Annotated in this window: 54 protein-coding genes, 4 tRNA genes and 3 pseudogenes (1 of these 61 only partly in view); 33 read left to right on the top strand and 28 right to left on the bottom strand. The window is 62.3% G+C overall.

What is annotated here, in order from left to right:
- Window positions 1-105: 105 nt before the first annotated feature.
- Window positions 106-190 (bottom strand) — tRNA-Ser (locus tag A4G99_RS20645).
- 102 nt (window positions 191-292) lie between these two features.
- On the opposite strand from A4G99_RS20645, the gene A4G99_RS20650 reads away from it, so the two are divergent.
- Window positions 293-1,243: a MoxR family ATPase gene (locus tag A4G99_RS20650; protein ID WP_066147803.1), complete on the top strand. Its 951-nt coding sequence runs from the start codon at window positions 293-295 to the stop codon at window positions 1,241-1,243.
- A gap of 20 nt (window positions 1,244-1,263) precedes the next feature.
- Here A4G99_RS20650 and A4G99_RS27835 read toward each other — a convergent pair whose 3' ends face one another.
- The 5 genes from A4G99_RS27835 to A4G99_RS20670 all read right to left on the bottom strand — a co-directional run bounded on the left by A4G99_RS27835 (window position 1,264) and on the right by A4G99_RS20670 (window position 4,552).
- A complete protein-coding gene (locus tag A4G99_RS27835; RefSeq protein ID WP_223302080.1) occupies window positions 1,264-1,413 on the bottom strand; it encodes a hypothetical protein in 150 nt (49 codons plus the stop codon).
- 104 nt (window positions 1,414-1,517) lie between these two features.
- Window positions 1,518-1,775: a hypothetical protein gene (locus A4G99_RS27840; RefSeq protein WP_223302081.1), complete on the bottom strand. Its 258-nt coding sequence runs from the start codon at window positions 1,773-1,775 to the stop codon at window positions 1,518-1,520.
- A 16-nt stretch (window positions 1,776-1,791) separates the two neighbouring features.
- Window positions 1,792-3,045 carry a DUF58 domain-containing protein gene (locus A4G99_RS20660; RefSeq protein ID WP_223302082.1) on the bottom strand — a complete coding sequence of 418 codons (1,254 nt, stop codon included), beginning with the start codon at window positions 3,043-3,045 and terminating at the stop codon, window positions 1,792-1,794.
- Entirely contained in the window at window positions 3,042-3,611 is a 570-nt protein-coding gene (locus tag A4G99_RS20665) for a hypothetical protein (RefSeq protein WP_066147806.1), read from the bottom strand. The genes A4G99_RS20660 and A4G99_RS20665 overlap by 4 nt, the downstream gene beginning before the upstream one ends.
- Window positions 3,608-4,552, bottom strand: a complete 945-nt coding sequence (locus tag A4G99_RS20670) for a DUF4129 domain-containing protein (RefSeq protein WP_066147808.1) — start codon at window positions 4,550-4,552, stop codon at window positions 3,608-3,610. The genes A4G99_RS20665 and A4G99_RS20670 overlap by 4 nt, the downstream gene beginning before the upstream one ends.
- A 354-nt stretch (window positions 4,553-4,906) precedes the next feature.
- On the opposite strand from A4G99_RS20670, the gene A4G99_RS20675 reads away from it, so the two are divergent.
- Window positions 4,907-6,379: an Hvo_1808 family surface protein gene (locus A4G99_RS20675; RefSeq protein ID WP_066147813.1), complete on the top strand. Its 1,473-nt coding sequence runs from the start codon at window positions 4,907-4,909 to the stop codon at window positions 6,377-6,379.
- Window positions 6,380-6,491: 112 nt separating this feature from the next.
- Here the strand turns inward: A4G99_RS20675 and A4G99_RS20680 are convergent, their stop codons facing one another.
- Complete coding sequence (locus A4G99_RS20680) at window positions 6,492-7,544, bottom strand: transcription initiation factor IIB family protein (protein WP_066147815.1); 1,053 nt, start codon at window positions 7,542-7,544, stop codon at window positions 6,492-6,494.
- Between the two features lie 221 nt (window positions 7,545-7,765).
- On the opposite strand from A4G99_RS20680, the gene A4G99_RS20685 reads away from it, so the two are divergent.
- Window positions 7,766-8,998: a polysaccharide deacetylase family protein gene (locus A4G99_RS20685; RefSeq protein WP_066147818.1), complete on the top strand. Its 1,233-nt coding sequence runs from the start codon at window positions 7,766-7,768 to the stop codon at window positions 8,996-8,998.
- A gap of 136 nt (window positions 8,999-9,134) precedes the next feature.
- Window positions 9,135-9,668: a peptide-methionine (S)-S-oxide reductase MsrA gene (msrA, locus tag A4G99_RS20690; protein ID WP_066147821.1), complete on the top strand. Its 534-nt coding sequence runs from the start codon at window positions 9,135-9,137 to the stop codon at window positions 9,666-9,668.
- A 211-nt stretch (window positions 9,669-9,879) separates the two neighbouring features.
- Here msrA and A4G99_RS20695 read toward each other — a convergent pair whose 3' ends face one another.
- From A4G99_RS20695 to A4G99_RS20725, 7 genes are all read right to left on the bottom strand, one after another.
- Window positions 9,880-10,197: a hypothetical protein gene (locus A4G99_RS20695; protein WP_066147825.1), complete on the bottom strand. Its 318-nt coding sequence runs from the start codon at window positions 10,195-10,197 to the stop codon at window positions 9,880-9,882.
- Window positions 10,198-10,272: 75 nt separating this feature from the next.
- Window positions 10,273-10,878: a hypothetical protein gene (locus A4G99_RS20700; protein WP_066147827.1), complete on the bottom strand. Its 606-nt coding sequence runs from the start codon at window positions 10,876-10,878 to the stop codon at window positions 10,273-10,275.
- Window positions 10,875-11,531 (bottom strand): phosphate starvation-inducible protein PhoH, encoded by a 657-nt coding sequence (locus A4G99_RS20705; protein ID WP_066147830.1) that lies wholly within the window; start codon window positions 11,529-11,531, stop codon window positions 10,875-10,877. The genes A4G99_RS20700 and A4G99_RS20705 overlap by 4 nt, the downstream gene beginning before the upstream one ends.
- On the bottom strand, window positions 11,528-13,123 hold the full coding sequence (locus tag A4G99_RS27845) for an ABC transporter ATP-binding protein (protein WP_066148290.1): 1,596 nt from the start codon (window positions 13,121-13,123) through the stop codon (window positions 11,528-11,530). Before A4G99_RS27845 ends, A4G99_RS20705 begins: the two co-directional genes overlap by 4 nt.
- On the bottom strand, window positions 13,120-14,082 hold the full coding sequence (locus tag A4G99_RS27850; protein WP_066147833.1) for an ABC transporter permease: 963 nt from the start codon (window positions 14,080-14,082) through the stop codon (window positions 13,120-13,122). Before A4G99_RS27850 ends, A4G99_RS27845 begins: the two co-directional genes overlap by 4 nt.
- A 1-nt stretch (window position 14,083) precedes the next feature.
- Window positions 14,084-15,079 (bottom strand): ABC transporter permease, encoded by a 996-nt coding sequence (locus A4G99_RS20720; protein WP_066147835.1) that lies wholly within the window; start codon window positions 15,077-15,079, stop codon window positions 14,084-14,086.
- Between the two features lie 4 nt (window positions 15,080-15,083).
- Complete coding sequence (locus A4G99_RS20725) at window positions 15,084-16,733, bottom strand: ABC transporter substrate-binding protein (RefSeq protein WP_066147837.1); 1,650 nt, start codon at window positions 16,731-16,733, stop codon at window positions 15,084-15,086.
- Window positions 16,734-17,116: 383 nt separating this feature from the next.
- Between A4G99_RS20725 and A4G99_RS20730 the strand changes: the two genes are divergently transcribed.
- Complete coding sequence (locus tag A4G99_RS20730) at window positions 17,117-18,463, top strand: ribonuclease J (protein WP_066147839.1); 1,347 nt, start codon at window positions 17,117-17,119, stop codon at window positions 18,461-18,463.
- Between the two features lies 1 nt (window position 18,464).
- Window positions 18,465-19,520: a geranylfarnesyl diphosphate synthase gene (gene idsA3, locus A4G99_RS20735; protein WP_066147842.1), complete on the top strand. Its 1,056-nt coding sequence runs from the start codon at window positions 18,465-18,467 to the stop codon at window positions 19,518-19,520.
- A 123-nt stretch (window positions 19,521-19,643) separates the two neighbouring features.
- Here the strand turns inward: idsA3 and A4G99_RS25425 are convergent, their stop codons facing one another.
- The gene (locus A4G99_RS25425; protein ID WP_150123196.1) at window positions 19,644-19,979 is read right to left on the bottom strand and encodes a hypothetical protein; all 336 of its coding nucleotides are present in this window, start codon (window positions 19,977-19,979) and stop codon (window positions 19,644-19,646) included.
- A 486-nt stretch (window positions 19,980-20,465) separates the two neighbouring features.
- Between A4G99_RS25425 and A4G99_RS20745 the strand changes: the two genes are divergently transcribed.
- Entirely contained in the window at window positions 20,466-22,232 is a 1,767-nt protein-coding gene (locus A4G99_RS20745; RefSeq protein WP_066147846.1) for a glutamate--tRNA ligase, read from the top strand.
- A gap of 78 nt (window positions 22,233-22,310) precedes the next feature.
- Here A4G99_RS20745 and A4G99_RS20750 read toward each other — a convergent pair whose 3' ends face one another.
- Together A4G99_RS20750 and A4G99_RS26210 are read right to left on the bottom strand one after the other, a co-directional pair.
- A complete protein-coding gene (locus A4G99_RS20750) occupies window positions 22,311-22,712 on the bottom strand; it encodes a hypothetical protein (RefSeq protein WP_066147848.1) in 402 nt (133 codons plus the stop codon).
- Between the two features lie 261 nt (window positions 22,713-22,973).
- Complete coding sequence (locus tag A4G99_RS26210) at window positions 22,974-23,129, bottom strand: hypothetical protein (protein WP_190303838.1); 156 nt, start codon at window positions 23,127-23,129, stop codon at window positions 22,974-22,976.
- A gap of 128 nt (window positions 23,130-23,257) precedes the next feature.
- On the opposite strand from A4G99_RS26210, the gene A4G99_RS20755 reads away from it, so the two are divergent.
- From A4G99_RS20755 to A4G99_RS20760, 3 genes are read left to right on the top strand one after another with little or no spacing between them, the layout of a single operon-like run.
- The gene (locus tag A4G99_RS20755) at window positions 23,258-23,542 is read left to right on the top strand and encodes a HalOD1 output domain-containing protein (protein WP_066147850.1); all 285 of its coding nucleotides are present in this window, start codon (window positions 23,258-23,260) and stop codon (window positions 23,540-23,542) included.
- Between the two features lie 31 nt (window positions 23,543-23,573).
- Entirely contained in the window at window positions 23,574-23,777 is a 204-nt protein-coding gene (locus A4G99_RS27855) for a hypothetical protein (protein ID WP_223302083.1), read from the top strand.
- Entirely contained in the window at window positions 23,774-24,250 is a 477-nt protein-coding gene (locus A4G99_RS20760) for a helix-turn-helix domain-containing protein (RefSeq protein WP_223302084.1), read from the top strand. Before A4G99_RS27855 ends, A4G99_RS20760 begins: the two co-directional genes overlap by 4 nt.
- Here A4G99_RS20760 and tmcA read toward each other — a convergent pair.
- Together tmcA and A4G99_RS20770 are read right to left on the bottom strand one after the other, a co-directional pair.
- On the bottom strand, window positions 24,247-26,496 hold the full coding sequence (gene tmcA, locus A4G99_RS20765; protein ID WP_066147852.1) for a tRNA(Met) cytidine acetyltransferase TmcA: 2,250 nt from the start codon (window positions 26,494-26,496) through the stop codon (window positions 24,247-24,249). The genes A4G99_RS20760 and tmcA overlap by 4 nt on opposite strands.
- Window positions 26,497-26,692: 196 nt before the next feature.
- On the bottom strand, window positions 26,693-27,544 hold the full coding sequence (locus A4G99_RS20770) for a heme-copper oxidase subunit III (protein ID WP_066147856.1): 852 nt from the start codon (window positions 27,542-27,544) through the stop codon (window positions 26,693-26,695).
- A gap of 143 nt (window positions 27,545-27,687) precedes the next feature.
- Here A4G99_RS20770 and A4G99_RS20775 point away from each other — a divergent pair, with 143 nt between their 5' ends.
- The 5 genes and pseudogenes from A4G99_RS20775 to ndk all read left to right on the top strand — a co-directional run bounded on the left by A4G99_RS20775 (window position 27,688) and on the right by ndk (window position 29,666).
- The gene (locus A4G99_RS20775; protein WP_066147860.1) at window positions 27,688-28,233 is read left to right on the top strand and encodes a GNAT family N-acetyltransferase; all 546 of its coding nucleotides are present in this window, start codon (window positions 27,688-27,690) and stop codon (window positions 28,231-28,233) included.
- A 186-nt stretch (window positions 28,234-28,419) separates the two neighbouring features.
- A complete protein-coding gene (rpl7ae, locus tag A4G99_RS20780; protein ID WP_066147863.1) occupies window positions 28,420-28,782 on the top strand; it encodes a 50S ribosomal protein L7Ae in 363 nt (120 codons plus the stop codon).
- Between the two features lie 11 nt (window positions 28,783-28,793).
- Window positions 28,794-29,020, top strand: a pseudogene (locus A4G99_RS24730) (30S ribosomal protein S28e).
- The gene (locus A4G99_RS20785) at window positions 29,020-29,211 is read left to right on the top strand and encodes a 50S ribosomal protein L24e (RefSeq protein WP_066147867.1); all 192 of its coding nucleotides are present in this window, start codon (window positions 29,020-29,022) and stop codon (window positions 29,209-29,211) included. The pseudogene A4G99_RS24730 and the gene A4G99_RS20785 overlap by 1 nt, the downstream one beginning before the upstream one ends.
- Window positions 29,208-29,666 carry a nucleoside-diphosphate kinase gene (ndk, locus tag A4G99_RS20790; protein ID WP_066147870.1) on the top strand — a complete coding sequence of 153 codons (459 nt, stop codon included), beginning with the start codon at window positions 29,208-29,210 and terminating at the stop codon, window positions 29,664-29,666. The genes A4G99_RS20785 and ndk overlap by 4 nt, the downstream gene beginning before the upstream one ends.
- Window positions 29,667-29,739: 73 nt before the next feature.
- Here the strand turns inward: ndk and A4G99_RS20795 are convergent, their stop codons facing one another.
- A complete protein-coding gene (locus A4G99_RS20795; protein ID WP_223302085.1) occupies window positions 29,740-30,441 on the bottom strand; it encodes a ZIP family metal transporter in 702 nt (233 codons plus the stop codon).
- A 105-nt stretch (window positions 30,442-30,546) separates the two neighbouring features.
- Between A4G99_RS20795 and A4G99_RS26215 the strand changes: the two genes are divergently transcribed.
- The 5 genes and pseudogenes from A4G99_RS26215 (at window position 30,547) to A4G99_RS20815 (ending at window position 35,295) form a co-directional block, all read left to right on the top strand.
- Complete coding sequence (locus A4G99_RS26215; RefSeq protein ID WP_190303839.1) at window positions 30,547-30,684, top strand: hypothetical protein; 138 nt, start codon at window positions 30,547-30,549, stop codon at window positions 30,682-30,684.
- A gap of 83 nt (window positions 30,685-30,767) precedes the next feature.
- A complete protein-coding gene (locus A4G99_RS20800; protein ID WP_066147872.1) occupies window positions 30,768-32,171 on the top strand; it encodes a selenium-binding protein SBP56-related protein in 1,404 nt (467 codons plus the stop codon).
- Window positions 32,168-32,494, top strand: coding sequence for a 2Fe-2S iron-sulfur cluster-binding protein (locus A4G99_RS20805; RefSeq protein ID WP_066147874.1), 327 nt, complete (start codon window positions 32,168-32,170; stop codon window positions 32,492-32,494). The genes A4G99_RS20800 and A4G99_RS20805 overlap by 4 nt, the downstream gene beginning before the upstream one ends.
- Window positions 32,495-32,589: 95 nt before the next feature.
- Window positions 32,590-34,969, top strand: a pseudogene (locus tag A4G99_RS30020) (penicillin acylase family protein).
- A complete protein-coding gene (locus A4G99_RS20815) occupies window positions 34,966-35,295 on the top strand; it encodes a hypothetical protein (protein WP_066147875.1) in 330 nt (109 codons plus the stop codon). Before A4G99_RS30020 ends, A4G99_RS20815 begins: the two are co-directional and overlap by 4 nt.
- Before the next feature lie 17 nt (window positions 35,296-35,312).
- Here A4G99_RS20815 and A4G99_RS20820 read toward each other — a convergent pair whose 3' ends face one another.
- Window positions 35,313-35,711 carry a class I SAM-dependent methyltransferase gene (locus A4G99_RS20820; protein ID WP_255359157.1) on the bottom strand — a complete coding sequence of 133 codons (399 nt, stop codon included), beginning with the start codon at window positions 35,709-35,711 and terminating at the stop codon, window positions 35,313-35,315.
- Between the two features lie 8 nt (window positions 35,712-35,719).
- On the opposite strand from A4G99_RS20820, the gene A4G99_RS27860 reads away from it, so the two are divergent.
- Complete coding sequence (locus tag A4G99_RS27860; RefSeq protein WP_223302120.1) at window positions 35,720-35,887, top strand: hypothetical protein; 168 nt, start codon at window positions 35,720-35,722, stop codon at window positions 35,885-35,887.
- A gap of 66 nt (window positions 35,888-35,953) precedes the next feature.
- Here the strand turns inward: A4G99_RS27860 and A4G99_RS20825 are convergent, their stop codons facing one another.
- From A4G99_RS20825 to A4G99_RS20845, 5 genes are all read right to left on the bottom strand, one after another.
- On the bottom strand, window positions 35,954-36,175 hold the full coding sequence (locus A4G99_RS20825) for a hypothetical protein (protein WP_066147877.1): 222 nt from the start codon (window positions 36,173-36,175) through the stop codon (window positions 35,954-35,956).
- A 66-nt stretch (window positions 36,176-36,241) separates the two neighbouring features.
- A tRNA-Gly gene (locus A4G99_RS20830) sits at window positions 36,242-36,312 on the bottom strand.
- 177 nt (window positions 36,313-36,489) lie between these two features.
- Complete coding sequence (locus tag A4G99_RS20835; protein WP_066147879.1) at window positions 36,490-37,131, bottom strand: class I SAM-dependent methyltransferase; 642 nt, start codon at window positions 37,129-37,131, stop codon at window positions 36,490-36,492.
- Window positions 37,132-37,162: 31 nt separating this feature from the next.
- Complete coding sequence (locus A4G99_RS20840) at window positions 37,163-39,262, bottom strand: type II secretion system F family protein (protein WP_066147883.1); 2,100 nt, start codon at window positions 39,260-39,262, stop codon at window positions 37,163-37,165.
- A complete protein-coding gene (locus A4G99_RS20845; RefSeq protein ID WP_066147886.1) occupies window positions 39,262-40,896 on the bottom strand; it encodes a type II/IV secretion system ATPase subunit in 1,635 nt (544 codons plus the stop codon). The genes A4G99_RS20840 and A4G99_RS20845 overlap by 1 nt, the downstream gene beginning before the upstream one ends.
- 241 nt (window positions 40,897-41,137) lie before the next feature.
- Here A4G99_RS20845 and A4G99_RS20850 point away from each other — a divergent pair, with 241 nt between their 5' ends.
- The gene (locus A4G99_RS20850) at window positions 41,138-41,611 is read left to right on the top strand and encodes a DUF5793 family protein (protein ID WP_066147888.1); all 474 of its coding nucleotides are present in this window, start codon (window positions 41,138-41,140) and stop codon (window positions 41,609-41,611) included.
- A 19-nt stretch (window positions 41,612-41,630) separates the two neighbouring features.
- Here A4G99_RS20850 and A4G99_RS29000 read toward each other — a convergent pair whose 3' ends face one another.
- Window positions 41,631-41,762, bottom strand: a complete 132-nt coding sequence (locus tag A4G99_RS29000; RefSeq protein ID WP_255359158.1) for a hypothetical protein — start codon at window positions 41,760-41,762, stop codon at window positions 41,631-41,633.
- 82 nt (window positions 41,763-41,844) lie between these two features.
- Between A4G99_RS29000 and A4G99_RS20855 the strand changes: the two genes are divergently transcribed.
- The 7 genes from A4G99_RS20855 (at window position 41,845) to A4G99_RS20885 (ending at window position 50,042) form a co-directional block, all read left to right on the top strand.
- The gene (locus A4G99_RS20855; protein WP_066147891.1) at window positions 41,845-43,206 is read left to right on the top strand and encodes a phosphomannomutase; all 1,362 of its coding nucleotides are present in this window, start codon (window positions 41,845-41,847) and stop codon (window positions 43,204-43,206) included.
- 87 nt (window positions 43,207-43,293) lie between these two features.
- Window positions 43,294-44,469, top strand: coding sequence for a BMP family protein (locus A4G99_RS20860; RefSeq protein ID WP_223302087.1), 1,176 nt, complete (start codon window positions 43,294-43,296; stop codon window positions 44,467-44,469).
- A gap of 48 nt (window positions 44,470-44,517) precedes the next feature.
- Entirely contained in the window at window positions 44,518-46,065 is a 1,548-nt protein-coding gene (locus A4G99_RS20865) for an ABC transporter ATP-binding protein (RefSeq protein WP_066147894.1), read from the top strand.
- Complete coding sequence (locus A4G99_RS20870) at window positions 46,062-47,360, top strand: ABC transporter permease (protein WP_223302088.1); 1,299 nt, start codon at window positions 46,062-46,064, stop codon at window positions 47,358-47,360. Before A4G99_RS20865 ends, A4G99_RS20870 begins: the two co-directional genes overlap by 4 nt.
- Before the next feature lie 5 nt (window positions 47,361-47,365).
- Entirely contained in the window at window positions 47,366-48,418 is a 1,053-nt protein-coding gene (locus A4G99_RS20875; RefSeq protein WP_066148296.1) for an ABC transporter permease, read from the top strand.
- A gap of 359 nt (window positions 48,419-48,777) precedes the next feature.
- On the top strand, window positions 48,778-49,164 hold the full coding sequence (gene cdd / locus A4G99_RS20880; RefSeq protein WP_066147897.1) for a cytidine deaminase: 387 nt from the start codon (window positions 48,778-48,780) through the stop codon (window positions 49,162-49,164).
- Between the two features lie 59 nt (window positions 49,165-49,223).
- Window positions 49,224-50,042, top strand: a complete 819-nt coding sequence (locus A4G99_RS20885; RefSeq protein WP_066147900.1) for a nucleoside phosphorylase — start codon at window positions 49,224-49,226, stop codon at window positions 50,040-50,042.
- Here A4G99_RS20885 and A4G99_RS20890 read toward each other — a convergent pair.
- Window positions 50,039-52,338: pseudogene (locus tag A4G99_RS20890) on the bottom strand (DUF2298 domain-containing protein). The gene A4G99_RS20885 and the pseudogene A4G99_RS20890 sit on opposite strands and share 4 nt — an antisense overlap.
- Before the next feature lie 137 nt (window positions 52,339-52,475).
- Between A4G99_RS20890 and A4G99_RS20895 the strand changes: the two are divergent.
- The 4 genes from A4G99_RS20895 to A4G99_RS20915 all read left to right on the top strand — a co-directional run.
- Window positions 52,476-52,550: transfer RNA gene (locus A4G99_RS20895), tRNA-Met, on the top strand.
- 206 nt (window positions 52,551-52,756) lie between these two features.
- Window positions 52,757-52,831, top strand: a tRNA-Met gene (locus tag A4G99_RS20900).
- A gap of 233 nt (window positions 52,832-53,064) precedes the next feature.
- A complete protein-coding gene (locus A4G99_RS20905; RefSeq protein WP_066147903.1) occupies window positions 53,065-53,748 on the top strand; it encodes a type 1 glutamine amidotransferase domain-containing protein in 684 nt (227 codons plus the stop codon).
- Window positions 53,749-54,208: 460 nt separating this feature from the next.
- A protein-coding gene (locus tag A4G99_RS20915; protein ID WP_150123197.1) for an ABC transporter substrate-binding protein crosses the window boundary here: on the top strand, window positions 54,209-56,010 show its 5' portion. The gene runs 253 nt beyond the window's last position; only the first 1,802 of its 2,055 coding nucleotides appear in the window; its start codon is at window positions 54,209-54,211; its stop codon lies beyond the right edge, outside the window.

The raw sequence follows: 56,010 nt of genomic DNA on the forward strand, positions 1-56,010 counted from the left end.
TCCGCGGGCCGTGTCTTGCTTGCTCAAATTCCCTCCTGCGTTCTCCCACTCGTACTGCGGCGAGCACACGCTACGCGGTGCTCGCCGGGTAGCTCGTGAGAGAAACGCCGAGAGGGAGATTTGAACTCCCGTGTCCGTGAGGACAGCAGATTTCGAATCTGCCGCCTTGGCCGGGCTAGGCTATCTCGGCTCACTTTCCAGTACTGCGTTTTGCACTTTATGGGTTTCGATTTAGGTCACGGGAACCTATCGGACCACCACATTAAAATCGATGGCCGTTGCGTGATATTTCATGGACGTTACAGACGCGAATACCAAGGCAGAATCCGTCCTCGATGCGATCGGAACTGCCGTCATCGCCGACCGCGAATTCCTCGAAACTGTCCTCCTCGGTGTCATGGCAGGAGGCCACGTCCTCCTCGAAGACGTGCCCGGAACCGGAAAGACGCTCACCGCGCGGAGCTTCGCCTCCGCGCTGGGCCTCTCCTTCAGTCGCGTGCAGTTCACCCCCGACCTGCTCCCGGCCGACGTGACGGGAACGCACGTGTTCAACGAACAGGACCGCCAGTTCGAGTTCAACGAGGGGCCGATCTTCGCCAACGTCGTCCTCGCCGACGAGATCAACCGCGCGCCGCCGAAGACGCAGTCCGCACTCCTCGAAGCGATGGAGGAGGGACAGGTCACCGTGGACGGCGACACCCGCGAACTCCCGAAGCCGTTCTTCGTCATCGCCACGCAGAACCCCGTCGAACAGGAGGGGACCTTCCCGCTCCCCGAAGCGCAGGTGGACCGCTTCGCCGTCAAAACCAGCCTCGGCTACCCCGAACTCGACGGCGAGATCGAACTCCTCCGCCGCCGTGCGGGCCGCGACAGCCAGAGTCCGACGATGGAGAGCGTCCTCGACAACGAACTCGTCACCGCCCTCCAGTCCGTCCCCGAAACGGTACGCGTCGAGGAGGACCTGCTCGAATACATGGCCGCCATCGCCCGCGAGACGCGGGAGGACCGCCGCGTCGAGGTCGGCGTCTCCCCCCGCGGGACCCAGCGCCTCTTCGAAGCGACCCGCGCCCGCGCCGCGATGAAGGGCCGCGACTTCGTCACCCCCGACGACGTCAAACGCGTCGCCTATCCCCTCCTCTCCCACCGCGTCGTCCTGACCCCGGACGCGAAGGTGAACAACGTTCGAAAGGACGAAATCATCGAATCCGTGCTGGACAGCGTTCCCGTGCCGACGGTCGAATAGGAAAATCGATCTTTTCTTTCTCACGCCCGCAGCGCCGACGTGAGCGCCAACGTCGCGATCAGCAGGAACACCAGCGCTGTCACGGGTTTACCGCCGCCACCGACCAGATACACGCCGTAGCCGAGCGCACCGGCGGCGACGCCGACGATGGTGCTCGATGCGGCGTGCATGATTTCGAGCGTCCGCGTGTCCGCCTCGCGGCCCAGTTGCTCGCCGACGTTGATGGCCTGTTCGCCGAAATCCCACGCGAGGACCGTCGCTATCGCGCCGGGAATCAGGAGTTCCGGCGTGCCGCGACGAGGCTCCCGGCCAGAATTCCGGCGAGGAGGACGAACCCGCCGGTCGTGACGAGGCGGCGCGACCCGCGGACGACGCCGATGGCCACGAACAGCAGGCCGAACAAGCCGAAGAGCGCGCCGATGCCGCCGAAGAGCGCACCCGCCCCGAGCGCGACGGACGCGGCGATGACCGAAAGCAGTTGACTCACCCGCGCCGGGGAGCGGTCGATGGGTTCCGAAGCGGTCCCGCTCATCGTGCCCACCGCCTGTTCATCTTCGCCAGCGTAACGCCAAGCAACTCGTCCGTGTCCCAGTCCACGGCCCGGATGCGCTGGCGCGGATCGATTGGAGCCGTTGTCTTCGTTCCACCTGTGCGAGCCGTTCCCCGACCGACACGTCCGTCGTCGGGTCCGGGCTGACGACGGTGACGGCGTGGCCGATAGCGTCGAGCCGCCGTGCGATTTTCGGCGCGAAGTCGTCACAGAGCGGGGAGAAGAACACCACCTGTGCGTCGCTCGGCAGTCGTCGCCGAAGCCAGCGCAGCGACATCGTCGAGTAAAACGTCTCGTCCGACGGCGTCCGAGCGAACGCGCTGGCGTGCGAGAGCAGTTCCCGCGCTTCGACGCGGTGGGTTTCACCCGTTGCGGGGGCAAGCCACGCGTCTTCCGGGCCGAGCGCGGCGATTCCGACCCTGTCGCCGTTGTCGAGGAGCGCGCTGAACGCGTCGCCAGCGGCACGAATCGAGTGTTCGACCGCGCCGGGGTCCTCGTCGTCGCTCGTCAGGTACGCCTGTTTTCGCACGTCCACGAGCAGGACGACGGTCGCCGTCCGCTCCTCGCGGAACTCGACGGTCGTCAGTTCCCCCGTGCGGGCCTTTCGTTTCCAATCGATGCGCGAGAGCGGGTCGCCGGGGCGGTACTCGCGCGTGGCGAAGAATTCGATGCCCGTCCCGCCTTCACGGGTCGTCACCCGACCGACGTGACGAATCGTCTGTTCGCGGAGCGGTACGTCCTCGGCCGTCGATTCGAGTTGTGACGTACACGAAATCGTCGTCTCGTCTTCGAGTTCGAACTCCTGTTCGAGCGCACCGCTGAAGTCCCGAGCGAGGGCCTGTGCAGGGGCGAAGACGTGGTCGCCTCGAACCGCCTCGACGGTGTAGGTGAACACCGCGCGCTTGCCGGGGCGAAGCGCGGTTCCGATCCTGGGCGACCCGGCCGTCACGCGAAGTCCGTCCGGAACGCCGTCGACGACCCGGAGGTCCGGTGCGGTCCTGTCGCCGACGTTCTCCACGGTCACTTCGACTTCGGTTTCGTCGCCCGGCGCGGGTGTCGGATTGCGGACGACCCGGCTCAGTTCGAACGCCGTCGATGGCGGCGTGGCGGTCCGGGCGTACGCCGTGAACGCGACGCCGACGACGCCGACGAGGAGTGTGACCGGGCTCTCGGTAAATATCCCGACTCCGGCGGCGAGCAACACCATTGCGCTGACGCCGTGCCAGCGGTTGGTCTCACGGAGGACGTTCATTGGCTTTCCTCCACGTAGCGGGCGACGGCATCTGCCGTCTTCCTCGCGCGGTGTTGAAACGTGGTCTCGCCGCCGAGCGACCGACGCAGCCACTCACGCCACGAGCGGCGGGGAGCGGACGGTCCGCCGAGGAACGCGGCGGCTTCCGGGTCGTCCGTCCACCGTCCCGTCTCGATTTGGGTCCGCGCCTCGTCGGCCGAACAACCGTCCCGCCTGATGATCGCTGCGACGAGCGAACGTTCGAGGCGTTGCCGGAGTTCCTTTCGCGACCGGATGAGACGTTTTCTGTGGCCGGAGTGAACGATTCGGAGCAGTTCGTCGAACTCCTGACCGGGCGTCGGCAACGTCACGTTCGTCTCCGGGTCGCCCGTGTCCGCGCCCTCCACGTCGGTTCCTCTCCGCTGTTGGATCACGCGAAGTCCTTGGACGAACGCCAGCACTCCGACGACCTTCACGAACACCTCCTGAAGGGGGAACATCGTCGCCAACCCGGGCGCGACGGCAACCGCGAGCCCCCAGCCGACGGCGAGGAGACCGACGACGGTGACGACCGTTCTGCGTTTCATTCGTCACCCTCCTCGTCGTCCGCGTACGCTCGCTCGATACGACGGAGCGCGTCTATTGCCCGCCGTTCGTGGTCCCCGCTGGCGTCGTACCCTCCGTATCGAACCTCCTCGAAGACGCCCGTCAGTTCGTTCACGTCCTCGGGGTCCATCCCCGCGTCCACCGCGGCCGACGCGAACTCGCCCGGCGTGCTGGAGTGTGGCGACGGCACGTTCAGATACTCGGTCATCTCGCGCCACGCCCGATACACTTCGTTCTCGACGCCCGATTCCGACTCAATCCGGTCGGCGGCCTCACCGGCCGCCCGACCCACCGCAGCGATGTCGGGTTGGTTCTCCTCCACGTTTCCGGCGTCCGGCCCCGTTTCCTCGTTCCCGCTCGAACTCCGAACGAGGAGGACGACGGCTCCGAGGAGCGCGACGCCGAGGACGACGAACATGATGAGGGACGGCGTCGCCATGCCGTTCGCACCGTTGCCGAGTCCGCCGGTGCCGCCCTTGGGGAGCGACATGTCGCTCGTGTTTACCCCCCCGCCGAGAATCCCGCCACCGCCGTCGGGCGGGACACACGCCGTCAACAACGCGTGGATGAACAAGAAGGGAACGCCGACCGGTCCGACGATTGCGATCACGCCGAGACCGCCAGCCTTTCGGTAGGCGAGCGCCGCGAGTAGCAGGAACGCGACGATCATGGCGAGGATGGCCGCGGTCGAATCGAGGACGGGATAGCACGGGAGCTTGATCGGTGTTCCCATCTTCCCGCCGCCGTTCGACATCGGCGGACTCGATCCATTCGTTTGACTGCTTCCGATGCCACCGGGGCCACCGCCGAGACCGGTTCCGGACCCGTCCTCCACGGCGGAGTTCAGGGTTGCGGCGGCGAACGCGATGGCGAGAATACAGAGGAGGGCGATGACGACGACGCGGGCGGTATCTCGTTCCACGGTACCAAGTAGCTGTATTGATAACTTAGGTTTTCTGTCTTCTCACGGGGAAATAGCGTTCGTGGAAGAAGACAAAAAATAGGACTACCGATCCGCTCGGGTGCGCTTGAGACTTCCTCTACGGCGCGAACGTGGCGACGACATCGTCCCGTTCCTCCGGGGGTGCCGTAACGAAGCGGGGGCACCGAGACGAAGAATTGATCGAGTGGTCACACGAACGCGCCGGGCGAGTTCGCGTCGGTCGCCAGCAGTTCGAATAACCTTAATCGTTCACGGCGACGCGGACAAAATCGACGGGAGACGGACTCACACACAACGGCCAACCGTTATGCCGCCCCCGCTCGTGTCATCGGTATGCGATTTGTGGGGGTGGTCGTCGTCGTTCTGCTCGTCTGTATCGCGCCGGTGAGTGGCGTGCTGGCTGGCGGAGGTAGCGGAAGCGGTGGGGGTGGACACGCGAAACGGGCCGACAACCACCCGCTGGACCCGAGTTCCGACGTTATCGGCTGGGAACACGGCTACTGGTACAACGAGAGCATCGACGTGAACCAGCGGGACGGGTTGTCGAAGGCCGAAAAGAAGCGGTACGTCGCGCGGTCGATGGCCCGCGTCGAGCACATCCGAAAGCAGGAGTTCACCCATCCGGTGACGGTCGAGGCGTTGTCCCGGAAGGAGTATCGAGCGCTCGTCCGGCAGCAGGCGGCGAACAGCAACACGCCGTCGGAGCGTGCGTGGGAGAACCAGATCTGGGAGGGCTTGTTCGTCACGGGTGAGCAGGCCGACGCCGCTCGTCAGCAGACCACGCTCCTGCAGGACCGGGTCGCCGGGTTTTACCTCCCGGGAAAGAACCGCGTCTACGTCATCTCGAACGGGAAGGGGAGAATCGACAACGCGACGCTGGTCCACGAACTCACGCACGCGATGCAGGACCAGCACGGGAGTCTGTCGTCCCCGCAACTCCAATCGAACTCGATGGACGAGCGACGCGGACACGACGGCCTGACGGAAGGCGAAGCGACCTACGTCGAAAAGCGCTACGCGAACCGCTGTGGGAAGTCGTGGCAGTGCGTCGGAAAGGTACACATCGCGCGAAAGCGGACGCCGTACAGCGGCGGTAAACTCCCACCGTACAACCTCGCCATGCAGGTCGCGCTCATCCAACCCTACTCGGACGGTCCGGCGTACGTCGCGTCGAAGTTCGATTCGGGCGGTTGGTCGGCGGTGAACGAGCAGTATCGAAATCCGCCGAACTCGTCGAAGGCGGTCATCCATCCGGGAAAACGAACCGGATCACCGCCCCCGCTTCACCTCGGTGAACAGGCGCGAAACGGGTGGAAGTTGTACGGCAAACACGGTACGAACGGCTCACAGACGGTCGGCGAAGCGGGCATCTACACCATGTTCTGGTATCAGGGTCGCGCCGACGGCAATCCGATCATTCACTGGCAGCGGTTCCAGAACGCGGATCACGGGGAGTACGACCTGTTCGATTACTCCAGTCCCCCCTCGGACGGGTGGGCGAACGACCGACTCTGGCCGTACCACAAGGGGAAACAGCGCGGGTACGTCTGGCGGACGAAGTGGGAAACCGAGCGCGACGCCACCCAGTTCGTGCGGGCGTACCGCGAGTTGCTCCGCGGGAAAAACGCGAGACGTGTCGGCCCGAGCACGTGGCGAATTCCGAAGGGACCGTTCGCCGACGCCTTCCGAATCGACCGGCACGGACGAACCGTGACGATAGTCAACGCCCCGACGGTCGGCGCGCTGTCGGACGTTCGGCCGGGTTCGAAAGCAAAACGGAAAATGCAGTTCTCACGGGTTCGTTGACGAGTTGTTCGGAGATGGACGAGAGGGAAACGTCTCCGGTTCTGTCACTGGTTCGCCGTGTGCTACAGAGAGATGTCTCTCACGGTCGTCGTTCGCCGAATGAAAAATACGATTACGCGGCCGCCTCGTCGGTGGAGACGCTCGTTGGGAGCGCGTCCGTCTCGTCGGCCACGGTCAACAGGTCGTGGTAGCGGTTGCGAATCGTGACGGTGCTCACGTCCGACACTTCACTGACCGCGTCCTGCGTGAGATTTTCGCCTTCGAGGAGCGCGGCAGCGTACAGCGCGGCGGCCGCGAGGCCGACGGGCGATTTGCCGCTCGTCGCACCCGTCTCTTTCGCCGTCTTGAGCAGGTCGTGGGCGCGGCGCTTCGTCGCGGGCGTGAGGTCGAACTCGCTTTCGAACCGCGAGAGGTACTGCTCGGGGTCTGCGGGTTGGACGCCGAGGTTGAGTTCACGAACGATGTAGCGATAGGTGCGCTTGAACTCCATGCCGTCGATTCGACTGACGGTGGTCATTTCGTCCATCGTCCGCGGGATGCCGCTCTGGCGGGCCGCCGCGTACAGCGACGCGGTCGCGACGCCTTCGATGGAGCGTCCCGGGAGGAGGTCCTCGTTCAGCGCGCGGCGGTAGATGACGCTGGCCATCTCGCGGACGTTGTCCGGAAGGCCGAGCGCGCTCGCCATCCGGTCGATTTCGCCGAGCGCCTGCTTGAGGTTGCGTTCCTTGCTGTCGCGGGTGCGGAAGCGCTCGTCCCACGTTCGAAGGCGTTGCATCTTCTCGCGCTGGCGCGGACTCAGTGACCGTCCGTGGGCGTCCTTGTTCTGCCACCCGATGTTGCTCGACAGTCCCTTGTCGTGCATCATCTTCGTCGTCGGCATCCCGACGCGGGACTTCGAATCGCGTTCGCTCGCGTCGAAGGCCCGCCACTCGGGACCGCGGTCGATACCGTCGGTCTGGACGACGAGGCCGCACTCGCTACAGACGGTCTCGGCGTGCTCCGAGTCGGCGACGAGGTTGCCGCCACATTCGGGGCACACCTCCGGCTCTCGCGTCTGCTCGTCCGTCCGCTGTTCCTCTCGTTCGGGCCTATGTTTCCCCGTCCGCTTTCGTTCGATGTTCGCTGCGGGCTGCTGGTCGTTCCGATTGATTTTCGTACTCGTCATGGTGGAAGGAAATGGAACCGATCCTCGGAATAAATCGCTGGCGAGGAGGGCTCGCTAACCCAACGTAAGCGCCGAAAGTATATAAAGGTATTGCTTGACAGAGCAAGCCTTCGGACACAACTGTAAACTAGTGTACTAAAATCAGTTTTCTCTGGTAACAATTGAGAGCCAGATTAAATTGATCATAAGAATATGTACCGCCCGTTTTCGGGGAGATAGAGATGACGCGACAGACGCGACGGACGTTCTTGGCTACCGCCGGTGCCATCGGTCTTGCTGGCTGTTCTTCTATCGTGGATAAATCACCGCTCCCGATGAACGGGACCGGCCGGAATTCACGACGGAAAAAGACTACTGGACCGCCGGTTCCGGCCGCGAGCGACTTCGAGGACCTGAGCGGATGGCAGGCGGTTTCCGGGCAGGGAACGCTGTCGAAATCGACCGACGACCCGTACCGTGGGTCCCAATGTGCCCACGTGGTCGGAAGCGACGCCACGAAGGCGGGCTGTATTTCTCGAACGCTGTCGGGGACCGACCTCCGCGGGACGAATTTCTCGATGGCTGTCAAGATCGAAAACTACGACTTCGCCAAGATTCTCATCGAACTGGTCGCCCCCGACGGCGACAACGCCGTCCAACTCAAGCGGACGCTGGTCGGCCCGAGCGACCGCTGGGTGCGCGTCAACTTCGGCGTCACCGGTGTGGCGGGGACCCCGGACCTCTCGTCCGTATCCGAACTCCGAATCATCGGACGGCCGGTCGATACCAACGCCCGAGACCCCATCGAACTGTTCGTGGACGACCTTCGAACGGCCTCACGACCCGACAAGGGGGCGGTGATGTTCACGTTCGACGACAGCCACGCGACCCACTATCGAGCGTTCGAAATCCTGCAGAAGTACGACTTCGCCGGGGTAGAGGCCGTCATCCCCGAAAGCATCGGCCACGACGGCCGACTGACGACGGATCAACTGTCCGAGATGGCGGACGGCGGATGGGACATGGCCGCCCACCCGGACGTGCAGGCTCACTCCTTCCCCGAATACTCGCCGGACGATCAGGCGGCGTTGCTGAAGCGCACGCAGGAGTACCTCCAATCCCACGGGTTCGACGACGGCGCGCGCCATTTGCTCGTCCCGAAGAACGAGGTCGGTCCGGACACGTTCGACCTCGCGCGAAAATACTACGACTCCATCTACAGTTTCGGCGGCAGTCCGAACGCCATGCCGTTTGAGAACCGGGACGCCATCGTCTCGCGGGTCGACGGCAAGGACCTCGACGTGACGAAGCGGTACGTGGATTACGCCGCCGAGTACGGCCAACTCATCGTCCCGCTGTTCCACGCCATCGGCGACGGCGGCGAAATCAGCGAGTCTGACCTCGAATCGCTGGCACGGTACGTTCGAAAAAAGGACGTGGACGTCATCACCGCCTCCGACCTGCTCGACGGATAATCGTGGCGAATCGTTCGTTCATTTCGTTCAAATCGCAGCGCGCGAGTCGTTTTTTTCCCCGCCGGTACGAACTCGGTCTCCCCGAAAGGCTGACCGCCACCGCAGACTCTTAACGCCTCGCGCACCAATTGGGGGTATGACCGAGAAAGCGACACTCGCGGGCGGTTGTTTCTGGTGTCTCGAAGCGGCCTACAAGGAACTCGACGGCGTGCAGTCGGTCACGTCGGGCTACGCCGGCGGACACGTCGAGAACCCGACCTACGAAGCCGTCTGCTCCGGCGACACCGGCCACGCCGAGGTCGTCCAACTGGAATACGACCCCGACGTGGTCGGCTACGACGAACTCCTGCAGGTGTTCTTCACCATCCACGACCCCACAACGCTCAACCGACAGGGTCCGGACGTGGGGAGCCAGTATCGCTCCGCGATCTACTACCACGACGACGAGCAGAAGGACGTCGCCGAGGCGTACGTCGACGGACTCGAATCCGAGGGCGCGTTCGACGACCCCATCGTCACCGAAGTCGAACCCCTCGACGCGTTCTACGAGGCGGACGGCTACCATCAGGACTACTACGAGAACAACCCCGACGACGCCTACTGCACGATGAACGCCCAACCCAAGATTCGCAAGGTTCGGGAGAAGTTCGCCGAGAAGGCGAAACAGTAAGGTCCGCGTCAGAAGTTCGCCGAGAATCCGTTCTTCGAGGAACGCGGTCTTCGCTACCGACCGCGAAACCCCTTCGATACCGACTTCACGTTCGTCGTTCGCTACGAACGGACGTGTTGATTTTGCCGCCATCGTCCCACCGAGAGAACCTCCCGAGAGGACCTTCCGAAAGTCCCCGCCCGTTGTCTCGAAGTACGGCGCGTGACGGTCGTCATCCCAGGAACAACCGGAGCGCGAAGGCGACGGCGAACAACGCACCGACCGCGAGTCCGCCACCGGCGACCCGCATCGATATCTTCTCGAACTTGTGCAACACTCCCGTGACGAGAACGATGGCGACGCCCACCTCGCCGATAGCGAACGTAACCCATCCCGGGGCCGTCCCTCGCGTCGGTTCGAGCGGCGACGTCGGCGTCGAACCGTGTCCGGCGTGGGCCGCGACGGTCCCGCCGAGAACGGCGAGGACGAGGACGCTCATCGTCCCGATGGTGACGAACGATACGAATCCGCCGGTGTATCTCGAATTCATGACTGTGTAGCGACCGCGAGTTTTTCGCCGCGACTCGGGGACCGTGCGCTTCGAAACGGTCGTCCCGACGTTTCGCTACAGGAATTCATCGTGAAGCCACGGGAGGAATCCCGAAAGGAAGCGATCCGTCGCGGGCATGAAGTACGACCCGAAGTGGTACGTCGGGTCGAGCGTGGTGACGATGGTCCGACCCGGCCACGTCCCGTCGTCGATGTAGAGGACCGCGCCGCCGGTGTCGTCCGTTATCAACACGTCCGCCCCGTCCGGCGCGTCGAACGACCCGTGGAAGTGCCACGTGCAGTCCCCGGGAGGGACCGCCTCGAAGAACGGGTGGTCCGTCCGCGGAAATCGTAGTCCGCTGTCGCCGTCCGGGTCGAGCCACCACCAGAAGTTCGTCGGACGGAACGTCCACTCGACTTCCGGGAGCCACGGGTCGGGTTGCTGTCCGAACGTGATGACGTCGCCGCCCCCTTCGAGGAACGCGCGGAGTTGATTCCCGTGTTCGTTCCGCCGACCGATGTGTAACCGCGAGGGGACGAGCAGGCCGTCGAACGGATCGAGTTCCGTCGCCGCCAGATCGGGCAGGTAGATCACCTCGTCGAAGAACCGGGCGTATTCGGATTCGTACAACGTCCGGTGCTGGGGTGCCGACCCGCCGTACAGCGCGGCGAGTTTCGTCATCGGCGTCCCTCCGTGAGCGACCCCGAGCGTTCGGTCGCTTCGACCGTCGACGTCGCACGCATCCACTCGACCAACTGCGTCGGAACCCGTGCGGCGGTCGTGGACCGCCGCCCGAACGAGATGAGGTCGTTTCCGCTGTGGGCGAAAACCGTCCCGCCCGTGCTCCCCTCGTCGACGTACACGATGGGTTCGCCGCCCGGCAGTCGGAGAATCGTCGTGGCGTGCTCCGGCGGCGGATTGTACCCTCGCGCGAAGAATCCGGCGACGCCGCGCTGGTGGGTCAAATCCGCCATCGAAACGCCGTCGAAGACCGGATGGTCGGTCTCCTCGACGACCGTGTAATCGCCGTGCGATTCGATCTCCTTGGGTTCGAAGCAACCAGCGCCGGGGAGCCACGGACGGGAGAGGTGGCCGCTGAACGCGACGACGCCGCCCGCGTCCAGCAGTTCGCGTATCCGGTCGCGGTGTCGATGGAGGTATTCCTGGTCGGCCTGACTCGAAACGACGAGTCCGGCGATGCTGGAGAGGTCGATTCGGGTGAGGTCGTACGTGTCGATTCGTTCGAGGTTTTCCCGGACGAACGGCGTTTCCACGAATCGTCGGGTGAACGCGTCGTCGGGGTCGAGGTATCCGATGGTCTGTGTTTGAGTCATGGTTCGTCGAGTGTGGTCGCCTGCCGTCGGTTCGCCGTTTCGTCCCCCGAAAGCTCGATGGCCGCTTCGACGAGCGTCCGGGTTCCCTCGTGTCTCGGATCCCTGAGGATGGAATCGGGCGATGCTTCCTCCACGATGCGTCCGCCGTGGAGCACGGCGATTCGGTCGGCGAACGAACTCACCTGTGCGACGTTGTGCGTGATGTGGAGCAGGGTGATTTCGCGGTCGGCGACCGAATCGTACAGGAGCGTCAGGAGGTCGGACTGAAGTGGCGCGTCGAGCATCGACGTCGGTTCGTCCGCGACGAGCACGGACGGTTCGAGCACGAGCGCACGGGCGAGCGCCACGCGCTGTCGTTCCCCGCCGGACAGTTGGGACGGATACCGCGCGGCGTACTCGTCGGCGGGGGTGAGTCCGACGTCTTCGAGGGCGTTTCTAACCCGCGATGGTCGCTCCCCTTCGTCCACGTGCTCGTGGATGTCGAGCGGTTCGCGGACGATATCCGCGACCGTCCTGTTCGGCGGAATCGACTCGTACGGGTCCTGAAACAGGTAGTGGACCTCGCGGCCGAGTCGTCGTCGGTCGCGTGCCCGCTCGTCGCGGACGGTTTCGCCGTCGATTCGAACGCTCCCCTCGTCCGGCGTGGCGAGTCCGATGGTCATCCGACCGAGCGTGCTCTTACCGACGCCGCTCTCGCCGATGAGGGCGACCGATTCGCCGCGGCCGACGGACAATTGGACGCCCGAGAGCACTTCCGCATCCCCGAACCGCTTGTACACGTCGTCGTACACGAGATAGCCGTCCCCGTCGCTCGCGTCCGATGCGCCGTCTTCGACGGAGGTCTCCGCACTCGCTATCGAAATTCGCGGACAGGCGTCGAACAACTCCCCCGTGTACGGATGCTTCGGCGACGATTGGAGACGGGTCGTTTCGTCGGTTTCGACGAACTCCCCGTCGCGCATGACGGCCAGTCGGTCCGCGACGTGGCTCACCGCGGACAGGTCGTGGGAGACCATGAGGAGGGAGAAACCGCGTTCCGTCCGCAACTCGTCCAACAGTTCCAGAATGGTCAACTTCGTCACCACGTCCAATCCGGTGGTCGCCTCGTCCACGACGAGGACCGACGGGTCGTTCACAAGCGCCGTCGCGATGACGCCGCGCTGGCGCATGCCGCCGCTGAGTTCGTGCGGATAGCGACCGTAGCTCTCCGAATCCAGCCCGACGGTTTCGAGCGCCTCGTGTGCCATCGCCATCGCCTCGTCACGGTCGCAATCGCGGTGGGTCAGAATCGCTTCCACGACCTGTTCGTCGAGCGCTATCCGGGGATCGAGCGCGTTCATCGCCTCCTGCGGGACGAACGCGATCTCGTCGCCGCGAACGTCGGAGAGATCGACGCCGCCCGCCGAATCGGTGTGTAGCGTGATCGTTCCCGACGTGACGCGACCCGGCGGGCGGAGCAATCCCAGCAAGGAAAGCGCGAGGCTGCTCTTTCCGCTCCCGGACTCGCCGACGATGGCGACCGTCTCGTTCCGACGGAGCGTGAGATTGACGCCGTCCACGGCGGTCACGCCGGTACCGTACGTCACGGTCACGTCGGAGACGTCGAGGGTTGGCTCACCCGGGCGGTCGGATTCGGACGGAACGAGTTCGACGTCAGTGTTGTTCCCGCCGGTGACGACGTTCGTCCGGCCGTCCCCCGTGCGGCGTTCGGCCCCGAGCGCGAGGAAGGTGAACGACAGCACGCTGGACGTGATGGCGAGACCCGGCGGGAGTACCCACCACGTCCACGCGTCGGTGAGAAACGCGCTCCGCTTCTGTGCGAAGAACAGTATCGTTCCCCAACTCGGCGCGGTCGGGTCGCCCAATCCGAGGAAGCTGAGCGCCGCTTCGAGGAGTATCGCCGCGCGACCGCCTTGGCGAACTGGGCGATGGCGATGGGCAACACCGCCGGAACCACGTACTCGCGCGCGACGTGATAGAACGACGCGCCCATCGAACGCGACGCTTTCACGTACTCTCGCTGGCGAACCGAACTCACCTGCGAGCGCAACTCGCGGGCCGGACGGGCCCACATGACGAGCGTGATGACCCCGATGGTCGTCCACAAACTCGGTCCGAGAATCGCCGCGGAGACGATGACCAACGGTAGGAACGGGAGCGTCAGTACGACGTCGACGAACCGCATGAGGACCGTCTCCACGAGTCCGCCGACCACTCCGGCCGTGACCCCGACGATCAGTCCGGCGAGGATAGCGAGCGAACCGGCCAACAGCCCCACCAACAGCGAGACGCGCGCGCCGACGAGCAACAGCGAGAGCAGGTCGTGACCCACGTCGTCGGTACCGAGCAGGTGTACGCCGCCGGGCGATTGAAGCGGTTGGCCGACCCTCGCGTCGACGCCGTACGGTGCGAGTACGGGGGCCAACAGCGCGAGGAGGCCGAAGAGGACCACGCCCGCGCCGCCGACGAGGATGAACCACTCGCGGCGTCCGGTTTCCCCGTCCGTGAACGACACTCGCCGCCGAAGCGATTCGATACGGTCGACGTTCATGCTACGCGTCCCCCGCGTTCGATTCGCCCACCCGCGGATCGACGAGCGGGTACGTCAGATCGGCGAGGAGGTTGGCCGCGATAACGGTCACCGTCAGGACGAGGAACGCCCCCTGCAACAGTTGGTAATCGCGTGCGATGGCGGCGTCGTATATCAGGGAGCCGAGTCCGGGATACGAGAACACCGTCTCCACGACCACCGAACCGCCGACGATGGTGCCGAGCTGGAGCGTGAACCGCGTGTAAATCGGGAGAAACGAGTTCGGAAGCGCGTGACGGAACAGTACCTCCCGATCCGAGAGCCCTTTCGCCCGCGAGAACAACAGGAAGTCCTCGCCCAGCGTCGTGAGCACCGATCCCCGAGCGATGAGATACATCCCGCCGATCCGCGCGAGCAGGAGCGTAACGAGCGGGAGCGTCAGGTGCGTCGCGAAGTCGAACAGGGTGGGCAAGAGCCCGTCGGGCGATCCGATCGACGAGATGCCGTAGGACGGGAACCACCCGAGCCACGACACGAACACCGAGATGAGCAACATTCCGACCCAGAACGCGGGCGTCGACTCGGCGGTGACGAGCACCGTCATGAGTCCGGCGTCCGTCCGTTCGCCCTCGCGCCACGCGCTCCACGCGCCGAACAGCGTGCCGAGCAGCGTCGAAAACACGAGCGCCGTTCCGACGAGGAGCAACGTCCACGGGAGGCGTTCGAGCAGCACGTCCGTGACCGGTCGGCTGTACATGAGCGACGTTCCGAGCTTCCCCTGTGGAATGCCGAGCAGATAATCGAGATACTGCTGGGGGATCGGCTTGTTCAGTCCGTAGGTCGCGAGGAGCTGGTGGCGCTCCGCGACGGTCATCGACTGGACTTCCTGGCCGACGAGATACCGTAGCGGGTTGCCGGGGGCCACGTACGGGAGCGCGAAGTTGATGGTGATCGCGGCCAGGAACGTCACGCCGTACTCGACTAGCTTGCTCCCGACTGCGCGAATTCGCGTTGACATGGGTTCAGTCGAAGGATTTGGTCACGGTCGTTCCACGAACGTCCTTCGGAAGCAACGACCACTTGTGGTGAATCCCGTAACCCGGCGATTCGGCCCACGCGTCGTACTTCTTCGGCCGGTATGCGAATCGAGGCTCGGGATACCAGAGCGGAATCGAAGTCGGTTGCTCGTTGAACAGATGCTGCATCTCGAACAGGACGTTCTTCCGCGCCTCGATCGTCGCCGTCGCCTTCCACTTCTCGAAGAGGTCGTCCCACGCCGGATAGGAGATGCCCTTCTTCCAGAGATAGCCCGATCGATGGGACATCACGAACTGGTCGGGGTCGGCCACCCCATGTGGGGTAATGCTGCTGATGTACATGTCGAAGTCGCGGGAGGAGAACAGGTCGCCGATGCTGCCGGGGTCGAGCGTCTTCGCCTTCGTTTCCAATCCGACGGCGGTGAGGTCCTCCGCGACCAGTTCCGCGGCGCGGATGTACGATGGCTCGTTCGACGGTACCTTCAGCGTGAACGAGAGCTTTTCGCCGTTCGATGACTCCCTGATGCCGTCGCCGTCGCTGTCCTCGAATCCCAACTCGTCGAGCGTCGTCCGAGCCTCGTCCGGGTCGTAGGGTTGTTCGATGTCCGACGCGGTCCACGGCGATTTCGGGTGCGGATATCCCTTCGTCCCCGCGATTCCCTGCCCGAGCATGACGACGTCGAGGATGGATTTCTTGTCGATGGAGCGGGAAACCGCGTGTCGGAAGTCGTGCGTGTCGAACGGCGATCGCTCGTAGTTGATCCGGATTTCGACCAACGTCAACGACGTGGCGTGGACGACGTCGAGGTCCTCGTTCGACTCGAACTGTGAGGTCGTCGACGGGGGAACTGCGACGCTCGTCGTGTCTATCTCGCCGCTCTTCAGCGCCGTGAACATGGTCGAGTGGTCCGTGACGATCGGAATGACGATTTCGTCGACCGACGGCGTCCCCACGAAGTAGTCCTCGTTACGACGGAGTCGAAGGCGCTCGCCCGCCTCGTAATCGACGAGTTCGTACGGGCCGGTTCCGACCGGTAACTCGCCGTACTTGTACGGGTCGTCGATGTCCTTCCAGACGTGCTTCGGGATGATCGGCAAGTCTGCGAACGTGATTGCCGCGAGCGTCGGCGTGGGGTACGCGCCCTCGAAGCGAACCGTTTGGTCGTCCACGGCCTCGATGGTTTTGATGTGCGGTGCCTGACTGACGTGGTGGGTGTACCTGTTCGCGGGACCGTCCCGGTAGTATCGGTACGTGAAGACGACGTCGTCCGCGGTGAACGGTTCGCCGTCGTGCCACTTCGCGTCCGAGCGGACCGTCGCCGTCCACGTCGTCTCGTCGATCTGATTCGTCTCGGTCGCCAGTCCCGGTTCCTTCTGATCCACGTACGGGGAGGGGAAGAGTAGCCGGTCGTACACCAGGTCCTTCATCCAGTCGAATTTGCTGCTGCTGCTGGCGTAGATGTTCAACGGCGAGCCGGGGTCCGAATCGGTGCCGATACGTAACGCGTCACCCTCCGAGTCCGATCCCGTTATCGTATCGAGCTTGCCCGAACACCCCGCGAGGAAGGCGCTCGCGGTAACTGCTCCCGCACCGGTCTTGAGTAATTCCCGTCTCGACGTTCGTTGCTGAACCATATATTTTTAGGCCGACCTAAACCATTTAGCATTTCCGGTTTTTAGGTGAGCCTAAAACTAGATTGTTGTCAGGTAGAAACTCGAACACAGCGGGGAGATTCTAGCTAGAATATATTTCGTGTAATGAGAACAGTTTTGAAACCAACTGTCGCTCCCTCGAAACTTTCCCCGCGAGAGACACAATCCCGGCAGTTTTTATTACCCCGGGACGTAGGTGGGAGCAGACTGGGCAACTCGCGGGTGTGCGGCATCCCGCCGCGCGCGAGTGCCAGACCGACGTGCTGTAAGACGCCGGGGTCTGACGCTCGCGGCCCCGCGAGGATTTCAGTGAGCAACGCAACCGTCACGCCGTGTGACGTTTCAATGCTTGAGGAAAGCAAACTATGGAAATCGAAATTGCAACAATTGGCGGCTACGAAGAAGTCGGACGGCAGATGACTGCCGTCCGCGCGGGCGACGATGTCGTCATCTTCGACATGGGTCTGAACCTGTCGAAGGTGCTGCTTCACGATAACGTCGAAACAGAGAAACTCCACAGCCTCGACCTCATCGACATGGGCGCGATCCCGGACGACCGCGTCATGTCCGACTTGGAAGGCGACGTGAAAGCCATCGTTCCGACACACGGTCACTTGGACCACATCGGCGCGATCAGCAAACTGGCGCACCGATACAACGCGCCCATCGTCGCCTCCCCGTTCACCATCGAACTGGTGAAACAGCAGATCCAGGGCGAGGAGAAGTTCGGGGTCGAAAACGACCTCATGAAGATGAGCGCGGGCGAGACGATGCAGTTGAGCGACGAGGTCGAACTCGAATTCGTCAACGTCACTCACTCCATCATCGACGCGATCAATCCCGTGGTTCACACCCCGGAGGGTGCCATCGTGTACGGTCTCGACAAGCGCATGGACCACACGCCGGTTATCGGCGACCCCATCGACATGAAGCGCTTCCGCGAGATCGGCCGCGAAGGGCCGGGCGTCCTCGCGTACATCGAGGACTGTACGAACGCGGGACGCAAGGGTCGAACCCCGAGCGAATCCGTCGCTCGCCGACACCTCAAAGACGTCCTGTACAGCATCGAGGACTACGACGGCGGTATCGTGGCGACGACGTTCTCCAGCCACATCGCCCGCGTGACCAGCCTCGTCGAGTTCGCACAGGACATCGGTCGGACGCCGGTCCTGCTCGGCCGCTCGATGGAGAAGTATTCGGGCACCGCGGAACGCCTGAACTTCGTCGACTTCCCCGAGGAAGTCGGCATGTTCGGCCACCGGAAATCCGTGGACCGGACGTTCAAACGCATCATGAAGGAGGGCAAGGAGAACTACCTCCCAATCGTGACCGGCCACCAGGGCGAGCCACGCGCGATGTTGACCCGCATGGGTCGCGGCGAGACGCCGTATCAGCTGGAATCCGGTGACAAGGTCGTCTTCTCGGCCCGCGTCATTCCGGAGCCAACCAACGAAGGCCAGCGCTACCAGTCCGAGCGTCTGTTGAAGATGCAGGGCGCACGCATCTACGACGACGTGCACGTTTCCGGCCACCTTCGAGAGGAAGGGCACTACCAGATGCTCGACGCACTGCAACCGCAACACGTCATCCCGGCTCACCAGGACATGAAAGGCTTCGCGCCGTACGTGGACCTCTGTGAGTCACAAGGCTACCGTCTCGGTCGTGACCTTCACGTAACACGGAACGGTAACCTCATTCAGCTGGTGGAGTGAAATGACAGACGCGAGTACGGAATCACGCGAAGAACTCGTCACCGAGACGGTGGGGCAGCGCCGCGAACTCGTCAACGCCGCGATCGAGGAGGAGCTTCCGATAGTCGAACCGGAGCGCCTCTACGAGGCGTCCCGGTACCTGCTCGACGCGGGCGGGAAACGTCTCCGACCGACGGTCCTCCTGCTCGTCGCGGACGCGCTGGCGGACGTCGAACCCATGTCGGAAGCCTATCGAAAGTTCCCGGCACTCGACGGCGGCGAGGTGGACGTGATGGCCGCGGCGGTAAGCATCGAGGTCATCCAATCGTTCACGCTCATCCACGACGATATCATGGACGACGACGACCTTCGTCGCGGCGTGCCGTCGGTTCACCGCGCGTACGACACCGAGACCGCGATTCTGGCCGGTGACACGCTTTACTCGAAGGCGTTCGAAATCATGCTGGAGACGGGAGCCTCACCGGACCGCTGTGTCACCGCACTCGACGTACTCGCGTCCACCTGCACGAAGATCTGTGAAGGGCAGGCGCTCGACGTGTCCTTCGAGGAACGGCCGGACGTCCTTCCGGACGAGTATCTCGAAATGATCGAGAACAAGACGGCCGTCCTCTACGGGGCGGCGGCGAAAGTTCCCGCCGTGCTTCTCGGTGCGGACGAGGAAACCACCGAAGCGTTGTACCAGTACGGTATCGACGTCGGACGGGCGTTCCAGATTCAGGACGACGTCCTCGACCTGACCGTCCCGAGCGAGAAACTCGGCAAGCAACGGGGAAGCGACCTCGTCGAGAACAAACAGACCATCATCACGCTCCACGCCCGCAATCAGGGCGTGGACGTGGATTCGTTGGTCGAAACCGAGACGGTCGGCGACGTGACGGAAGCCGAAATCGACGCCGCCGTCGAGCGACTCGAAGCCGCCGGAAGCATCGACTACGCCACGGAAAAGGCACAGGAACTCGTCCAACGCGGCAAGGACCACCTGGGCGTGCTCCCGGACAACGAATCGCGCTTCCTGCTCGAACAGATCGCCGACTACCTCATCGAACGCGGCTACTGAGGTTTGGAAGCAACCTTCCCATTTTTTCAGTCCCCATCGACACAGCCAAGGCCGAGAACTACTCGTTCAGACCGCAAAAAAGAGCCGTGAATTCGAGTGTTGGTGGGTGCCTAGCAGCGTCTCTTACGAATCGACGTTTACATCACCGCCAGCGTTTGCGTTCGTGTTGTCCTGGTCGATACCGTTGTCCGAGACGGTGTCGTCGCCGGGACCGTTCCCGTTGCCTGCGATGATGACGTGGCTGTCAGAGACTGTGTTGCTGTCGTCCCCGTCAGTTATCTTCTGGCTGTTGTCGGTCGTTTTCTTCGTCACCTGATTTCCGCAATGCGGATTTTTGTGCTTCGTGTGCTTATTGCATCCTGGAAACTTGCTGGTCGCTGCGGCGGAACCGACTCCAAGACTAGCGACCATCGTGGCGACAACAGCAAGCGTCAACAGCGTCTGTAGTGTCCGTTTCATGTTTTCTCCACGAGCGGCGTCCGACCGCTCGTAAACTCGCTGCGGCCGGTTTGTATTTCAAACCATCCGACCGTTGACCCGGTTTAGGTCGCCTGCGTTCCGATCCATTCCACACTACTGCCCTCAGGTTTGTAAACAATCTATGACGCGAAAAATGAGACCCGACCGCTCTGTTCCGATTTTACGCCGAACGGAACCGAACGGCATTCATCGAGATTGTGCGTAGTAGCGAGATACAAACACGCAAGAAATACTAGCTGTTCGCGCGGATTTTTGAACGTTTGGAAGGATATCCGCCATTATCCATAGAATCTAGAATTTCTAACTAGTTTTCAAAGTCATTAATCCGAAATACCGTTTTTCAAACTCAGGGTTCATGTTATGTCCGATTCGGTAGGCTACTATCCATCGAACGCCTGCCTCGAAGGCATCCATCACTGTGCCGAAAAGCGAGGTTTTTCACCCTGACCCTCAAATCGTCGGATAATGGACGACGAGTTACGGACGAAGATCGAGACGGAGGCGGAGAAGCACGCGCTGTTCAACGCGCTGAAACACGACAGCGACGCTGACGTCGGAGCTATCATGGGGTCGCTGATGGGGGAGAATCCCGACTTCCGCGAGCACGGGAGCGAAGTGCCGGGCATCGCCGGAAAGGTCGTCGCACAGGTGAACCAACTGGACGGCGACGAGCGCCGCGACCGACTGGAAGAACTGGACGCCGAACTCGTCGAGGAACTGGACGCCGAGGACGAGGAGGACGACCAGGTGCTCCCCGACCTGCCGAACGCGGAGGAGTACGATGAGATTCGGATGCGCTGTGCGCCGAACCCCAACGGCCCGTGGCACATCGGCCACGGACGGATGCCCGCCGTCATCGGGACGTACAAGGACCTCTACGACGGCGAGATGTTGGTGCGCTTCGACGACACCGACCCGGAAACGAAGCGCCCGGACATGTCGGCCTACGACGCAATTCTTTCGGACATCGACTACCTCGGCTTCGAACCGGACGAGGTCATCAAAGCCAGCGACCGCCTCGAAACCTACTACGACCACGCCCGCGACCTCATCGAGAAGGGCGGCGCGTACACCTGCTCCTGTTCCGGCGAGGAGTTCTCGAACCTGAAGAACGACGCGAAGGCGTGCCCGCACCGCGACAAGGACATCGAGACGACGATGGCAGAATTCGAGGACATGATCGCGGGCGAGTATTCGTCCGGCGAGATGGTGCTCCGCGTGAAGACGGACATCGAGCACAAGAACCCCGCCCTGCGCGACTGGGTGGCGTTCCGCATCATCGATACGCCGCACCCTCGCCCCGAGGCCGCCGACTACCGCTGCTGGCCCATGCTCGACTTCCAGTCCGGCGTCGACGATCATCTGACGGGCATGACCCACATCATCCGCGGCATCGACCTGCAGGATTCGGCGAAACGCCAGCAGTTCGTCTACGACTACTTCGACTGGGAGTACCCCGAAACCATCCACTGGGGCCACGTGCAGGTGGACGAGTACGACGTGAAGATGTCCACCTCGACCATCAAGGAACTCATCGAGAAGGGCGAACTCGACGGCTGGGACGACCCGCGCGCCCCGACCCTCCAAAGCGTCCGTCGCCGCGGCATCCGTGGCGAGGCCATCCGCGAGGCGATGGTCGGACTCGGCACGTCCACGAGCAACGTCGATTTGGCGATGAGCACCATCTACGCCAACAACCGCGAGTTGGTGGACGACGGCGCGCCGCGTTTCTTCTTCGTCCGCGACAGCGTCGAATATCCGCTCATCGGCGACTACCCCGAAGCGGCGGAACCGGCGGTTCACCCCGACCACGAGGACAGGGGCACGCGTCACATCCCGGCGGGCGAGGCCGTTCTCATCGAGGCCGACGACATCCCCGACCACGGCGAGCGCGTCTGGTTGAAGGGATTAGGTTGTTTCCAGCACACCCGCGACGCGCTCCAGTACACGGGCGACGACATCAGCGCCGTCCGCGACGAGGGCGTGGACGTGATCCACTGGGTCCCTGCCGAGGCGAACGTCCCGGTCCGCATGCGGACCATGGACGGGGACGTGGAAGGCGTCGCGGAACCCGATTTCGCCGAAACCGACGTGGACGACATCGTCCAGTTCGAGCGCGTCGGGTTCGTGCGAGTGGACAGCGTGGCGCGAAGCGCCACGGAAAGTCGAGCGGCAGAGCCGCGAGACAGTGAGGACGACGACGAGACGGTGACCTACTTCGCGCACGAGTAACTCGGGAATCGTTCGTACGTCTACCCGTCGCAACTGACGAACACTCCGGAAAAAGCGACCGAACGGCCGCGTGGGATCTTATTGGACGTGTCGTTCGGACTCGGCGGCGATCCCTTCGAGCACGCCGCTGATGGCCTCCGCCACTTCGTTGAACCGATCCATCGTTACCGAATCCGTCGTCACGTAGGCACCGTGGGTACCGGCGATGACGCGAACGAGATAGCCGTTTTCGAACGCACGCATCGTGTATCGGTACTCACCCAACTCGGACCATTCGTACGTCCGTTGGGAGCTAAACCCGCCTCGTTCGTTCTCGACGAACGAGAGGGGGTCGGTCCCGCGTTCGAGGTCGTCCCGTAGGTACACGTGTTCGTATTCGTTCGGTGAAAAGTACGTCACACTCCGGAGTCCGTCACCGATGGCCGTCCGACAGACGCGGAGCAGCTGTTCCGTTTCGTCGTCCGTGAGTGGGTTTGACATACCGGCTTTCGATTGTGGTATGTTATCAATTTTGTTGCCACCTATAGATACGCTAACCATGCGACAAGACCCCCTGGAACAGTCCCCTTCAGCTACACTCGTGATATGAGATAGGAATGGCATTCCCGGAGAAAGGGGAAGCCGATATCTCCCGAAGAGGGACGTTACTGTTTCGCTGGTACGTATTCGTCCAGTCGGTGTGGTCGGTACCGGTTGCGTACTTCGGAATGGGTACCGGTGATGAGGAGACGAGCTCGCGTCTCACTCCCAATCCACGTCCGCAAGTGGTTCCGCGACGACACCGTCCTGCTGTGCCAGCACCCTCGCGTGACTCGTACAGACGAGTCGGTTGTCGGCCCACGGGATGTGGAGTCGGACCGCCGCTTCGTTTTCACAGCCGTTTTCGGCGCAGTTCATCGGGGGAATACAACGGAGCGGAATCACATGGGTGTACTGATGGAACCGTGGACGAGGCGGCGGGACTGATATAAATGGGTTTCAAGAATAACCCCGCGTTTCAGGGACGCTGCGAAACTCCATTCCCTATGGATGCTGCTGAGTTGGAGGAAGGTGCCGATTTCGTGTACGAAATCGACGCCGGTGAAACCGTCACGGAGGGGGTAGTCACTGCCGTCGCGGCGACGACGAACACCGAGATGCATCGTCTGCCGCCGCTGTACGAGACGGTGAACGCGGACGCGCTCAACGAGTTGTTCGCGGACAGCCATCGGGGGAAGATGCGAATTACGAGGCGAGTTACGTTTACTTATCATGGGTGTGAAGTGGTCGTGCTGAGTAACGGTCGCATCATCATCGAGGCGGACGTTTGATGCCGGAATGCGCTACGGGGACTGGAACAAAATGAGCGTCATTGCAGAATTCACGATTCCTACCGAGGAGTTCGCACTCTCGCAGGCTTTCGCTGCGATCCCGAACATGGCCGTCGAAATCGAACGGATGGTCGCACACCCCGCGAGTCGCTTCCTCCCTTATCTCTGGGTGTGCGGGGGGACGACGACCACGGTGGAGCGGGAGCTCCGTGACCATCGACGACGGTCTCGGTGACGAAGCTCACCGAAATCCCCTACGGGTCACTCTTTCGTATCGAGTGGTCGGACGAGACGCGGGAAACGGTCGAGGACGTCCTGGAGAGCGACCCCGTCATCCTCACCGGCACCGCCGCAAAACAAGGGTGGGATTTCCAGATGCGGTTCGAACACCGCGACCACATCTCGAAACTCCAGTCGGACTTGAGCCATCACGACGTCACCGTCGAGTTGAAGCGGTTACACACGCCGGAGACGCCGACGGTCGATGGTCAGTTCCTCCTCACGTCGAAACAGCGGACAGCGCTGAACTCCGCGCTCGATTCGGGTTACTTCGAGGTACCACGAGAAACGAACCTGAGCGAGTTGGCCGAGGAACTGGACATCAGCCAACAGGCCCTGTCGAAACGGCTCCGACGCGCTCACCGGACCGTGAGCCGCCACATCCTCACGACGGGACCGAACGAAATCGCAGACGACCGGCTCGATTAATCCAAATATCGCGCCTTCTCCGCCAGTGCGGCCTCGTTTCCGTAGGTATCGACCAACGGTTGGAACGCCGCACCCAGCGCCCGCATCGTTTCGCCGGGGGAGTGAAAGCCGAGTTCGTCCGCAACGGCGGACCAGCGATGGGCTTGGAGAACCTTCCGAACTAGTAGCCGCTCCTGACGCGGCGAAAGCAGGTCCGGGGCCGCCGGGTCGGCGAGCTGTTTCACGACCAGTTTCCGGAACGGGGCGGGGCCGTGGTCGAACTGTCCCGGGCCGTAGGCGCTCGCGGCGACCAGTCGCCACTCCCAGTCGGTGAGCGAGGCGAGCGAAATTTCGGTATCGGTCGCCCGCAACGATTCGCGGACGACGTCGGGGTCCATGTCGTCGAGGGCGTCCGAAAGCACCGAAGCGATCCGCCCGGCGAACCGACGGGCGTGACGGTCGTACAGGTCCCTCCCCGTGGAGGTGAGCGGGTCGAACATGAGCGCGGAGTACTCGCCGCTGGCGTCGTTGCGCGTGGTCGAGAGTTGGACGGTTCGATAGGCGTTTTCGCGCCAGAATCGCAGCAGTTCGGGGGTTGCGCCGAACCCCGTGCCGAGCCAATCGAGGTCCGAGAACTCCCGGCGAACCTCGGCGAGCAGACGGGACCCCAACCCGGACGAGCGCACGGCGTGGTGGGTTGCGATTCGCATGATTCGCATTCCGGTGGGGATTCCGGCGTCGAAGTCGCGGAGTTGCGTCGTCAGCACGTCGGGGAGCATGTTGCCCTTCACCCGACCGCCGTCGTACATGTGTTCGCGCACGTCCGTCGGGAGGTTCCCCTCGCGGGCCAACAACGCCACGCTGACGACGTGGTCGTTCCAGCAGAGCGCCCGAACCGCGACGTTCGGCGCGTCCAACAGTCGGGCGAGATCGGCGGGTTCCGTCCGATAGTGGGCGAGCACGAGCAGGCCGAACGTCTCTCGGAGAAGGTTCTCGTCCGCGAGCAGGTCGTCCGCATCGATCGTTCGATACTCCGCCGCGTCGGGGATTGCGTCGATGACGAGCGGATCCACGGCGGGCCGCGCGTCGAGCGCGAGCGCACGAAACGACCACACCTCGATCGGATCGCCGGGCGCGTATCGGATCGGTTCGACCAGGCTCACGTCGGTCACGTCGTGGCCGCTCCCTTCGAGTCGGTCGCGGAAGCGTACCGAGAAGCCACGTCCGGCACCCTCGTAGCCGTGAATCGTCGTCGTGAACGCGACCCGCGGGAACGACAGGAACCGCTCCAGCATCCGTACCGGGAGCGCGGCGGCCTCGTCCACGAACACGATATCGGCGTCTCCCGAAACCACCTCCGTCGGCTTTTCGAATCGAACGCTTCCGCCCTCCTTCGTCGTGATTTCGGTCGGCGGGTCGTGGTCCGTGTCGGCGAGTTTGCCTACCGTGTCGAGCAGCGCGGCCGCGCGGACGAACACCTCGCGGGCGCTCCGATAGCTTCGGGCCGTCACGAGCACGTCCTCGCCGTCCGCGGCGAAGCACCCGGCGGCGATTCCCGCGGCGCTCGACTTTCCCCGGCCCCTGTCGGCTTCGACGACGACCGCGTTGTCAGGTTCCGAGAGCGCGTCGAAGGCGTGGACCGCCGAAGCTTGATCGTCGGTGAGACAGGATTCGATGGCGGTCGTGGGGAAGATTTCGTCCTCGCCCGAGAACGTCCGTTCGGTTTCACGGTCGACCAATCGCGGCGCGGGATTCGTCAGTCCGTCGTCCTCGATGGATTCGGAATCCACGTCCACGATGGCGATTCCACGGTGGGCACGAAGCAGAGAGACGAACCGTCGTCGGAAGTTCCCGCTCACGTCGTCGACGGAGTACGGCGGGACCGCGAGCGTCGCGTCGAAGTCGTCCCGTCGCGTCGGCCACGAGTCGAGCGGCGGTGTGAGCAACACGAAGAGACCGCCGCCGTCCACCGCGCCGACGACCCTCCCGAGCGCGTTCGGTCGAAGTTCGTCGTGAGCGTCGAAGACGACCGCCTCGTGGGTCGTTCCGAGGAGGTTCCCGGCCCGGTTCTGGCTCACTCGTTCGCAGTCGAGCACGCGTCGAGGGGCGACCTGTGCGGTTTTCCCCTCGGGGATTTTTGCGGCGGCGAGGGCATCTTGAGCGACTTCGTAGCCCTCCTCGCGGTCCCCGGCGAGGACGAGGAGTCGCCGCTCGTTCGACTCGCGGGCTTCGTTGCGGAGCGCGGCCACCAGTGACGAGACGTTCACGTCCGTGTGGTTGGTCGGTTCGCCGCAAGGATGTTTCTCTTTGGTGGAGGAAAAGACAGGAGTCGCGGCGAGGTGGGGTTTACGTGATGGCGTCAACCCGCTCGCATTTCGTGCGCGGGGACCTCGCCGGATAGGATGTCCATGGCGTCACGTATATGCTTTCTGGCTACTGTCAGTGAAAATTACTCTCCGGCGGCTACCCTGCGAGCGACGAACCGGCGTACAGTGCGACGACGAGCAGAATCCAGACGGCGTCCACGAAGTGCCAGTACATCGTGACGGTCGTCACCGAGGTGTCCCGTTCCTCCGAGAACTGTCCGTACAGAGCGCGGACGAACAGGACGCTCATGAGGACGATACCCAGCGTGACGTGCAGGCCGTGTAAGCCGGTCAGCCCGAAGAAGGCGCTCCCGAAAACGCCCGACGTGATGGTGAATCCCTCGTGCGTGATGAACAGCATGTACTCGTAAATCTGTCCGCCGATGAACACCACTCCCAGGAAGACGGTCAACCCGAGGAAGGCAATGAATCGCTGTCGGTGCCCACGGAGTAGCGACATATGCGCGTAGTGGAGCGTCCCACTGCTGGCGACGAGGATGACCGTGTTGACGAGGACGAGTGCACTCAGTACGTCCGGAATTCCCCCCGCTGGCGGCCACGTCCCGACGCGGATGAAGAAGTAGTAGACGAATCCCGCGCCGAACGTCGCCACTTCGGTCCCGAGGAACAGGGTCATCCCCCAGCGGAGTTTCGTCCCCCCAGAACCGTCGTGTTGCCAGTACTGGTCCACGAACCCGTGATACAACCACCCGTACAGTCCGGTGAGGAAGACCATCGTCCCCAGGACGAACAGGACAGGGCTGACGAACGTCGGAACGTAGCTGTTTCCGCCGTGGCTCAGGACGTACAACCCGGCGCCGACGTACAGGCTGACGATACCCAGGGCGCCGATGAACGGCCACCACGAGGCTTCGCCGAAATCCTTCGGCCAATCCTCGGGCGCTGAAAAGTGCTGTTCCTCCTCGTCGGCCACCGTTTCGGTGCTCATGACCGGCCCCCACTCATGAACCGACGTACGGGTCGAACGCACAAAACAGGTGTTCGGATTCGTCGGAAACGTTTCGACCGGGAAATTGCCCAGTCGAACGGTGAATTGAAACGTTTTTGTCATTCGTCCGTTTCGGTACGAGCATGCCTGGCCCCATCTTCTGCTCCGGTGAACGAGTCGAACTCAGGACGACCGAACGGGAGGACGTCGACTTCATCCAGCGCGCTCGAACTGATCCGGCCATCCGAACGTCGCTCGGGTTCGTCCGACCGTACAACCACGAGCAGACCGAGGAGTTCTTCGAAAACACGATTTCGGCGGACAACGGCGATTCGAACTTCCTCGTCTGCGTGGACGGCGAACCGGTCGGCGAGGTGAACCTGTTCCGCGTCGAGCGCGACCACGGCGAAATCGCCTACTGGCTCGATTCCGACTGGCGGGGCGAGGGCTACGCGACGGAAGCCGTTTCCCTGCTCCTCCGGTACGCCTTCGGCACCAGAGGACTCCATCGCGTGTTCGCTCGAATCGGGGGTTTCAACGACGGGTCACGGGGACTCGTGGAGCGATTGGGATTCCAGCGGGAGGGCCGACTTCGTGACCACACGTTTTGGCGCGGGGAGTACCACGATACCTTCGTTTACGGCCTGCTCCGCGAGGAGTGGAACGGCGGTTTCGAGTCCCATGAATAATCCCCCGAAATCGCCCGATAGGAGCGTGTGCGCCACCGTAGCACCCCGTCATGGATTTGAAAGCGTTTTTATGGGGGCATACTCTACTGGAGGGTACAACCTACGCGGGGTTGATGATGCTCCTAGCCGCACAGGACTCATCCGGCAGGGGAGCCTGAGCCAGCGCGTAGGAGAGGTGAACAACCTATGCCAGTATACGTCAATTACGACGTCCCAGCTGACTTGCAGGACCGAGCGCTCGACGCGCTCGAAGTCGCACGGGACACAGGAAGTGTAAAGAAAGGAACGAACGAGACGACCAAGGCAGTCGAGCGCGGCAACGCCGACCTTATCTACGTCGCGGAAGACGTGACGCCGGAAGAAATCGTCATGCACCTGCCCGAACTCGCCGACGAGAAGGGAATCTCCTTCATCTTCGTCGAGACGCAGGACGATGTCGGTCACGCGGCCGGACTCGAAGTCGGCAGCGCTGCCGCCGCCATCGTTGACGCTGGCGAAGCCAGCGACGACGTGGACGACATCGCCTCGAAGGTCGAGGAACTTCGGTGAGGTGGTAGACGATGAGTGCTGAAGAGACCGGACAGGAGGATTCCACCTCCGCCGAGGTCATCGAAATCGTCGGTAAGACGGGGATGCACGGCGAGGCCATGCAGGTCAAGTGCCGCATCCGTGAAGGTAGCAACCAAGGGCGAATCATCACTCGCAACTGTCTCGACCGGTCCGAGAGGGCGACGTGCTCCAGTTGCGAGAGACCGCACGTGAGGCAGACTCCATCGGAGGACAATAATGCCACAGACACGCGAGTGCGATTACTGCGGAAACGACATCGAACCCGGCACGGGAACGATGTTCGTCCGCGTAGACGGAACGACCATCCACTACTGCTCCGCGAAGTGCGAGAAGAACGCCGACCTCGGGCGCGAACCGCGCGACCTCGAATGGACCGAGGCCGGCCAAGCAGAGAGTGGTAACGAATGAGCGAACGAACCTTCGTGATGGTCAAGCCCGACGGCGTTCAGCGTGGTCTCATCGGGGAAATCGTCTCCCGATTCGAGGACCGCGGTCTGAAGATGGTCGGCGGCAAGTTCATGCAGATCAGTGAAGAACTCGCCCACGACCACTACGGTGAACACGAAGGCAAGCCGTTCTTCGACGGCCTCGTCGAGTTCATCACGTCCGGCCCAGTGTTCGCGATGGTTTGGGAAGGGCAAGACGCAACGCGACAGGTTCGCCGCATGATGGGCGAAACCGACCCAGCCGAATCCGCCCCGGGCACCATCCGTGGCGACTTCGGTCTCGACCTCGGCCGAAACGTGATCCACGGTTCGGACCACGAGGACGAGGGCGCAAACGAGCGCGAAATCGGCCTGTTCTTCGACGAAGAGGAACTGGTCGATTACGAGCAAGTCGACGCCGAGTGGCTGTACGAATAAGCCACTGACGTTGCAGATTACGAATTCATTTTCTGGAAGTAAGTCGATGAGCGACGGCCATTCCGCTCGAACGCTACCCGCTCGTCAGAACGAACGTCAGGAGGAACCCGGCCGCAGTTGCGAGCGCGACGAGCGGTCCTCCTTCGTCGAACGCCTCGGGGATGACGGTCACGGCGAGCGATGCGAGCACCGCACCTCCGGCGAACGCCCGAACGAGGGAGAGCAGTTTGTCCCCGAATCCGGCCGAGACGACGCTTCCGATAACGACGGCGGCGGTCAGTAGTCCAGCGACGAGCACCCAGAGGCCGATGATATCCTTCCTCGAATAGTCCTGACTCTGCATGTCCGTCGCGCCGTTGAGCGATTCGGGAAAGTTCGAGGCGAAGATGGCGACCAGCAGGGTGAGATAATGGACGTGTCCCGCGCCGCCGATGGTGACGCCGAGGGCGGTGTTCTCGGGAACACCGTCGAGGGTGACACCGGCCAGCAGGGCGAAACCGGACTGGCTCGACGCGTAACGGTCGATGAGCATATCGGCACCGACGAACACCGCCGCACCGGTCATCAACCCCGCTCCGGCGTACCACGGGCCGCCCATGTTGAACGCCTCTTCGAACAAATCGAAGGTCAACGCGGTGATGAGCGCGCCGCTGGAGAAGGCCAGCGCGGCCGCCACCACGTCGTCCGGCGGCGTCCAGAACGTGCCGAGTGAACTACCCATCACCAGCGCGCTGGAAGCGAGCACGCCGACGACGAGCGATGTCGGAAAGAACACGTCGTGTCGTTCGCGAGGATAACTGTTAGCAGTTGTGGCAGTCCGGGTTGGTTTATCGAAATGAAAAGCCGCAACGTAGGTGGCCGAATTCGATAGTTCCGTGGTTTGGGTCACTGTATCGCCTGCGGTGAAGACCTGACCGAGGTCGTGGAAAGTAACACGAACGCGAAGTTCAGTACCGTAACCGTCCAGGAATGTTCGGAGTGCGGTGCGATTCTCGGCGTGACGAAAGTCGGCATGTAATTCCCCATTTTGCGGCAATATTTGCCGCAAAGCACCCCGTCAGGACAGTTGCTACCGAAGGACACAGTCGAGGGGGAATCACGATGAGCGATACCGAAACATCGGAAAGCGGAGCGCACGAAGAGCACGAACATCACCACGACGTGGAGGGGCCGGGATATGCCACGCCGCAGGCCGCCATCGAGGAGGCCGAGCGCGAGGAAATCGCGTACGTGCCGTCGCTGTACGTCGGGACGGACGTGGACGCGCCGGACTTCCTGTCGGTCGTGGACGTGAACCCAGAGTCAGACACGTACACCGAGGTCATCGACCGCGTGGAGATGCCGAACAAGGGCGACGAACTACACCACTTCGGGTGGAACGCCTGTTCGTCGTCCTGCCACGTCGAGGGGTTGGAACGACGCCACCTCGTGGTACCGGGTCAACGCTCGTCCCGACTGCACATCATCGACACGAAGGACCGGGAGAACCCGGAAATCGTCAAAGTCATCGAACCCGAGGAGGTGTACGAGTACGACCTCTCGGCACCGCACACCGTCCACTGCATTCCGGACGGGGAAATCCTCATCTCGATGCTGGGGAACGAGGACGGCGACCTGCCGGGCGGTTTCCTCGAACTGAACGACGACTTCGAAATCGAGGGGCGATGGGACCCGCCGGGCGAGATGGAGATGAACTACGACTTCTGGTATCAGCCACGCCACAACGTGATGGTCTCCTCGGAGTGGGCCGCGCCGAAGACCTACTATCCGGGATTCGATTTGGAGGACGTCGAGGCGGGCAAGTACGGCCACAAACTCCACTTCTGGGACTGGACGGAGCGACAACTCCAGCAGACCATCGACCTCGGCGAGGAGGGCATGATTCCGCTGGAAGTCCGCTTCCTGCACAGTCCGGAGTCCGCCCACGGCTACGTCGGTGCGGCGCTCTCGTCGAACATCTTCCACTTCTACGAGCGCGAAAAGGAGTGGTTCGCGGAGAAGGTCATCGACGTCGAATCGCGCGAACACGACGACTGGGACATGCCGGTTCCCGGCCTCATCACCGACCTCGTCGTCTCGATGGATGATCGATACCTGTTCTTCTCGAACTGGCTCCACGGCGACGTGCGGATGTACGACGTGAGCGACCCGGCGAACCCGCGGTTGTCCGATCAACTCTGGGCCGGTGGACTGTTCGGTCCGCGACACCCGACGGGTGAGGACGATAGGGAAGTAGTCGCCGGACCGCAGATGCTCCAACTCAGCATCGACGGCGAGCGTCTCTACTGGACGACCTCGCTGTTCTCCACGTGGGACAACCAGTTCTACCCGGAGGAGAAAGAGAAGGGATCGGTGATGCTCAAAGCCGACGTAAACCCACGAAAAGGAACGATGACGCTGGACGAGGACTTCCTCGTGGACTTCGGCGAGATGCCGAACGGCCCCGCCCGGGCACACGAAATCCGGTGGCCTGACGGCGACTGCACGAGCGACGTGTGGCAGTGAGCGAGCACAGATATCGGGTCGAACTCGACTGGCGGGATGGCGGAACGGAAACGCTACGCGCAACTGACGACGAATCCGTGCTCGACGCCGCCGAACGGGAAGGGGTCGGCCTTCCCTTTGGCTGTCGGACCGGTGCGTGTGCCACCTGCACTGGTCGGTTGCTGTCCGGCGAACTCCAACACGAACGCGAACCGCGGGCGTTGAAATCGGATTCGCTGGCGGACGGTTACGTCCTGCTCTGTATCGCCCGGCCGAAAACCGACTGCCGAATCGAAGTCGGAACCGCGGTCCACGCCGACCTCGTGACGAACCCGTGGAAGTAGTCAGGGTTCCGGTGTGGTAGTTTTCGTGTCCCGTTCGGGAATTTCCATGATTGAAAGATAACGTTATTTACATCTACTACGAATTAGCTCGGCACATGGATCGGGAAATCACGCGACGGGCGCTCGTCGGGGCGATACTCGGTGGGACCGCGGTCGGTGGCGCGCTCTCGCCGGTCGGGAGTTACCTCCGGCGGTTCGCGCCGTTGAGCGGGGAGGCGTGGGGGACGGCCACGGACGACACGGACGGGAGCGTCGAGAGTACGTACGGAACGGCGACGCTCCGGTACGACGAGGACGGCGTGCCGAACATCACGGCGGAGAACGAGCGGGCGCTGTACTTCGCGGTGGGGTACGCGCAAGCCCGGGACCGACTGTTCCAACTCGACCTGCAACGCCGACTAATGTCCGGAGAGGTGGCGGCCGTCGTCGGCGAGTTGGCGGCCGATTCCGACGAGTTCCACATTCAGATGGATTTCGCGGGCGCGGCGGAAGCGACGTGGAAGCACATCGCCGATACAGACACCGGCGAACTCGTGAGGGCGTTTTCGGCGGGCGTGAACGCTCACATCGAGAACGAACCGCTCCCGCTGGAGTTCGGCCTGTTGGAGTACGAACCGGCGGAGTGGACGCCCGCGGACACGATGCTGATGGAAAAACAGATTTCGTGGGAACTGACGGGGAGCTTTCTCACGCTCCGGAAGGCGAAGGTGGCCTCGAAACTCGGCCGGAAGGCGGCCACGGAGCTGTATCCGGAACGGCTCGACCACGACTCGCCCGTCATTCGCGAGACGGACGAAGGAGCGTCGGCGACGTCGTCGAACTCCTCGAACAGCATTCCCGCACCCGATACCACCGACCCCGATGGTATCGGAACGCCGCTACTCGACTGGTTGGGAAACTTCGAGCGCGATCACGGCATCGGGTCGAACAGTTGGCTCGTCTCGGGGAAGCACACGGCGAACGGCAAGCCCATCGTGGCGAACGACCCGCACCTGAGCCTGATGGCACCGCCGGTGTGGTACGAGATGAACCTGAAGCAGGGGGACACGCGAGTCCGCGGCGTCACGTTCCCCGGCGTTGTTCGTCGTCATCGGCGAGAACCACGCCGGGGCGTGGGGATTCACCAACGCGGGTGCGGACGTTATCGACTTCTACCGATACGAGATCGATGGCGACCGATACCGCTACAAAGGCGAGTGGCGCGACTTCGAAACCAAACGGCGGGAGATCGAGGTCGCGGACGGGACGAACAGGACGACCACGCTTCGGAAGACCGTCCACGGTCCGGTGCTTTCCCGCGACGGCTACCGGGTCGGCGTCGCGTGGACGGGCCACTCTGCCACGGACACGACGCTAGCGATTCACGAGTACAACACGAGCGACGGCGTGGACGACCTGCGCGCGGCGACGAAGAAGTTCGACGAACCGACCCAAAACCTCGTCTACGCCGACCGGGACGGTAACACGCTGTATTACACCACCGGCAAGATTCCGCGTCGGATGGTGGACGGGAAGCAAGTCCGCGGCGACCGAATCTTCGACGGGTCGGCCGGGGAAGCCGAATGGGAAGGGTTCGAACCGTTCGGCGTCTCGACGTGGGAGGGATTCGTCCCGTTCGACGAAAAGCCACACGTCACCGACCCGGACCTCATCGCAACGGCGAACCAGCGGATCACGAACGACCCGTATCTGTCGGAAGCGTACGCCAGCCCCTACCGCGCCCAGCGTATCTACGAACTACTGGACGAGAAGGCGAAATCCGGAGACATCGACGTGGCGACGATGGAAGGGATACAGGACGACACGCTCGACAAGCGGGCGGAGGCACTGGTTCCGACGCTGGTCGAGGCGGCGCGCGAAAACGGGAATGGAAGTGAAAATGTAGAATCCGCTGTCGAGACGCTCTCGAATTGGGACTACCGCATGGAACGCGACTCGCGGGCCGCATTGCTGTTCGTCCAGTGGTTCGACGCGTTCCGCGAGGAGACCTTTGGGAAGACGTTCGAGCAAGCCGGATTGGGCGACAGTTACTACCCGCGCGATTGGGTGTTGGCGCATCTTCGGGGAAGTCGCTGGTTCGGCAGCGACGGACGCAAGGCCACGATGGTGCGCGCGCTTGAGACGGCGACGGAAGCCATCGATGCGTCCGACGCCGAAGTGTACGGCGACTACAACACGACGGAGGCCATCACTCACCCGTTCGACCAGTCGTTTCTGAACTACCCCGTGATTCCGACCGACGGGTCGAGCCAGACCGTCAACAACTACCGCAAGGAATCAGTGGTCGGCAGCAGTTGGCGGATGATTTGTCCGATGAAGGGAGATTCGGAGGCCATCCTGCCGGGCGGCAATTCGGGCGATTACTTCTCCGGCCACTATCACGACCAACTGAAGCGGTGGGCGGACACGAAGTACAAACCCCTGACCCACGAGATTCGCGGGAACGCCGCCGTCGAATTCGGAGGGAACCAATGAGCCGTTCGGAGGAGTTCCGGGCGGACCCGACTCGACGCGCGGCGTTCATCGTCATCGGCGCGGTTGCCGGTCTCGCGCTCGCGTGGTTCCACTGGATCGGTCTGCTGGTCGGCGGCGCACTGGTGAGCCTACCGACGATGAACTGGAAACGCGGCGTCCTCGCCGGAATCGGGTTCGGGGTCCTCGTACTGCTCGTTTTCGGCGGCCTGCTCGCGCTCCACGGTTCGCTCGGGAGAGGGGTCGAAATGGGGCAAATCACCGTCCTCGCCGTCGCGATTCCGTTGGTCCTCGGCGCAATCGGCGGACTGGCACGGACGCTGGTGTAAAACGGGGGGAAAGAAAATCACGCACGTGCCAGGAGTTGTAGCCACGTCTGGGTCGCATCGACGCTGACCGAATCCACCGTGAATCCGGCCTTCTCGGCCATCTTCGACAGTTCGTCGGGGCGGTAGAGCGTGAACGACCGCTCGTCCGTCTCGTACACGTCGCCGTCGACCTCCCCTTCGCCGTGTTTGACCGAGAGGAGAAAGATCCCGCCGGATTCGAGCACCCGATGAAACTCCGCTAGCGTCGGCTGGGCGTCCTCCCGCGGGACGTGGAGAAACGACGCACACGACCAGAGACCGTCGAAGGAGTCCGATTCGAGGGATAGACTGCGCATGTCCATCCGCGCGAACTCTGCAGTCGGTGCGACGTCCCGCGCCGCCCGGAGGAAGTTCGGCGTGAGATCGATACCGACCACCGAATGCCGTGGTCGCTGAAGGTCGCCGACTCCCACCCCGGGCCACACCCGACGTCCGCGATTCGCGCGTGGTCACCGTCGGCCGCCCCTTCGACCGCTTCGAGAAATCGCTCGACCAACTCCTCGACGCCCGTCCTGTCGGCGTTCCGGTCTCGATACTCGTCGGCGACGCTTGATAGGTTTCGATCGTATCCAGGTCGGTCATCGTGTGAACTGAACGATGGACGGGAGGGATATAGGTGTCACTGCCGCCGAAAATAGGCGACGCCGACGACCGACGTGCTCACGGGTCGAAAATCGAGAATCGAAGAATGCACCGGACGGGATTTGAACGACGCCCGGACAGTCCTGCTCGGTCGTTCGATCGCGGCTTCGCCGGACTTCGTCCGGATGACTGCCGAGCGTTGCTCGGCAACTTCGCCGCTCGCACACTCCCTGTGCGGGCTGTGTCCGGTCTGCTTCAAATCCCTTCTCGTTACGAATTCCGGATAATGAGTGTACCTGTCACTCGAAACCTGATAATCGAAGAATGCACCGGACGGGATTTGAACCCGTGCCATGAGCTTGGAAGGCTCAGGTCCTGCCACTAGACCACCGGTGCTCACATGTTCGCACCGTACCTCGCAAATCGTCCTGATTTGCTCACCACCGGTGCGTGCTGCTCACTTCGTTCGCATCACGCACCGTGCCTCACTTCACTTCGTTCAGTGAGGCACCGGTGCTCGAATGCGTTCGAATGCGAGTGTACTCTCGAATTGTGCACCCCGGCTTAAGGGTGTTACTGTTTTCGCCCGCGGACGACGGCGTAGCAGTTCCCGCTCGAAATCGCCACGTCTTCCGGTTTCAACGCGCTGTTTTCGAGGTCTTCACGGAACTCGTCGGGCGAGTAGATGTGATAGAAGCGCGGAACGGTCTCGCCGCCGGGAAGCGTCCAATCGACGGTCGTGTCGAACCCCTCCTCGCGGTCGAACTTGTCGTGGGCCGTGCTCCACGCGCTGACCAGCGCGGTGCCGTCCGGGGAGAGAACGCGAGCGAGTTCGTCCAAACTCCCGACGCGTGCCTCGCGGGTCGGCAGATGGTGAAGCGTGGCGACGTACACCGCGAGGTCGACGGCGTCGGCGGCGAGCGGAATCCGGGCCGCGTCACACTGCACCAAGTCGAGGTCGAACTCCCGTTCGGTCGCGCGCTCTCGGGCCTCCGCGAGCAGGCCCGCGCTCACGTCCGCGCCGACGACGCGCTTTGCGTGGTCGGCGAGCAGTTCGGAGTGACGACCGTTGGCACAGCCGAGGTCGAGGGCGGTTTCGCCCACTCGGTCGTCGAGAAACGACTCGACTTCGGGCCACGCGTACTCCCGCGTCTTCGCGAAGTGGGCCGCGATGCGGTCGTAGGTCGCCCGCACGTCGTGGCTCGTCGGTTCCATACCCGAACTCCGAGCGGGGAACTCAAATGTCCTACGAGAAGACGACGAAGTCGATGACGAGGAACGCGACGTACGCGATGGCGAGCATCGCCGTCGCGTGTTTCGCGCCGTCCCGGACCGTTCCCTCGCCCATCTTGCCTGCGACGAAACCGGAGAAGACGGCCTGGACGAGCGCGGTGTGGAAGAAGACCACCGTGTAGGCGTGGATGTTCACCGTCGAGATGTTGCCGAGGCCGCCGACCGTGACGGGACTCCCGGCGGCGTTTCCGGACGGGAGGTTCTGAAGCGCGGGAACGAGGATGGCCGAGAGCGTGCCGATGATGACGAGGAAGATCAAAAACGAGAGGTGGATGATGATGAGGTAGGTCATCATCTCGTCCTCGCGCTGGCGTTGGAGACGTTTTGATTCCTGTGCGTCGTCCGCCGCGATCCGGAGGACGCGCCCGATGTCGCCGCTCGCGCGCATCGCGTTCGTCACCAGCGACACCACACGTGTGACGGTGGGCGTATCGATTCGGTCCTCGAACCGCCGGAGCGCGGTCGCGGTGTCGGTTCCCCATTCGATGTCGCGTTCCATGCGCGCCAACTCCTCGTTCAACGCGCCGAGGTCCCCCTTCGTCATCCGCCGAAAACTCTCCACGACCGTCATCCCGGCTTCGTTGACGCTGGCGAGTCGGTCGAGCATGTCGGGGATGGCCGCCTCGATGGCTTTGAGCCGACGGCGATGGTTCCATTGGACGACGGCGTACGTTCCCAACACGAACAGGGCGGCCTGCACCACGACGTCGTCCGCGGACGGGATGGTCGCCGTCCCCGCCGCGAGGTCCGGGAGGAGTCGAACGACGGTGGAAAGCAACGCGAGCGGAACCGTCAGATACAGCAGGGCGTCCGGGTTCTCCCGCACGGTTCGGAGCGGTTCGGTCAACGCGGTTCGAACGTTCTCGAACTTGTCGTAGGCGGCCAATCGCTCGGCGTTCGAGACGGTCGTTCCGCCGTCGCTCACCGTCCGTCCCGCGTCCGGGTCGCTCACGCGACGGACCGTTGGAACGGTCGCCGTCGGGACGGTCCGGTTCTCGCGGCTGATGTACAGCGATTCGGTGATGCTGTCGAGGTAGACGACGAACCCGACGTTGCCGAGCGGGATCAGCAGATACGCCGTCAGGTAGAGGAACCGAAGCGTGTCGGCGATACCCATCAATCCCATGATGACGAGGATCGTGATGAGCAGGAGCGGGCCGACGACGAACAGCGACACGTACCCCTCGGCGAGGACCGAAAGCAGTTCGAGGAACGCCTCCTGCTCGGCTTTCGCGTCGCGTTGGTAGCGTTCGTACTGCTCGCTGAGATACGACGGGAGACTCCGGCCGCTCTGGAGGACGCTCGCCAAGTTCTCGCCGAAATCCTCGAACTTCTCGCTCGGGGATTGGCGCGACATCTGTCTGATGGCGGTGAGCACGTCGAGACCGAACAGGTCCATCGCTTTGACCCCGACGGCGATTTCCTCCGCCGCCTCGCCGTACACGTCGCGGTTTCGTGCCAGAATCCGCATGATGTCCGGCATTCCCATCCCGCTTCGGGAGAGTGCGTACGTGAACGCGACCGTTCGTGAGAGGCTACTGTCGATCTTCCGCGCGCGTGTGTTCCATTCGTACGCTGGTATCTCCCACCTGAGCCAGTACGTCAACCGTCCACCGAGAAGGCCAACCGTCGCGCTGCTGAACAGTAGAAGGACGAACAGATGACCGATGGACAACGAGGGAACGACGACGAGGTCGGCGAGGAAATCCAGCTTCGTCGGAAGTTTGCTCCGGAGCACGGTCGGGGACACGGAGAGGGTCGCCAACACGAGTCCGGCGACGTAAACGCCGAGGATGCTTCCGGAAATGGCGGCCAACGTCCCGTACACCCACGTCTTCGAAGCGTACAGTCGGTACGTCTCGCCGACGTGTGCCGCCCGAAGAACCTCCTCCCGGCGGTTCCGTCGCCGCCCGCTATCACGAACGTAGGTGCCGAAGGTTTGGAGGGAAACTCGCGTGACGGTTCGATACGCCGTCGTGCTGATCGGCGCGAGTGCGACGGGTGCGAGGAGAACGAGTGCGAGGACGAGCGGGACGAAGTTCAGCAACCCCATCAGTCGAACTCCGCCACGGGAGAGTCGATGGTGTGTTCGACGTTCGAGACGACGGTTTCGGGGTCGGCGTAGTACTCGTTGACCATCGCGGTGAACCGACGGTAGTCCGAGATACCGTTCTCGCGGAGATACTGAAGGACGAGTTTTCTGTCCCGAAGTTCGGCGAGCAGTTGCGACTGCGTCCAACCGTGATCGCGGCGAATCCCGTCCAACACGCCGCTGTCGCGTTTATGAAACGAGTCGCCCGCCGCGTTCCACGTGAACGCGGTCGTGTAGTCCAAATCCCCGGTCCGTTGGTCGATACCGTTGATCTCGGCGAGTGCCTGATTCCGTCGCACACGTTCCTCGCCGACGTAGGTCAGCGACTGGATGGAGAGGATGTCGAGCGACTGTATCATCGCGCGCGGGACGTTGATGGGTTCGTTTTCGAGGCGGTTGATGACCGTCTGCACGCTGTCGGCGTGCATCGTGGAGTAGGTCGTGTGGCCGGTGTTCATCGCCTGAAACAGCGTCATCGCTTCGTTCCCGCGAACCTCGCCGACGACGATGTACTCGGGGCGATGGCGCAGCGCCGAGCGAAGCAGGTCGTACATCGTGATGTCGTTCCCGGCGTCCAATCGGTCGCGGGTGACCGAGGAGAGCCAGTTGTCGTGATACAGCGTCAGTTCGCGGGTGTCCTCGATGCTGAGAACCTTCGAGCGCGGTGGGATGAACATCGAAATCGCGTTCATCGAGGTGGTCTTTCCGGACGCCGTCCCGCCCGCAAAGATGAGCGATTTGTTGTTCTCGATGGCCAGCCAGAGGTAGGCCATCTGGTCGAGGCCGAAAGTTCCGTAGTTTATCAAATCGACGGGGGTGAACGGCTCGTCGGCGTACTTCCGGATGGTGAACGCCGATCCGCGCGGGGTGACCTCCTGGCCGAGCGCGAGTTCCGCACGGCTTCCGTCCGGCAGGGTCGCCTCCACGACGGGTTCGCCGACGCTGACGTGTTGGCCCGACTGTTGGGCGAGGCGGACGACGAGGCTGTCGAGTTCCTCCTCGGAGTAGACGACGTTCGTCCCGATGTCGTTGTACTCGTCGTGATAGACGAAGATCGGGAGGTCGTAGCCGTCACAGGAGATGTCCTCGATGTGCGGGTCGTGGATGAGGGGGTCGAGTTTTCCGAACCCACGGAACGACCGGAAGAGGTAGTAGAGAAGGCGGAAAAACGTTGCCGGATCCACCTCGACGCCGTATACTTCGAGCAGTTCCCCCAGTTCGTCACGGAGGAGGGCCTCGGCCGTTTCGCCGCCCATCTCCCGGCGATAGATGAGCGATTCACGCAGATCCGAAAACAGCCGGTCCAGCAGTTCAACCTCGAAATCGTCCAGTTCCGGCTCGACGACGTGATACAGATACTCGTTCGCTACCGAGTCGTAGTTGATCGAGACGAACGCGAACGGCGCGTTAACCCAGTATCGTTCGATTTCCTCGTATCCCGTAACGCCGGTGAACGTGATGAGCGAACCGTGTGCCGTCGGGTCGTAGTCATCGACCGCTACGGTCGACCCCCGAAGCATCTCGGCTGTGCGCCGAATCGTACGTCGCAATTCGCGCGCGCGGACAGTCAGTTCGTTGAACGCTAGCCCCGACATGTTTGTTTCGTGTCCATCACGCGTCGGACCGGACGGCCGATTCCGGTTTCCCCCTGTCCATCGCGTGAGAGACGTATCTTGTCACGCTCATCGAAGTGGTGGTACTTAAATCAATGGCTCGACAGGTACTGAGATGGTAATTGTAATCGAGAATTGATTATTCGCCTTTCGAGAGGAGTGCTCGCGTTTCGGTACATGGCGTTACGTTCATGAGACGCGAGAACGTAGGTTCGAGTACGGAATGAGGCGCGATTATTTCACATTGAACGTCGAAAATATCGACTGGGTCGAAACGGACGGGACGCCCCAGAAACCGACGGTAATCATCGATTTCGAGGGACCGTCCGCCACGCTTCGTGAGCGGCTTACCGGTCCATCCGGGGATCTTCTCGATGCGGGAGAGACGGACGTTACCTTTCGACTACAGGCCAGTCTCGACGACCCGTCGGCGACGGGCGTCGTGAGCGTGACGAATCGAACGACGGGTGACTTCATCCTCGAACTGAACGAAGACGCGGACGACGTGCTTCGGTTCATCCGCGCGGCCCGCGCCTACGGCGACGAGACTGACGAGTCGAACGGCCGTTATCACGTCGATATCGCGATCAACGGGGACCACGTGGTCGAGTACGACAAGAGTACGTTCCTCGTGTACAACGACGCCGGAAATCTACTGCGCCAGCACAGTCTCATCCCGAGCGGCGTCGAACTGTAAACCGCCTTTTTTCGCGCCTTCAGAACCACGGAGCGATGACGCCGGTCATCACCGCCGCGATATAGATCCCCGCGATTGCCGCGAGGAGGATGATTGTCCCGATCAGATAGTCGAACAATCCGTTCGGCGTCGTCAGCCTTGGTAGGTTCATGTCAACGTCTACGACGGAAGGCGTCATAATCGTTGTTGGGGAAATCGAGAGGACCTAAGTACCAGGATACGAAGCCTCCCGTATGAACTTGTTCGGAACTGCGGGTATCCGCGGTGATGTCGTCGAGCGGGTAACCCCCGAACTCGCGCTCGCCGTCGGACGGGCCGCTGGACAACAGGGAGAGGTGTTCGTCGTCGCCCGCGACGGACGGGAGACCGGCGCGGCACTGGCCGCCGCGATGGAAGCCGGGTTGGAAAGTGCCGGGGCGAACATCTACCGTGCGGGTCAGCTTCCGACACCCGCGCTCGCGTTCGCGTCGCAGGGTCGTCGTGGCGTCATGCTCACGGCGAGCCACAACCCCCCGACAGACAACGGTATCAAACTCTTTCACGACGGGCAGGAGTACGATCGCACCGCCGAGCGGGCCGTCGAAACCGGCGTCGAAGACGAACTACCGCCTCGTCCGTGGGACGAGTGGGGGGAGAGCGCCCGAGAGGACGTTCTCCACACGTACCGGAAGGCGGTTATGGTGTACGCGCGGGAGTACGGTGCACCGCTGAACGGCGTCCGCGTCGCCGTCGATTGTGGCAACGGGATGGCGAGCGTGGCGACGCCCCAGGTCCTCCGAGCACTGGGGGCACAAGTCATCTCGCTCAACGCGAACGTGGACGGACACTTCCCCGGTCGCCCGAGCAAACCGACACCCGAGACGCTGACTGACCTCCGTTCGTTCGTCGCCGCCGACGATTTCGAGTTCGGACTGGCCCACGACGGGGATTCGGACCGGATCGTCGTCGTCAACGCGGACGGCGAGGTCGTCCACGAGGACACCGTCGTCGCAATCCTCGCGGAACACTACACGAGGGACAGCGAGGCAGACGACCCGGTGGTCGTGACGACGCCAAACGCCTCGGCGCGAATCGACGAGCGCGTTCGCGAGGCCGGAGGCCGCGTCGAACGCGTCCGACTCGGATCGCTTCACGAGGGAATCGCATCGGCGCTCGAAGACGGAGACGAGGGCACCGAAGTCGTGTTCGCCGCCGAACCGTGGAAGCACATTCACACCGGGTTCGGCGGATGGATCGACGGCGTGGTGAGCGCGGCGGTGCTCTCTCGACTCATCGCGGACGCCGGAGGCATCGAACCGCTCCGTTCCGACGTGACCGAGCGCCCGTATCGAAAGGTGAGCGTCGATTGTCCCGACGACGCGAAGACGGGAACGATGGAACGGGTCGAGACGACGCTCCCCGAACAGTTCCCCGAGGCCACCGTCGAGACGGAGTACGGGGTTCGTGCGGAGCTTTCTGACGGCTCGTGGGTCCTCGTCCGACCGAGCGGCACCGAGCCGTACGTCAGAATTTACGCCGAAAGCGAGGACGTGGACGACCTCGTCGCCCGAACAAAGAATATCGTAACGAACGCCGTATCGAGTGTAAAAAAGTAACCGACGACGCGGTGTTTAAGCTATTTTTCGTGATTTCGAGCGCAAAGCGACGCGTTTATCACAAATCACTCGTCTGATTACTCATAGATGACGGACATTGACAAACGGCGTCGAACGGTGATGAAAGTAGGCGGTACCGTCGGCATCGCCGGACTTGCTGGTTGTATCAGTAGCCCCAGTGACGGCAATGGCGACGGTGACGGCGACACCAGCAGTGACGGCGGGAGCGGGGACGGCACCTCGACGGGGACCGACGGGAACTCCGACGGCGGCAAGGACACCAACGTCGGGATGGTCTACGCGACGGGCGGTCTCGGGGACAACTCGTTCAACGACATGGCGAACAAGGGAATCAAACAGGCGAAACAGGAGTTCGGCGTTCAGTTCCAGAACGCGGAACCCGACTCGCCGAGCGACGTGGAGAACCTCCAGCGTCAGTTCGCCCAGTCCAGCAGCCCGAACTACGACCTCATCTGCTGTATCGGCTACGTCCAGACGAACTCCTTGATCAAGAACGCCGGTCAGTACCCCGACCAGGACTTCATGCTCGTGGACAGCGTGGCGGAGAAGGACAACGGAGACCTCGTGAAGAACGTCGCGAACTACACCTTCAAGGAACAACAGGGCTCGTTCCTCGTCGGCAACCTCGCCGGACAGTTGACCCAGATGGACTTCAGCGCCGGTAAAGGTTCGACGAACCCCGACAAGAAAGTCGTCGGCTTCGTCGGCGGGAAGGAAGTTCCGCTCATCAAGAAGTTCGAGGCAGGCTACAAGGCCGGTGTCGCACGCGCGAGCGAGGACATCGAGGTCAAAACGGCGTACGCCGGTACGTACAGCGACCCGGTTAAGGGGAAGGAAGCGGCGATTTCGATGTACGAGAGCGGTGCGGACATCGTCTACCACGCGGCAGGAGGCACCGGAAACGGTGTGTTCAAAGCCGCGAACCAGAAGGGTCGGTTCGCCATCGGTGTCGACAGCGACCAGTCGAAGGCGAAGGGGACGGCGAAGTTCAGCCCCGTCATCCTCGCCAGCATGGTGAAGAAAGTGGACGAGGCGGTTTACCGCTGCACGAAGCACGTCATGAACGGGAAGTTCAAGGGCGGCCAAGTCAACACCCTCGGCCTGAAAGATGGCGGCGTCGAAGCCGTGTACGGCGCGGACCTCGGTTCGAAGATTCCACAGGACGTCAAGGACAAAGTGGACGAATCGCGCAAAGCAATCGTCAACGGCGACATCGAAGTCCCGACGAAGCCGAAACAGTAAGCGCAAACCCGCGCGCTTAAACAAGTAGGACGGAAATCCAGAATTAGAATGAGCCGGGCGGTACATCTCGACGGCATTACGAAGCGATTCCCGGGTGTCGTCGCAAACGACAACGTCGATCTGACGATAGAGCCGGGGTCGATTCACGCACTTTTAGGGGAGAACGGTGCCGGGAAGACGACGCTGATGAACGTCCTCTACGGACTGTACGAACCCACCGAGGGGAACGTCGTCATCGACGGCCAACCACGCGAGTTCGATTCGCCGAGCGATGCTATCGACAGCGGTATCGGCATGATTCACCAGCACTTCATGCTCGTCGATACCCTCACGATTACAGAAAACATCGTTCTCGGCAACGAGCCTCGAAAGTGGGGTGGATTGGCAATGGACCGAACTCGCGCCGAACGCGAGGTGCGAGAACTAAGCGAGCAGTACGGGTTCGACGTGGACCCGAACGCGCTCGTCGAAGACGTGAGCGTCGGCGTGCAACAGCGCGTCGAAATCCTGAAAGCACTGTATCGGGGCGCGGACGTCCTCATCCTCGACGAGCCAACCGCAGTGCTCACGCCACAGGAAATCGAGGAGTTGCTCTCGGTTCTCGACGAACTCACGGCACAGGGAAAGAGCATCATCTTCATCACCCACAAACTCGGCGAGGCAATGCACGCCGCCGACCAGATTACCGTCCTTCGGGACGGAAAGAACGTCGGTTCGGTCGATACCGACACAACGAGTCGCGAGGAACTCGCGGAACTCATGGTCGGTCGTGAAGTGCTCCTCGAAACCGACAAGGACCCGGCGGACCCCGGCGACGTGATGCTCAACGTCTCCGGGCTTCGAATCACGGACGAACGTGGCGTCGAACAGGTGTCCGGCGTCGACGTCGTCGCCCGTGAAGGAGAGGTGTTCGGCATCGCCGGTGTCGACGGAAACGGCCAATCCGAACTCATCGAGGCAATCACCGGCCTTCGCTCGCCGGACGAAGGCGCGGTTTCGTTCGACGGTCGGGACATAACTGGACTGTCCCGCCGGGAGCGAATCGACGCCGGAATGGCCTACATTCCCGAAGACCGGCAAGTTCGCGGTCTCGTCATGGAGTTCGACCTCGTGGAGAACGGTCTCCTCGGAAGCCAGCATTCGGAGCCGTACTCACACGACGGTCGAATCGACTGGAACGGGACGCGGGTACACGCGGAGGACATCATCGAGGAGTACGACGTGCGACCGCCCGACGCCGACGCGTCGGCGGAGTCGCTTTCGGGCGGGAACCAACAGAAGTTCATCGTCGGTCGGGAGTTCGCTCGTGATCCGTCGCTCGTCGTCGCCGCGCATCCGACGCGCGGTGTGGACGTCGGCAGTATCGAGTTCATCCACGACCGATTGCTCGACTTGCGCGCGGAAGGGAAAGCGATCGTCCTCATCTCCTCGAAACTCGACGAAGTGCAGCAACTCTCGGACCGACTCGCAGTCATGTACGAAGGAACCATCATGGACGTCGTTGACCCGGACCAGGTAACCGAAGAGGAACTCGGCCTGCTGATGGCGGGCGAGCATCCGGATGACACACCCAGTCTCCGAGGTGAAGTTCAGTGAGTTCGTGGCGGGACCAAGCGGAAAAGGGCCTCACTCGACTCACGGAAACGTCGGCGGTCGAACGGATTCTCATCAGCCTCGCCGCGCTCGTCATGTCGATCATCGTCGGCGGGTTCGTCATCCTCATCTCGGGATGGGTCGCGACCTGTTCCGAGCCGTTTCTCGCACAGCAAGTCCTCATCACGATTCCGGGAACGGGCGGCTGGGGGGTCCAGTTCCCGATTCCGGGATCGTTCTGTTACAACCCGATCCAGGTGTACAAGTATCTCTTCGTGGGATCGTTCGCCAACCCGCAGACGTCCACCCTGTTCCCGCCGGACTTCGTCCTCGACAAGTTCAGCCTCGCGGTAACGCTGCGCCAGACGAGCGTCCTCCTGCTCGCCGGACTGGCCGCCGCCATCGCGTTCCGGGCGGGAATGTTCAACATCGGAACGCAAGGACAACTCGTCCTCGGTGGACTCGGCTCCGCGCTGTCGGTGCTGTGGGTCGCCCCACATGTCCCCGGCGGACTCGTGGGAAGCATCATCCTCATCCCGCTCGGGTTGCTATCCGGAGCGGTCGTCGGTGGTATCTACGGTGCGATACCAGGAGCGATGAAGGCGTACGCGGATGCGAACGAGGTCATCACGACCATCATGCTCAACTTCATCGCCACGGGTATCGCGTTCGTCCTCGTCTCGGAGTACTTCAAGAATCCGGCGAGTCAGACCGTCGAAACGCGTCCGATGCCGTCGGCGGCGGTGCTGTCACCCATCGTCTTCCCGAGTCAGGCGTCGTTCTCCATCCTCGTCCTCATCGGCGCGCTCGCCCTCTCGGGAGGGGCCTACCTGCTCCTCCACCGGACGGCGTTCGGGTACGACCTCAGGACGAGCGGCGTTCAGCCGGAAGCCGCGGAGTACGGCGGCGTGGACGCGAAGCGAACGATGGTATCGAGCATGGCCCTCTCCGGTGCCGTCGCCGGAATCGCGGGGACGGTGTACGTCCTGATGATTCTGGGCCGGTGGCAACAGGGCGTTCCGTCCTACGGTTTCGACGGTATCACGGTGACGATCCTGGCGGGTAACAACCCGCTCGGTATCCCGCTGGCTGCGCTCCTGTTCGGCATGCTGAAAAGCGGGAGCCTCGCCATCGACTTCGGACTCGGCGTTCCGAAACAACTCGTCGGCGTCCTGCGCGGTCTCATCATCCTGTTCGTCGCCATGCCGGAGTTCTTCCGGATGATCGGCAAACGGGTGACGACCCCGAGTTCGTCGGGTGCCGTCGCCGCGGATGGCGGTACGAGTCGACGGAGGTGAGAACGATGAATAGACGCGTTCGGCTAACCATCTGGTCCGTCGTCATCGCGGCGATCATCGGCGTCGTCGGGTTCCTGTTCCCGAACAGCGTCGTCGGCAAGATCGTCGGCACGATCAACGGGAGCTACGCGAGTGCGGCACTCCGCGCGACGGTACCGATCGGATTCGCCGCACTCGGCGGCATCTTCGCCGAGAAGAGCGGCGTCATCAACATCGGACTCGAAGGCCACCTCATCATCTCGGCGTTCACCGGTGTCGCGGTCGCCAACGCGCTCGCCGGACCGGCAGGCGCGACACAGACGACCCTCTGGCTCGGCTTCTTCGCCGCAGTCATCGCGAGCGGACTGCTCGCGCTCCTGTTCGCCGTCGTCTGCATCGAGTTCAAGGCCGATCAAATCATCGCCGGACTCGCGGTGTGGCTCATCGCGCTCGGTCTCGCACCGTTCGCGAGCAAGATCCTGTGGGGCGGAATCAACAGTCCGAGCGTCGGGACGATAACGAACTGGCGGATTCCGCTTCTCGCGAAGATCCCGGTCATCGGTCCGGTGCTCTTCAACGCGAACCCGACGGTGTACATGCTCCTCATCGCCGTTCCGCTGACGTGGGGAGTCCTGAACAAGACGGCGTTCGGTCAGTGGGTGAAAGCCAGCGGGGAGAACCCGATGGCGCTCGATACGGTCGGGATTAACGTCCACCGCGTGCGATACGCGAGCGTCCTCATCTCGGGGCTCCTCGCCGGAATCGGTGGTGCGGGGCTCTCGCTCGGGCAGGCGGGGCTGTTCAACGGCAGCGGCACCACGATGGTCAACGGCCGTGGCTGGATCGGCATCACCGCCTATTTGTTCGGGAACTACAACCCGTTCGGCGCGTTCGGCGCGTCGTTCCTCTTCGCCAGCCTCGACGCGCTTCAGTTGCGACTCCAGCAGGTCGGGTTCAACGTGCCACGCGAACTCATCGGAATCATCCCGTACGTGACGGTCATCATCGTGTTGGTGTTCGTCGGGCACACGCGAACCCCGGACGCCGCAGGCGAACCCTACGAGTCCGGCGAGGAATAGGGTGCACGGCGGCGGTCGGTCGTTCGCGATGACCCGTTTTTGATCGACCCGATTCCCTTTGTCTTCGGTTCGTTTCCCCGATTCGTTCGACGCGAGGAGCAGTTGCTGTGGGGAGTTCCGTAAAGTCACGGATAGTATGGTTTGAACGAGCGCGAGCGAAACGAGCAGTCGGACGAGCACGGCGATTCTGGTTCCGTGATGGTATATGAACGTTCGGGAAAGTGGAGAGAGAGGACTCGTACGGACGCGGCGTGTGCGCTCGGCGTGTGCACCGCGTCTTCGCGCGCCGACCGCTCCGCTACTCGTCTCGAACCTCCCGTTTTCGGGTTTTATTTGAACCGTCGTCACGCATCCGTCGTATGGACGAACTCGTCGAGCAGGCACGCGAGATTCAGGACCGTGCACACGTCCCGTACTCGGAGTACCCGGTCGGGGCGGCGCTCAGAACCGCGGACGGAACCGTCTACGTCGGCTGTAACATCGAGAACGCGAACTTCAGCAACTCGCTCCACGCCGAGGAAGTCGCGTTCGCCGAGGCGATAAAGTCGGGACACCGGGAGTTCGACCGTCTCGCGGTTAGTTCCGCGCGGCGTGACGGCGTGACCCCCTGTGGAATGTGCAGGCAGACGCTTTCGGAGTTCTGCGACGACGACCTCGTCGTCGTCTGCGACCACGGCGACGACGTTCGGGAGTACACGCTCGGTGAGTTGCTGCCGGATACGATCACCGAGGAGATGCTGGACTGATCGTCGTCCGTCGCCCGAAACGCGAAGCACCTATTTCTGCGGCGGCGAACGTGAGTGGTATGGATGATAGCGAAGACCCGAACGCGGAGGTACAGTACCACATCGAAGTCGGCGAGGACGACGTTGCGAACGCGGTTCTCCTGCCCGGTAACCCGGAACGAGTCGAAAAGATAACCCAGTTCTGGGACTCGGCGGACGAGAAGGCGTTCCACCGCGAGTACCGAACCGTGACGGGAACGTACGACGACGCGCCCATCAGCGTCACTTCGACCGGCATCGGCAGTCCGTCGGCCGCGATTGCGGTCGAGGAACTGGCGCGAATCGGTGCGGACACGTTCATCCGCGTCGGGTCCTGCGGAGCGATCCAACCCGAGATGAACGTCGGCGACCTCGTCATCACGACCGGCGGGGTTCGACAGGAAGGGACGAGCGACGAGTACGTTCGGGAGGATTATCCGGCGGTCGCGGATTACGAAGTCGTCGCGGCGCTGGTCGCCGCGGCGGAACGACTGGATTATGACTATCACACCGGCATCACGATGAGCGCCGACAGTTTCTACGCGGGGCAGGGTCGTCCCGGGTTCGAGGGCTTCCTCGCGGAGGGAGGCGACGAACTCGTGTCCCATCTGCGGGACGCGAACGTGAAGAACATCGAAATGGAAGCGAGCGCGATTCTGACGATTGCGAACGTCTACGGTCTCCGAGCGGGAGCGATTTGTTCGGTGTACGCGAACCGCGAGACCGGCGAGTTCAGAACCGAAGGCGAACATCGGGCCGCCGAAACGGCCAGCCTCGCGGTGAAGCTACTCGCACGGATGGACGAGGTGAAAGCGGAGGCGGGCGTGGACCGTTGGCACCCGGGTCTCTCGCTCGACTAGCTCGTTTTCCCGACCTGCTGTTCGATAACCGTCCCGTTGACGCGGTAGATCGCCACCGACCCGGAGCGATACACTTGGCGAATTCCGGGGAAGCGTTCGAACGACGTCTGACCGTAGCGCTCCCGCTCGCGCGGGCCGTAGTAAATGTATTCGACGTCGTATCGTTCCAATAGCTCCGCACGGGTTTTCCACGTCGTGGTCGGTGCGAAGATCGACGCGACATCGTTCTTTCGAGCCTGGTAGGCATCGTTCCCGCGATAAATCCGCTCTTGATACCAACCGACGATGGTCGGAACGCCGGTGAGCGACGACGCGGGACTCCCCCAGACGTAGGGCTTTCCGGGCGCGGACGCGATGTGCGGGCGTCCCTCTCTCGCGTCGAGCCATTCGATCGCTCCGGCTTCGCCGGGGTGGAACGTATGGACGAACGCCAACCCGTCGAGCGTCGGGTCGTCCGCTCGATGGATCGGGTTGTCCGTCGTCACGTGCTCCCCCAGGGAGAACACGCCGTACACGGATGCGACCAGTACGAGAAGCGTCGCACAGACCGCGGCCGCCTGTCGCCCCCCTCGTGACGTTTGGCTTCGAGTTACCGTCCCGGCCCGAGCGGCCGTCTCGGTTGGAATCGCGGCCGCTACCAACCGTGTCAGTGCGACGCCCGCGGCGACACCCCAGAGGACCCACAGCTGCATGTACACCTTGAACACCGTGTTGAACCGTCCGGAAATGGCGTTGTCTCGCACGTAGGCGAACTCGACGAGCAGGACGAGTCCCGCACCGGCCACCAACAGTACCGTCTCGAATCCGAGGTCGGCGTCCGAACGGAGGAGCAACCATCCACCGACGAGAAGCGGGGCAACCAACAGCAGCGCCGCGGCCCCTGCCTTCCAACTCAGGAGGCCCAACAGGAGACCGAAGATTACCACGAGTGCCGTATCCCAGTCCTTCCATCGGGCGTTCAACCCGAGATACAGCGCGAACAGACAGAGGAAGATGCCGTGGACGATGAGCAACTCGACGGCGTTGCTTCGGTCGGGGAAAAAGCCGAGGCCGCGTGCGCCTGCGGCCCCGAGCAACACGTTGAGGATGAACGGGGCCGCCCACACGAAAGCGAGACCGCCGACGGCGGCGACGATGAGCAGCGAAACCGTGATCCTGATGAGTTCGTCGGCCAGCCGCGACCGTTCGCCGATTTGAAGCAGTCGCTCGCCGTGCGGAACGAGCGTCGCCGGATGTCCTTCGACGAACACGAGCGAAAGCCAGACGACACCGAGTGCGGTTGGAAAGCTCCAGAAACTGACGGTGCTGATAAAGCCGACGACGGGTGGAAGCGCGACGAAGAGGAGGAGACGTCGCCGCTTGGTGTCGGAACGATATATCGCATAGCCGAGCGCCGCGACGAACAACAGGAACGGTTGGCCCATCATGTGGGCGTGAAGGTCCCCGTTCAGATACGCGAAGAAGGGGAACTCGTTTATCGTCCCGACCATGACGCGGCTGGCGTCCCAGTAGTGGAAATCGGTCGGTGAGATGGGAATCGCCGACGGGTCCATCTCCAGCGGTTTCGCTATCGTTTTCAGCAACCACTGTGGGAAGCTTCCCGCAACCAGACGCAAGGGGGTGTAAACGTTCCCGGCGAAGCCGACGAAGAACCCGGCAGCGATACCGGCGAAGCGTCGAGGTATCCCCTTCCTGTCGCGATCGCGCTCGCCAGACCGTAGGCGGACGTGATGAGCATACCGTAGAAGCCGGAGAGGGCGAGGTTGTAGCTGTAGCGGGGAAGCGTCCCCGTGAGTTTCGTCAGAATCGCGGCGATGAGATGGCCGCCGTAGTAGTACTGAATCGATTTCCCTGCAAACCACATGTCCTCGGGCGGGAGTTTCGGGGTTCGCATGAGCGATTGCAGCACGCCGAAATCGAGGAACTTCTCGCCCCCGGTCGCGATGATGGCCGGATCGATGGCCCGGATCACGACGAGAAAGCAGAACGCAACCGTGAAAACGACCATCGCTTCCGTGTACCCCTCCAAATCGAGTTCGAGGTCGTACCGCGTCAACGCCATCGAGAGGGCGGCGAGAACGACGATGGCGACGACGACGGTAGCGCTCGTAAACGCAAACTGGCCGAGCCAATAGGTGACGACCGTCACCACGACGAGACTCGCCGGAAGGGCGAACGTCGCCCCACGGTCGGGAAACGTCCGAAACAGTGCCGCTGCAATGGGAAGCCCGGCCAGCGCGAGGGCGTAATAGATGACCAGCCAGAACGCAACGAGCACGAACTCCATCTGGGTCATTCGGAGCACCGCAGTGATATACTTCTTGTGGGGATGTAGGAGAACGAACACATTTTTGATAGATCTGATCACGGCATAAAATCACACACGGCGGTCGAATCACAACCCTTAACCACTGGACGGCAGTATGAATTGATAGCGGGATGGGATAGCCAGGAGATTCCGGCGGGCTCATAACCCGCAGATCGGTAGTTCAAATCTACCTCCCGCTATTTTACTTCGATCTCAACTCCCGAATGACGGGTAGAGTCTTGCCGCTGTCGTCGGGATTGCATGAACCTACGGAGTGGATTTGAATCAGGAAGCGAAGCGGAACGACCGTGGTTCGAATCTACCGCCCGCTATTTACACACGACTTTCACCGACCAGTTATTTCTTAATCACAACCCTTAACTACCGGACGGCAGTATGAACTGATAGCGGGATGGGATAGCCAGGAGATTCCGGCGGGCTCATAACCCGCAGATCGGTAGTTCAAATCTACCTCCCGCTATTTTCTCTTTACTTCACCTCTCAAGCGACGAGCTGAGCCTCGTCGCGGTCATTTAGCTGGATAATCCTGCGGAGTAGATTTGGATCAGGGAGTGGCGCCAAACGGAACGACCGCGGTTCGAATCTATCTCCCGCTGTTTTCACACGATTTGTCTTTCAGCGGTCGGTTCTCCCTTTCCCTCAAAATCGGCCGGTGCCATCCGACTTATTCCCCTTGCACCGGTAGAACCGTGCATGCCATCCGCATTGTTCGTGGTGAGCGAGGAGGGATATTGGGGAGAGGAGTGCATCGAACCGCTGCAAACGCTGGACGGGGCTGGTGTCGAGATAACGGTCACGACGCCGAGCGGGGGAAAACCCGTGGTCGATGAGCGATCCGTCGACCCCGAGAACGTGGGCGAAGAAACCGCAGAGCGTGTTCGGGAAGCCGACGAAACGGACCCGCGACTGCAGGACCCGGTTCCGCTGGCGACGACGAGCGTCGAGGAATACGATGTCGTCGTCTTCCCCGGTGGGCACGGGACGGAGTGGGACGTAAATCAGGACAAGCACGCCCGAAACCTGCTCCGTGATGCGGTCGAAACGGGCGATACGAAAGCACTCGTCGTCTGTCACGCCGTTGGCTTGCTGGCGTTCACTCGTGACAGTGACGGAGGCTTCCTCGTGGACGGACGAAACGTCACCGGGTTCCCGAACGAGTGGGAGGAGGGAATCGTCGATGACGACGACTGCATGCCGGACGGACGAAAACTACCGTACTGGGTCGAGGACGAAGTGAAAGCGGCGGGTGGAACGTGGGACGCCGAACTCGACGCCGAAACCAGCGTACGAACCGACGGTGATTTACTCACCGCACGTGGTCCGGGGTCGTCGCATGCGGCGGCGACGACGCTCCTCTCCGCACTCGATGTCGAATGATCCCGATGCGAAGCGGGTGATTTATACTTGACTCGTTCCCAGTTGGCACGAGATGCTAGGGACGCGCGGCGTGTTGGCGGTGGTGGCAGGGGTAGTCATGATAATTGCCATCCCCGTTCTACGCTCCGGACGCCGGTCGACGGGCCTGTGGTTACTGACCATCGCGTTTTTTATCGCCACCCTCTGGTCCGCCCTCAGTCTCGCATGGACTCGGGATCATTCCGGGATGCTTTCGTTCCAATCGTATTTTATGCTAGCGACGACCGCAGTTGCTGGGACGATCTATTATGGGATGCTTGCTAGAGAAGTAAGCGCTGAACATTAATTTTATTTATTTTGTGATAGAATACGATAGAAACTCCTTACTAGTTTTATTGCGTTAATTGCTTCTATGAAGTCTGAACGACTAAATGCTTATGCTAACCAGTAACTTTAAATACATCTTCTACAAGTCTTTGGTATGCCACGGCGACGCAACCGAAGTGGTGCAGATGATAGCCGACGGAAGTTTCTGAAGGCGAGTGGGGCGGGTGCTATTGCTCTCTCCCTTGCGGGCTGTTCCGGTAACAGTGGAGACAGCAAAACTTCTTCCGACACGTCGACAGGGAACGGGGAAACCGAAACGACGAACGAACCGAGTCAGAACACTCTTTCTCCGGACGATATCGAACCGGGTGGAACGCTCCGGTACGGGATGGATACCGCGCCGGACAGTCCGAACATCATGCTGGCGGGCAGCGTGTATTCCGCAGTTGCGCTGGACCCCGTGTACGACTACGGTGTCGTACAGGACCCGGTCACGTTCGAAATGAAACCGGAGGTCTTCACCGATTGGACCCTGAAGAATGCGGAGAAGGACAAACCGGATGTTTACGTCAAAGCCCGAAAAGACGGCTTGAAATGGAACGACGGTGAGGAGTTCAAGATGGAGGACATCTTGTTCTCCTACCAGTTCCAGCTCGACAACAAGCCCGGTCAGTGGTCCGTCTGGAACTACTTCGACAAGATCGAGGAAGCGAAAAACGACTGGGACTTTCACATCAAACTGTCCCAGCAGGTTGGGACGTGGGACTCGGACGTCGTCGGCGGCGCTCCCATCATTCCCAAGCACAAGTGGGAGGGTGTCGATTACAAGAACTACGACCCGACGAAGGCGAACGACGAGGGTCCGGTCGGAACCGGGCCGGGTAAGCTGGTCAAATGGAACGCGGACACCTCGATGCAGATTAAGTTCCGCCGCGATTACATCGAGAACGAGTACGCGCTCAACAACCTCGACTGGAAGAAAGAGAGCAAGACGCTCATTCACGGCGGTCCGTTCCTCGACGGCGTGAACTTCAAGGTGTACGGCGGAACGTCGGCGATGACGCAGGCCTTCTTGCACGACAAAATCGACACGCACTACGGCAGCATGGAATCCTCGAAGATTCCGAAAGTCAAGAAGATGGACGGCACCGGTCTCGTCAAGGGATACGACAGCGGGTTTTCGTACTGTGGTTTCAACTGCCGCCGCTCGCCGCTCGACGACGTCGCCCTCCGGCAGGCGATGGCGTTCATGTTCGACGATTACTACTGGACGACCAAACTGCACGGCGGATACGTCCTCAAAGGCGATTACGCCCAGTCTCCGGGATACAAAGGTGTGCGTCCCGAGACCGTGTACGATGGCGAACTGCTCAAGGACCCCCGCACCAACGCGTTCGACTTCCGCGCGGAGAAAGGCAAGAAGCCGGACGTCGAAGGTGTTCGCAAGTTCCTGACGGACGGAAACGTCATCGACGGATCGAAAGGCACGTTCGTCGGGAAGAAGTTCCCCGGATCGTTCTCGGGCGTCAAAGCGAGCCAGTCGAAGGCGAAGTACAAGTACACGTTCGGTCCGGTCAAATCGGACGTTCTCAAGAATTCGGATGCCGACGTGACGAAGGAGATTCGGGTCGACGGCAAGACCATCACGGAGATGATGGGCGACGGTGGCATCACCCTCCTCATCGACCCGCCGGGAGAACAGCCCAAGATCGCGAAAGGGATCAACCGCTGGAAGAACAACCTGCATCAACTCGGTATCCCGGCCCACACCGAATCGATCTCGTTCAACACCATGTCGGGTAAGGTGTACCAGGAGGAGGACTTCGACGTGTACCCGATGGGCTGGGGCGGAACCAGTGCGTACGGAACGTCGCTTCACTCGTTCTTCTACTCCGGAAATTCGGGAGACGACACCGACAAGTTCGCCTACAACTCCACCGGGTACGGTGTGGCGGG

This window comes from Haladaptatus sp. R4, from assembly GCF_001625445.1.
Classification (GTDB): domain Archaea; phylum Halobacteriota; class Halobacteria; order Halobacteriales; family Haladaptataceae; genus Haladaptatus.

Excerpts from the sequence above, each read along its gene's own strand:
- A4G99_RS27855 (WP_223302083.1), top strand. The coding sequence starts at position 23,574 with ATGAGCGTCATTGCAGAATTCACGATTCCTACCGAGGAGTTCGCACTC.
- A4G99_RS20875 (WP_066148296.1), top strand. The coding sequence starts at position 47,366 with ATGAATAGACGCGTTCGGCTAACCATCTGGTCCGTCGTCATCGCGGCG.
- A4G99_RS20785 (WP_066147867.1), top strand. The coding sequence starts at position 29,020 with ATGCCACAGACACGCGAGTGCGATTACTGCGGAAACGACATCGAACCC.
- A4G99_RS20695 (WP_066147825.1), bottom strand. The coding sequence starts at position 10,197 with ATGAATTCGAGATACACCGGCGGATTCGTATCGTTCGTCACCATCGGG.
- msrA (WP_066147821.1), top strand. The coding sequence starts at position 9,135 with ATGACCGAGAAAGCGACACTCGCGGGCGGTTGTTTCTGGTGTCTCGAA.
- A4G99_RS20650 (WP_066147803.1), top strand. The coding sequence starts at position 293 with ATGGACGTTACAGACGCGAATACCAAGGCAGAATCCGTCCTCGATGCG.
- A4G99_RS20705 (WP_066147830.1), bottom strand. The coding sequence starts at position 11,531 with ATGACTCAAACACAGACCATCGGATACCTCGACCCCGACGACGCGTTC.
- A4G99_RS29000 (WP_255359158.1), bottom strand. The coding sequence starts at position 41,762 with ATGAACCTACCAAGGCTGACGACGCCGAACGGATTGTTCGACTATCTG.
- A4G99_RS20680 (WP_066147815.1), bottom strand. The coding sequence starts at position 7,544 with ATGACGAGTACGAAAATCAATCGGAACGACCAGCAGCCCGCAGCGAAC.
- A4G99_RS20845 (WP_066147886.1), bottom strand. The coding sequence starts at position 40,896 with ATGTCGGGGCTAGCGTTCAACGAACTGACTGTCCGCGCGCGCGAATTG.
- A4G99_RS20885 (WP_066147900.1), top strand. The coding sequence starts at position 49,224 with ATGGATGATAGCGAAGACCCGAACGCGGAGGTACAGTACCACATCGAA.
- A4G99_RS27840 (WP_223302081.1), bottom strand. The coding sequence starts at position 1,775 with ATGAGCGGGACCGCTTCGGAACCCATCGACCGCTCCCCGGCGCGGGTG.
- A4G99_RS20840 (WP_066147883.1), bottom strand. The coding sequence starts at position 39,262 with ATGGGGTTGCTGAACTTCGTCCCGCTCGTCCTCGCACTCGTTCTCCTC.
- A4G99_RS20660 (WP_223302082.1), bottom strand. The coding sequence starts at position 3,045 with ATGAACGTCCTCCGTGAGACCAACCGCTGGCACGGCGTCAGCGCAATG.
- A4G99_RS20850 (WP_066147888.1), top strand. The coding sequence starts at position 41,138 with ATGAGGCGCGATTATTTCACATTGAACGTCGAAAATATCGACTGGGTC.
- A4G99_RS27835 (WP_223302080.1), bottom strand. The coding sequence starts at position 1,413 with ATGCACGCCGCATCGAGCACCATCGTCGGCGTCGCCGCCGGTGCGCTC.
- A4G99_RS25425 (WP_150123196.1), bottom strand. The coding sequence starts at position 19,979 with ATGAAACGGACACTACAGACGCTGTTGACGCTTGCTGTTGTCGCCACG.
- A4G99_RS20855 (WP_066147891.1), top strand. The coding sequence starts at position 41,845 with ATGAACTTGTTCGGAACTGCGGGTATCCGCGGTGATGTCGTCGAGCGG.
- idsA3 (WP_066147842.1), top strand. The coding sequence starts at position 18,465 with ATGACAGACGCGAGTACGGAATCACGCGAAGAACTCGTCACCGAGACG.
- A4G99_RS20745 (WP_066147846.1), top strand. The coding sequence starts at position 20,466 with ATGGACGACGAGTTACGGACGAAGATCGAGACGGAGGCGGAGAAGCAC.
- A4G99_RS20675 (WP_066147813.1), top strand. The coding sequence starts at position 4,907 with ATGCGATTTGTGGGGGTGGTCGTCGTCGTTCTGCTCGTCTGTATCGCG.
- A4G99_RS20685 (WP_066147818.1), top strand. The coding sequence starts at position 7,766 with ATGACGCGACAGACGCGACGGACGTTCTTGGCTACCGCCGGTGCCATC.
- A4G99_RS20700 (WP_066147827.1), bottom strand. The coding sequence starts at position 10,878 with ATGACGAAACTCGCCGCGCTGTACGGCGGGTCGGCACCCCAGCACCGG.
- A4G99_RS20815 (WP_066147875.1), top strand. The coding sequence starts at position 34,966 with ATGAGCCGTTCGGAGGAGTTCCGGGCGGACCCGACTCGACGCGCGGCG.
- cdd (WP_066147897.1), top strand. The coding sequence starts at position 48,778 with ATGGACGAACTCGTCGAGCAGGCACGCGAGATTCAGGACCGTGCACAC.
- A4G99_RS20905 (WP_066147903.1), top strand. The coding sequence starts at position 53,065 with ATGCCATCCGCATTGTTCGTGGTGAGCGAGGAGGGATATTGGGGAGAG.
- A4G99_RS20750 (WP_066147848.1), bottom strand. The coding sequence starts at position 22,712 with ATGTCAAACCCACTCACGGACGACGAAACGGAACAGCTGCTCCGCGTC.
- rpl7ae (WP_066147863.1), top strand. The coding sequence starts at position 28,420 with ATGCCAGTATACGTCAATTACGACGTCCCAGCTGACTTGCAGGACCGA.
- A4G99_RS26210 (WP_190303838.1), bottom strand. The coding sequence starts at position 23,129 with ATGAACTGCGCCGAAAACGGCTGTGAAAACGAAGCGGCGGTCCGACTC.
- A4G99_RS20860 (WP_223302087.1), top strand. The coding sequence starts at position 43,294 with ATGACGGACATTGACAAACGGCGTCGAACGGTGATGAAAGTAGGCGGT.
- A4G99_RS20725 (WP_066147837.1), bottom strand. The coding sequence starts at position 16,733 with ATGGTTCAGCAACGAACGTCGAGACGGGAATTACTCAAGACCGGTGCG.
- A4G99_RS20770 (WP_066147856.1), bottom strand. The coding sequence starts at position 27,544 with ATGAGCACCGAAACGGTGGCCGACGAGGAGGAACAGCACTTTTCAGCG.
- ndk (WP_066147870.1), top strand. The coding sequence starts at position 29,208 with ATGAGCGAACGAACCTTCGTGATGGTCAAGCCCGACGGCGTTCAGCGT.
- A4G99_RS27850 (WP_066147833.1), bottom strand. The coding sequence starts at position 14,082 with ATGAACGTCGACCGTATCGAATCGCTTCGGCGGCGAGTGTCGTTCACG.
- A4G99_RS20800 (WP_066147872.1), top strand. The coding sequence starts at position 30,768 with ATGAGCGATACCGAAACATCGGAAAGCGGAGCGCACGAAGAGCACGAA.
- A4G99_RS20865 (WP_066147894.1), top strand. The coding sequence starts at position 44,518 with ATGAGCCGGGCGGTACATCTCGACGGCATTACGAAGCGATTCCCGGGT.
- A4G99_RS20665 (WP_066147806.1), bottom strand. The coding sequence starts at position 3,611 with ATGAAACGCAGAACGGTCGTCACCGTCGTCGGTCTCCTCGCCGTCGGC.
- A4G99_RS20775 (WP_066147860.1), top strand. The coding sequence starts at position 27,688 with ATGCCTGGCCCCATCTTCTGCTCCGGTGAACGAGTCGAACTCAGGACG.
- A4G99_RS20755 (WP_066147850.1), top strand. The coding sequence starts at position 23,258 with ATGGATGCTGCTGAGTTGGAGGAAGGTGCCGATTTCGTGTACGAAATC.
- A4G99_RS20835 (WP_066147879.1), bottom strand. The coding sequence starts at position 37,131 with ATGGAACCGACGAGCCACGACGTGCGGGCGACCTACGACCGCATCGCG.
- A4G99_RS20720 (WP_066147835.1), bottom strand. The coding sequence starts at position 15,079 with ATGTCAACGCGAATTCGCGCAGTCGGGAGCAAGCTAGTCGAGTACGGC.
- A4G99_RS20730 (WP_066147839.1), top strand. The coding sequence starts at position 17,117 with ATGGAAATCGAAATTGCAACAATTGGCGGCTACGAAGAAGTCGGACGG.